The following is a 56,721-nucleotide window of genomic DNA, read 5'->3' as shown; positions in this document are numbered from 1 at the left end:
CTTCGTCGAAGCCTTCCACCGCCAGCAACTCGCCGACCGGCACGTAGGCGATTTCCTCGACCGTATTGAAGCCTTCGGTCACCAGGATCGCTGCGATTTCCTCGTCCACTTCCAGGCGATCCATGAACAACTGGCGCGCGGAGGTCTGCTCGGCTTCGGACTTGGCGGCCACCTGGTCGGCGGTCATCACGTTGAGCTGCCAACCGGTCAGGCGGCTGGCCAGACGCACGTTCTGGCCGCCCTTGCCGATCGCCTGGGCCAGGCGGTCTTCCGCCACGGCCAGATCCATCGAGTGCTTGTCTTCATCGACGATGATCGACTGCACTTCTGCCGGCGCCATCGCATTGATGACGAAGTTGGCCGGGTTCTCGTTCCACAACACGATGTCCACGCGCTCGCCATTGAGCTCGTTGGACACTGCCTGCACGCGTGAACCACGCATACCGATGCACGCGCCGATCGGATCGGTGCGGGTGTCGTGCGCGATCACTGCGATCTTGGCGCGATCGCCCGGATCGCGGGCGCAGGCCTTGATCTCGACCAGGCCCTGGCCCACTTCCGGCACTTCGAGCTTGAACAGCTCGATCATGAATTCCGGCGCGGCGCGGCTGATGAACAGCTGCGGGCCGCGCGGCTCGGAACGCACTTCGGCCAGATAGCCGCGTACGCGGTCGCCCGGCCGCAGCACGTCGCGCGGAATGCCCTTGTCCTTGGGGATGAAGGCTTCGGCATTGCCGCCCAGATCGACAAAGATATTGCCGCGCTCGGCGCGCTTGACCACACCGGTGATCAACTCGCCGACGCGGTCCTTCCAGGCATCGACCACCTGCTGACGCTCGGCTTCGCGCACACGCTGCACGATCACCTGCTTGGCAGCCTGCGCGGCGATGCGGCCGAAGTCCGGGTTTTCGATCTGTTCTTCGATGTAGTCGCCCACATCGACGCCATCAGCCTCGTCGACGGCATCCATCAGGCGCACCTGGCGATCCGGGGATTCCATCACCACATCGTCGGCAACCACTTCCCAGCGGCGATAGGTTTCGTAGTTACCGTCCTTGTGGTCGATGGTCACGCGCGTCAGCACGTCCTGGTCGGGATAGCGCTTCTTCGCTGCGGAAGCCAACGCGGCCTCGATCGCATCGAAGATCACTTCGCGCGGCACGCCCTTTTCGTTGGCCACCGCATCCACTACCAGCAAAAGTTCCTTGCTCATTTCGTCACTCCGCGCGCGGCTTGCCAGCCGCCGACTCGTTGGATGGTTTCTTCTTCTCGTGCCCGGGTTTCTTCGGGCCGGGCTTGTTCGGTTTTTGCGGGGCCAGGCCCAGAGCGACCCAATCCGGCAGAATGCGCGCCTTGTCGATGTTGTCGAAGACGATCTGCACGTCCTTGCCGTCGATGGCGAACACCACCGCCTGTGCTTCGGACTCGATCCGCACGATCTGGCCCTGGAAGCGGCGCCGACCATCCTGCGCCAGCTTCAACACGATCTTGGCGGACTCGCCGGCGTGACGGCCGAACTGCTCCAGCGTGAACAACGGACGGTCCACACCCGGCGAAGACACCTCAAGCGTGTAGTTGCCGGTGATGGGATCTTCGACGTCGAGCTGGGCCGACACTTCACGGCTCACGCGCTCGCAGTCATCGACGTTGATTACACGCTCGGGCTGTTCGGCCAGCGGCACATCGATGTACAGGCGCAACGTGGCGCCACCTGGAGCGGGAAGATACTCCACACCCAGCAGTTCCAAGCCCAGAGACTCAACCGTTGGACTCAGCAGATTCGCGATTTCGGTCGCTTTTTCGCTCACAGACTGCCCTGATCAGATGATTGCCAGTAGAACCCCGGCAGCCGGCAGCAAACTTTCCGGTTCCGGAAAAAACAAGGGGCCCGATGGGCCCCTTGCGTGAAAAAAGCCCGACCTCTCAGGGTCGGCGCAAAGACGGGAACATGCGTCTTTGCGATCCAAGAAGCTGAAGTACTGCCCTAAGGCATTGCATTAAAGCAGTACTTCAAAACTTGGTAGCGGGGGCAGGATTTGAACCTGCGACCTTCGGGTTATGAGCCCGACGAGCTGCCAGACTGCTCCACCCCGCAGCAGAAGCGGAATTATGAAGAACTTGAGCGGCAATTGCAAGCCCTAGTTTTTCATCGATTGAAAACCCTGGGGTCTTCAACGTCGCGGCAAATGATAACCGCATTGCAACAAAAACGAAACAACAATCACGACTTTATTGCAGTCATCCAGCGACGGCGCGTGCGAGGCACGCGCCGCGACGTCATGCAGGCATGCGTGACTTAGGCAAGGCCTGCGAACGCACGCTGGCACCACACCATGATCGGGCTCCAGGCCAGGCCAAGTGCGAGCAATGCGAGCGCGTTGACCCCGAGCACGGTGCCCAGCACACGATCGTTATTGGCGGGCAACGGCTCGCCCACCGGCTCGTCGAAGTACATGACCTTGATGACACGCAGATAATAGAAGGCGCCGATCACTGCACAGAGCACGCCGACCAGGGCCAGCCACAGCATGTCGCCGTTGACCGCAGCGCCCAGCACCGCCAGCTTGGTCCAGAAACCCAGGAACGGCGGGATACCCGCAAGCGAAGCCATGATGCACAGCACCAGGCCGGCCATCCACGGATTGCGCGCGTTGAGTCCCTTGAAGTCGTCGATGTTCTCGGCTTCGAAGCCATTGCGCGACAACGCGATGATCGCGCCGAACGCGGCGGTGGACATGATGGTGTAGCTCACCGCGTAGAACATTGCCGCGGCATAGCCTTCCTCGCCGCCACCGGCCACGCCCATCAGCAGGAAGCCGATGTGCGAGACGGTCGAGTACGCCAGCATGCGCTTGAGGTTGCTCTGCGCAATTGCCATCAGGTTGCCGATCACCAGCGACACCGCCGACAGGCCGCCGATCAACAGATGCCACTGCGGCGAAAGCGGGCCCATGCCGACTTCAAGCAGACGGTAGGCCATGCCGAAGGCGGCGAGCTTGGGCGCGGAGCTGATGAACAAGGCGATCGGTGCGGGCGCGCCCTGGTACACGTCGGGCAACCACATGTGGAACGGCGCGGCGCCCAGCTTGAACGCCACACCGGCGATCATGAAGATGGTGCCGGTCAGCAGCAGGGTGCGCTCGCTGGAACCTTCGATCGCGTCGTGGATGCCGCTCAGGCTGAGCGTGCCGGTGGCGCCGTAGACCAGCGACATGCCGTACAGCAGCAGGCCCGAGGCCAGCGAGCCGAGCACGAAATACTTCATCGCCGCTTCGGTGGCCAGGCCGTTGTCGCGATTGGAGGCGACCAGCGCATACGAGCACAGCGCGAGCAGCTCCAGGCCCAGGTACACCATCAGCAGGCTGCCCGCCGAGGTCAGCAGCATCATACCGGCGGTGGCGAACAACACCAGCACCGGGATCTCGCCCTGATAGAGATTGCGCTCGCGCAGGTATGTCCAGCCGTACACCAGGCTCAGACCACTGACCAGCACGATCACCGTCTTCATCACGTCGGCCGCGGTGTCGCGCACGAACATGCCGTGGAAGATCTCGCCCTGCCCGCCCGTGCCGGTCGCCAACAGCGCGAACACCACGGCAAGCACGGCAACGGAGAACAGGTGGGTCCAGACCTTGTTCCGCTGGCTCACGAACAGGTCGAGCATCAGCAGTGCAAAGGCGCCGCCGATCAGCACCAGCTCCGGAACAAGCGGAGCCAGGTCAGCGGTGGTCAACGGCGCGAGCGTTGGCGTGGTCATCATCAAATCCTGGAAATCAAAACGTACGGCAAGCTGTTACAGCTTGGTCGCGGCAATCTGGGTAGCCAGCTTGGCGATCGATGGTTCCATCAGATCGGTCAACGGCTTCGGATACAGGCCCAGGGCCAGCACGCCAACGGCGAACACCCCCAGCACAAATGCCTCACGGCCATTGATGTCCTTCAGCTCGGCCACGTGGGCGTTGGCCACCTCGCCAAAGAACACGCGCTTGTAGAGCCACAGCGTGTAGGCGGCGGTGATCACCAGCGTGGTGGCGGCAGCGAAGGCCACCAGCGGATGCTTCTGGAAGCTGGCCAGGATCACCATGAACTCACCGACGAAACCACTGGTACCCGGCAGGCCGGCGTTGGCCATGAAGAACAGCATGGAGAACGTGGCGAACCAGGGCATCACATTGACCACGCCGCCGTAATCGGCGATGCGGCGGGTATGCATGCGGTCGTAGAGCACGCCGATGCAGGAGAACATCGCGCCGGACACGAAGCCGTGCGAAATCATCTGCACCATCGCGCCCTGCAAGCCCAGACGGGCAGCGTCGGTGCTGCCGTACTCGCGCACCAGGGTGAACGCGATGAAGGTGCCGAGGGTGACAAAGCCCATGTGCGCGATGGACGAATACGCCACAAGCTTCTTCATGTCGTCCTGCACCAGGGCCACCAGGCCGACGTAGACGACCGCGATCAGCGACAGCGCAATGACCAGCCAGGCGAACTCATGGCTCGCATCCGGCACGATCGGCAGGTTGAAGCGCAGGAAGCCGTAGCCACCGATCTTCAACGCGATCGCAGCCAGTATCACCGAGCCGGCGGTGGGCGCCTCCACGTGCGCATCCGGCAGCCAGGTGTGCACCGGGAACATCGGCACCTTGACCGCGAACGCGATCAGGAAGGCGAAGAAGATCCAGGTCTGTTCCTTGGCGGTCAGCTGCAGCGCGTACAGATCGGCCAGCTGGAAGCTGCCGCCCTTCAGGTACAGGTAGACAAGACCCACCAGCATCAGCACCGAGCCGAGGAAGGTGTACAGGAAGAACTTCATCGCCGCGTAGATACGCCGCGGGCCGCCCCAGACGCCGATGATCAGGAACATCGGGATCAGCATGGCTTCGAAGAAGACATAGAACAGCATCGCGTCGGTGGCGGCGAAGATGCCGACCGTGACGCCTTCCAGGATCAGGAAGGCAGCGACGTACTGATTGACGCGCTTGTCGATCGAGCGCCAGGCACCGATCAGGGCCAGCACCGTCACCAGGGTGGTCAGCACGATCAACGCGACCGCGATGCCGTCCACGCCCAGGTTGTAGCCGATGTTGTAGGCCGGGATCCAGGCATGCAGTTCGATGAACTGCATGGCGTCATTGGCCGTGTCGTAGCCCAGCAGCGGCAGACTCAGCACAAAGGTCGCCACCGCCACCGCCAGGGACGCCCAGCGGGCAGTCTCGGCGTTGCGCAACGCGAGGATCAAGGCGCCACCGATAATCGGCAGCCAGATCAAGATAGACAGTAAAGGCCAGTTCGACACGTTTTCTTATTCCGTACAGGTCAACGCCAGAAATGCATCAGTACCGCCAACAGGGCGATCAAACCGATGATCATTGCGAAGGCGTAGTGATAGAGGAAACCGGATTGCGTGCGACGCAGCAGATTTGCAGCCAGGTCGATCAGTCGGGCAGAACCATTGACGACGACACCGTCGACCACATGGGTATCGATGGCACGTGACGCCTTGCCAAGAGCCACGCCACCACCGGCGAAGCCATTGATCCAGAGCTTGTCGAAGCCGTACTTGTTTTCCAGCAGCCACACGACCGGCGCGAACGCCTTGCGCGACTTGGTCGCCAGTTCCGGCTTCCACAGGTAGAACAGCGCAGCCAGCAACAGGCCAGCGACCGTCAGGAAGAATGGTGCCGCCATCATGCCGTGCAACGCGAAGGCGACCGGGCCATGGAACTCTTCGGCCAGCGCGCCAACGGTGTCGCGCGCCGGATCGTAGAAGTCGACGATGCCGGTGAAGAACGACACTGCCTGCCCCTTCATCGCATGTGCGGCGTGGTGGCCCTGCCAGTCGGTGCCGAACAGCATCGGGCCGATGGTGAAGAAGCCGATCGCCACCGACGGGATCGCCAGCAGGATCAACGGCAGCGTCACCACCCACTTGGATTCGTGCGGCTCATGGGCACCATGGTGGCCGTGGCCGTGATCGTCGTGGCCATGCGTGTCGTGTGCATGTGCGTCGTGCGCATGGCTGTCGTGTGCGTGGACCTGCGCCTCGGCATCGGTATGCGCGCTGTCGTGGTGTGCATGGGCGTCGTGCGCATGGGCATCGCGGAAGCGCTCCTTGCCGTGGAAGGTCAGGAACAGCAGACGGAAGCTGTAGAAGCTGGTCACCAGCACGCCGCCGAGAACGGCCCAGTAACCATAGGTCGCGATCCAGCTATGCGACTCGTGGGCGTGGTGGGCTGCCGCCTCGATGATGGTGTCCTTGGAATAGAAGCCGGAGAAGAACGGTGTACCGACCAGCGCCAGGGTACCGATCACGCTGGTCCAGTAAGTCACCTTCATGTACTTGCGCAGGCCGCCCATCTTGCGCATGTCCTGCTCGTGGTGCATGCCGATGATGACCGAGCCGGCCGCCAGGAACAGCAGCGCCTTGAAGAAGGCATGCGTCATCAGGTGGAACACGGCCGCCGAATAGGCCGACACACCCAGCGCCACGGTCATGTAGCCGAGCTGGGACAGCGTGGAATACGCGACCACGCGCTTGATGTCGTTCTGCACGATGCCGATCAGGCCGGTGAAGAAGGCCGTGGTTGCACCGATGAACAGGATGAAGTTCAACGCGGTTTCCGACAGCTCAAACAGCGGCGACATGCGCGCGACCATGAAGATGCCGGCGGTGACCATCGTGGCGGCATGGATCAGGGCCGAAATCGGCGTCGGGCCTTCCATCGAGTCGGGCAGCCACACGTGCAGCGGCACCTGCGCCGACTTGCCCATCGCGCCGATGAACAGGCAGATGCAGATCAGCGTCATCACGCTCCACTCGTGGCCCGCGAACAGCTGCACCTTGGCACCGGCCATGGTGGTCGCGTTGGCGAACACGGTGGAGTAGTCCAGCGAGCCGAACCACAGCAGCACACCGGCGATGCCGAGAATGAAGCCGAAGTCGCCGACGCGATTGACCAGGAACGCCTTCATGTTGGCGAACACCGCGGTCGGGCGCTTGAACCAGAAGCCGATCAGCAGATACGACACCAGGCCCACCGCTTCCCAGCCGAAGAACAGCTGCAGGAAGTTGTTGCTCATCACCAGCGTGAGCATGGAGAAGGTGAACAACGAGATGTAGCTAAAGAAGCGCTGGTAACCCGGGTCTTCTTCCATGTAGCCGATGGTGTAGATGTGCACCAGCAGCGACACGAAGGTCACCACGACCATCATCATCGCGGTCAGGCGATCGACCATGAAGCCCACATGGGCGGAGTAGTTACCGACATCGAAGAAGGTGTACAGGTTCTGGTTGAACGGGCTGGCGCCCTGCTCCACCAGTTGATACAGCGTCAGGCACGACAGCACGCAGCTGACCGCCACACCCAGGATGGTGACGTACTGCGCGCCCTTGCGCCCTACCTGGCGACCGAACAGGCCGGCGATGATGCTGCCGACCAGCGGTGCAAGCACCACCGCAATCAACAGACTCTTGGAGAGAGTGATTTCCATCTACAGGTCAGCCCTTCAACGTATCGACTTCGGCCACATTGATCGTGCGGCGCGTGCGGAACAGAGTCACCAGGATCGCAAGGCCGATCGCAGCCTCCGCGGCGGCAACGGTCAGGATGAAGAACACGAACAACTGACCGGCGGGGTCGCCAAGCTCGCGCGAAAACGCAATGAAGTTGACGTTGACCGACAGCAGCATCAGCTCGATCGACATCAGCAACACGATGACGTTCTTGCGGTTGAGGAAGATGCCGGCCAGCGAGATGCAGAACAGCACCGCGCCCAGTCCAAGCAGGTGGCCCAAGGTAATCAAGACTTCGCCTCCTGTCCGTCGGTCGCATCGAGCGTCGGCGCGACCTGCACCGGCTTTTCAACCGCCATTTTGACCATGCGCAGACGGTCGCCCGCCTTCACCCGCGACTGCTCGCCAGCGTTCTGGTGCTTGATGCCGGTGCGCTTGCGCAGGGTCAGCATCACGGCAGCCACCACGGCCACGGTCAGGATCACCGCGGCGAACTCGAACGGCAGCAGGAACTGGGTGTAGAGGGTCTTGGCCAGCCAGGTCAGGTTCGACACATCGGCTGCCTGCGCAGCGGCATTGTCGGCCGGGAACGGCGCGGCACTGCGTGCCTTGACGCCGATCAGGGTGACCATCTGCGCCAGCATGGCAACCGCCACGATGACGCCAACCGGCATGTACTTGACCCAGCCTTCGCGCAGGCGGCTGGTGTCGATGTCCAGCATCATCACCACGAACAGGAACAGCACCATCACCGCGCCGACATAGACCAGCACCAGCGTCACGCCGAGGAACTCGGCGCCGACCAGCAACCAGATGCATGCCATCGAGAAGAAGGTGAGGATCAGGCACAACACGGCGTACACCGGGTTGCGCACGCTGATCACCGCACCGGCGGACACGACCGCGACGGCGGAGAAGGCGTAAAAAGCAATAGTGACCCAGTCCATCATGACCTCAACGGAAGGCGGCATCGGCAGCGCGACGCTCGGCGATCTCGGCTTCGAACCGGTCTCCGATGGCCAGCAGCTGCGGCTTGTTGACAATGTTCTCGCCACGCTTCTCGAAGTGGTACTCGAGGATGTGCGTCTCGACGATCGAGTCCACCGGGCAGCTTTCCTCGCAGAAGCCGCAGAAGATGCACTTGAACAAGTCAATGTCGTAACGCGTGGTGCGGCGCGAGCCGTCCTCGCGCTTGGCCGAGTCAATGGTGATCGCCAGCGCCGGGCACACCGCTTCGCACAGCTTGCAGGCGATGCAGCGCTCTTCGCCGTTGGGATAGCGACGCAGCGCGTGCAGGCCACGGAAACGCGGCGACTGCGGGAACTTCTCCATCGGATACAGCACGGTGTACTTGGGCTTGAACGTGTATTTCAACGTCAGCCACAAGCCGCCTAGCAGTTCGAGCAGGAGCAGGCTCTTGAAGTAATGGGTGATCTTGTTCATCGGTTACACGCCCTTCTGGATCACGCCGTAAAACACCATCAACGCCGTCACTGCGATCCACACGATCGTGAGCGGAATGAACACCTTCCAGCCCAGACGCATGATCTGGTCGTAGCGGTAGCGCGGGAAGCTGGCACGGAACCAGATGTAGGCGCTGGCGAAGAAGAACACCTTCATCAGCAGCCATGGCCAACCGCCCTTCCACAACCAGTCGATCCACGGCGAGATATCCGCATTGACCCAACCCTGGATCGGGCTCAGCCAACCGCCGAGGAAGAAGATCGAGATCAGGAAGCTGACCAGGATCATGTTGGCGTACTCGGCCAGGAAGAACAGTGCGAACGCACCGCCCGAATACTCCACCATGTGGCCGGCGACGATTTCCGACTCACCTTCCACCACGTCGAACGGCGCACGGTTGGTTTCGGCAACGCCCGACACCCAGTACACAATGAACAACGGGAACAGCGGAATCAGGAACCAATCGAAGAAGCCGGAGTTGCCGGCCTGCGCGAATACGATCTGGCTCAGGTTGACGCTACCGGAGGCAATCATCACGCCGACCAGCGCAAAACCCATCGCGATCTCGTAGCTGACCACCTGCGCGGCCGAGCGCATCGCGCCCAGGAACGCATACTTGGAGTTGGATGCCCAGCCGGCCAGGATGATGCCGTACACGCCCAGCGAGGTCATCGCCAGCAGGTAAAGCAGGCCGACGTTGGCATTGGACAGCACCAGCTGCGCATCGAACGGCACCACCGACCAGGCGGCGAAGGCCGGTGCCAGTGTCAGCAGCGGCGCGATGATGAACATCGCCTTGTGCGAGCTGCTCGGCTGCAGGATCTCCTTGAAGAGCAACTTGAACACGTCGGCGAAGGCCTGGAAGATGCCCATGCCTACATACATCGGCCCGTGACGCACATGCATCCAGCCGATCAGCTTGCGCTCCCAGACCACGTAGAAGGCCACCGACACGATCACCGGCACGGCGATCAGCAGGATCTTCAATACGGTCCACAGCACGATGCCGCCATCGCCCAGGCCGACAAACCACTGGTGCAAGGGATCGACCAGGTTCAACAGCAATTCGTTCATGCAGCCACCACCGTTACACGACCGGCACCGAGCGGCGCGGTTGCGCCATGGCCGGATTCGATCCACACCGTGCCCGGTGCGACGCGCTTGTCCAGCACCACCGGCAACGTTGCCTTACCGGCATCGGTGCCGACCTTGACCATCTGACCGGCGCCGACCTGCAACTGCGCGGCCTGCTCCGGGTGCATCGCCACACACGGGGCGAGATTGAGCGGATGCGACTGCAACGCAGCGGCGCGACGCACCACCGCATCGGTGCGATAGATCGCAGCGGTGGCGGCAACCTCCAGCCCGTCACTGCTCGCGGCCGGCTGCGCCGAGGCGGCGGGACTGACGCGACGGTTCTGCATGCCGGCACGCAGGCCGACCAGATCGATGAATTCGAACCCGGCCAGACCCAGCTCGCCGCCAAGCGCACGCAATACGCGCCAACCCTCGCGCGCTTCGACCGGCAGGCGACCGGCGGCACGTGCGGTCTGCACGCGGCCATCCAGATTGGTCAGCGATGCGTCGATTTCCGGCAGTGCACCGATCGGCAGGATCACGTCGGCCACGTCGCGCGTCGAGGCGCAGGCGAACTGGCTGAACGCGACCACCTTGGCACCCGCCAGCGCGCTGCGTGCAGCGGCGGCATCGGCGAAATCCAGGCCCGGCTCGATGCCATACAACACATAGGCCTGACGCGGCTGCGCCAGCATGCCGGCGACATCGCGCGCGGTCGGCAACACACCTTGCGCAACCAGACCGACAGCGTTGGCACCCTGCGGGATCCGGCACAGCGAGGCACCGGTTGCAGCGGCGAAATCGCGTGCGGCAGCACGCAACGAAGCAGCCTGCGGATGATTTTCAGCCAGTGCGCCGACCACGATCACCGCGCGAGTGGCGCCCTTGACCGCATCGCGCAATGCCGAATCGTCCAACGCACCGGCCAGCTGCGACGGCGCAACGACCGCACGGCTTGCCTGGGTGAAGGCGAAATCGAAATCGACCGGATTGACCGAATGGATCTTCGTCCCGTTCTGGATGCTGGCCTTGCGCAGGCGTGCATGCAGCAACGGCAACTCGTGACGCACGTTGGTGCCGAACAGCACCACCACATCGGCGTGCTCGATCTCGGCCAGCGGCGTGGCAAACGGCTCGGCCACCGCAGCGTCGGAAAAATCGCGATTGAGCAGGCGGTGATCCAGATTGCCGCTGTTCAAGCCTTCGGCAAGACGTGCGAGCAACGCGCCCTCCTCGTTGGAGGTGGACGGATGCACCAGCACACCGAGCTGATCGCCGGCGTTGTCACGCAGGATCTGCGTCGCGGCAGCCAGACCTTCGGTCCAGCTCACTTCGGTCCACTGCCCGTTGACCTTCTTCAGCGGCTTGACCGCGCGGTCTTCGGCGTACAGGCCCTGATGCGAATAACGGTCGCGGTCGGACAGCCAGCACTCGTTGACCGCCTCGTTCTCGCGCGGCACGGTGCGCAGCACTTCGCCGCGACGCACGTGCAGGAACAGGTTCGAGCCCATTGCATCGTGATAGCCGAGCGATTCGCGTGCCATCAGCTCCCACGGGCGGGCACGGAACTGGAACACCTTGTTGGTCAGCGCGCCGACCGGGCACACGTCGATGACGTTGCCGGATATCTCGGTGGTCAGCGGCTTGCCGTCGTAGGTGCCGATCTGCAGGTTCTCGCCGCGATACATGCCACCCAGCTCGTAGGTGCCGGCGATGTCCGCGGTGAAACGCACGCAACGGGTGCACTGGATGCAGCGGGTCATTTCGGTGGCGACCAGCGGACCGATGTCCTCGTCCGGCACCACGCGCTTGCGTTCGTTGAAACGGCTGACCGAGCGGCCGTAGCCGAGCGAGACGTCCTGCAGCTCGCACTCGCCGCCCTGATCACAGATCGGGCAGTCCAGCGGGTGATTGATGAGCAGGAATTCCATCACGCTGCGCTGGTACTTCAGCGCCTTTTCGCTACGCGTGGTGACCTTCATGCCGTCCATCACCGGCGTGGCGCAGGCAGGCGACGGCTTCGGGGATTTTTCGACGTCCACCAGGCACATGCGGCAGTTCGCGGCGATCGGCAGCTTCTCGTGGTAGCAGAAGCGCGGGATCGGGATGCCGGCCTTGTCGGCCGCCTGGATGATCATCGAGCCCTTCGGCACCACCAGGGACTGCCCGTCGATCTCGACGGTGACATGGTCCGGTGGCACGTTCGGGTTCACTGGTTGGGCGCTCATGCGGCCACTCCGACGTGCGTGTCGACGATCGAACGACCGTTGACGATGTAGTACTCGAACTCGTCCCAGAACTGGCGCAGGAAGCCCTGAATCGGCCACGCCGCCGCTTCGCCGAAGGCACAGATGGTGTGTCCTTCGATCTGGCCGGCAACCGTGCGCAGCTGGTGCAGGTCTTCCATCGTGGCCTTGCCGGCGACAATGCGCTCCAGCACCCGATGCATCCAGCCGGTGCCTTCGCGGCACGGGGTGCACTGGCCGCAGGATTCCTTGTGGAAGAACTGCGAGATGCGGCAGGCAAAGCGTACGCAGCAGACGCTGTCATCCAGCACCACGATCGCGCCGGAACCCAGGCCGGTGCCCAGTGCACGCAAGGTGTCGTAGTCCATCTGCAGCCCGGCAACCTGGTCGGCCTTCAGCACCGGCATCGACACGCCGCCAGGCACCACGCCCTTGAGCTTGCGGCCCGGACGCAGGCCGCCGGCCATTTCCAGCAGTTCGTCGAAGGTGGTGCCGAGCGGCACTTCGAAATTGCCGCCCTTCTGCACGCAGCCGGACACCGAGAAGATCTTCGGGCCGCCGTTCTTGGTCTTGCTCAAGCCGAGAAACCACTCCGGGCCGTTGCGAATGATCGCCGGCACCGACGCATAGGTCTCGGTATTGTTGATGGTGGTCGGCTTGCCGTACAGGCCGAAGTTCGCCGGGAACGGCGGCTTGTACCGCGGCTGGCCCTTCTTGCCTTCCAGCGATTCCATCAGCGCGGTTTCTTCGCCGCAGATGTAGGCGCCGGCACCCAGCGCACCGTAGATATCGATATCCACGCCGCTGCCGAGGATGTTCTTACCCAGCCAGCCGTTGGCATACGCGTCGGCCAGTGCCAGCTCGAAATTCTCGAACGGCTCGTGGTGGAACTCGCCGCGCAGGTAGTTGTAGCCCACGGTCGAACCGGTGGCGTAGCAGGCGATCGCCATGCCCTCCACCACCGAGTGCGGGTTGTAGCGCAGGATGTCGCGGTCCTTGCAGGTGCCCGGCTCGGATTCGTCCGAGTTGCACAGGATGTACTTCTGCATCGTGCCCTTGGGCATGAACGACCACTTCAGGCCGGTCGGGAAGCCCGCGCCGCCACGGCCGCGCAGGTTGGATGCCTTGACCATCTCGATGACGTCGGCCGGCGCGATCTTCTCTTCGAGGATCTTGCGCAGCGCGGCGTAGCCACCGGTCTTCAGATAGCTCTCGTACGACCACGGGGTGTCGTAGTGCAGCGTTGTGTAGACGACCTGATGCGGCAACGGCGCCGGACCGACCGGGCCTGAGGGTGCGTGATGATGTGCCATGTCTTACTCCAGCCCGTCCAGCAGCGCGTCGACCTTCTCTTTCGTCAGGTGCTCGTGGTAATGGCCATTGATGACCATCATCGGCGCCGCGGAGCAGGCCGCCAGGCACTCTTCTTCGCGCTTGAGGTAGACGCGGCCATCGGCCGTCGACTGCCCCAGCTTGCAACCCAGTTTCTTTTCCGCGTGCGCCAGCAGATCTTCGGCGCCATTGAGCCAGCAGCTGATGTTGGTGCAGAACGCCACGTTGTGGCGGCCGACCTTTTCGGTCTCGAACATCGAGTAGAAGCTGGCGACCTCGTAGGCCCACACCGGCGGCAGGTCCAGATACTTGGCCACGCCCACGATCAGCTCGTCGGTCAGCCAGCCCTGGTTCTGCTCCTGCGCAGCATGCAGGCCCTGCAGCACGGCCGAACGCTTGCGATCGGGCGGGAACTTGCTCAACCAATGATCGATGTGCGCGCGCGTCTTGTCGCTCAGCACCACCTGCGGATCGACGTCGCGCGCCGCTTCGAAATTACCCGTCGCCTTCATCGGTCAACCTCACCGAAAACCAAATCGTAAGTACCGATCATCGCCACGACGTCGGCCAGCAGATAGCCACGCACCACCGCGTCCATTGACGACAGATGCGCAAAGCCCGGCGCGCGCAGGTGCACGCGGAACGGCTTGTTGGCGCCATCGGACATCAGGTAGCAGCCGAACTCGCCCTTGGGCGCTTCCACCGCGCAGTAGGTTTCGCCGGCTGGCACGCAGTAGCCTTCACTGAACAGCTTGAAGTGATGGATCAGCGCTTCCATGTCGTCCTTCATGCCTTCGCGGCTTGGCGGAGCGACCTTGAAATTGGTGACCATGACCGGGCCCGGATTGGCCTTCAGCCACTTCACGCACTGCTTGATGATGCGGTTGGATTCGCGCATCTCGGCCACGCGCACCAGATAGCGGTCATAGCAATCGCCGTTGGTGCCGACCGGCACGTCGAACTCCACCGCGTCGTACTTGGCATAGGGCTGCTTCTTGCGCAGGTCCCACTCGATACCCGAGCCACGCAGCATCGGACCGGTCATGCCCCAGGCACGCGCCAGGTCGGGGCTGATGATGCCGACGTCGACGGTACGCTGCTTCCAGATCCGGTTGTCGGTCAGCAGCGTCTCGTACTCGTCCACACGCGATGGGAACGTATTGGTGAAATCCTCGAGGAAGTCCAGCATCGAGCCTTCGCGCGCTGCATTGAGCTTCTTCAGTGCCCCGCCCTTGTGCCAGCGGGATTCCTTGTACTTGGGCATGCGATCAGGCAGATCGCGATACACGCCACCGGGACGGTAGTAGGCAGCGTGCATGCGCGCGCCACTGACCGCCTCGTAGACGTCCATCAATTCTTCGCGCTCGCGGAACGCATACAGCATCACCGCCATCGCGCCCAGATCGAGCGCGTTGGAACCTACCCACATCAGGTGGTTCTTGATGCGGGTGATCTCGTCGAACATGGTGCGGATGTAGTGCGCGCGCTCGGGCACCTCGATCCCCATCAGGGATTCGATCGCACGCACATAGGCGTGCTCGTTGCACATCATCGACACGTAATCCAGGCGGTCCATGTACGGAACCGACTGGTTGAACGGCTTGGACTCGGCCAGCTTCTCGGTGCCACGGTGCAGCAGGCCGATATGCGGATCGGCACGCACCACGGTCTCGCCGTCCATTTCCAGGATCAGGCGCAGCACGCCGTGCGCCGCAGGATGCTGCGGGCCGAAGTTCATCGTGTAGTTGCGGATTTCCTGCTTGCTTTCGACAGGATTGCTCGCGAAGGCATCGGTTGCCTGGCGGAACTCACTCACTTGGCGGTCTCCGACTTGCCCACTTCACCAGCGGCAGTCTCATAACGGGCATCGTCGCGGATCACGCGCGGCACACCGACGCGCGGCTCGACCGAGGTCACCGGCTCGTACACGACACGCTTGCGCTCGTCGTCGTAACGCACTTCCACGTTGCCGATCAGCGGGAAATCCTTGCGGAACGGATGGCCGACAAATCCGTAGTCGGTCAGGATGCGGCGCAGGTCCGGGTGGCCGTCGAAGACGATGCCGAACAGGTCGAAGGCTTCGCGCTCGAACCAGTTCACGCCAGGCCAGATGTCGGTCAGCGATGCCACCACCGGCACCTGCTCGTCCGGTGCGTAGCAACGCACGCGCAGACGCTGGTTGTGCTGGTAGGAGATCAGCTGCGCCACCACCGCAAAACGCTGCTTGGGCATGTGCTGCGGACGGGCGCCGTCGGAACTTTCCTGGCTGGGAAATTCACCCCAGGCGAAACGGCCGACGGCCTTGCCTTCGACGCCGCGGCTGAAGCCCTGCGACGACACGTCGGCGGTATCCCACTCGTCGCTGCCGTAGCCCAGGTAATCGACGCCGCACAGATCGCTCAGCTGCTCGAAACCAAGCTCGTCGCGCAGGGCCAGGCAGGTGGCGTGCCAATCGGCCGCAGCGACTTCCAGCGTCACTTCGCCGCGCGGCAATGCCACGGCGATCTGCGCACCGGCGAAACGTGCCGCAAGTCGGTCAGTGAAGGAGGATGCTTGCTCTGCCATGGGGGCTTGGCTGCTCTCAGTAGAAGAAGACGGGTGTCAGCGCGCGATGGTCTGGGTACGCCAGATCTTCTTCTGCAGCTGCAGGATGCCGTAAACCAGCGCCTCGGCGGTCGGCGGGCAACCGGGGACGTAGATGTCCACCGGCACGATGCGATCGCAACCGCGCACCACCGAATACGAATAATGATAGTAGCCGCCGCCATTGGCGCAGCTGCCCATCGAGATGACCCACTTCGGATCCGGCATCTGGTCGTAGACCTTGCGCAGCGCCGGGGCCATCTTGTTGACCAGCGTGCCGGCCACGATCATCACGTCGGACTGGCGCGGCGACGGACGGAACACCACGCCGTAGCGGTCCAGATCCAGGCGCGCCGCACCGGCATGCATCATCTCGACCGCGCAGCAGGCCAAACCGAAGGTCATCGGCCACATCGAGCCGGTGCGCGCCCAGTTCAGCAGCGCATCGACACTGGTGGTCACGTAGCCCTTCTCGAGCAGCGGGTTTTCGCCTTCCGGGCGCAGGATGTCTTCCACCCGGCCTTCCGGCATCGGGTTGGTCATCAGACGATCCAGGGTCTGAATCACTCCCATTCCAGCGCTCCCTTCTTCCACACGTAGATAAAGCCGAGGAACAACATGCCGACGAACAGGCCCATGGTGACCAGCGAACGTGCGCCGATCTCCATGAACACCTGTGTCCACGGCACGATGAAGATGATTTCCAGATCGAACACGATGAACTGGATCGCGATCAGGTAGTAGCGCACGTCGAACTTCATGCGCGCGTCTTCGAAGGCTTCGAAGCCGCACTCGTAAGGCGAGAGCTTGCGCGCATCCGGGGTACGCGGTGCGAGGAATCGACCGATCAGCATCAGCACGATGCCGATACCGGTGGCGACGATCAGAAACAGCAGACTCGGCAAATATTCGGCCAGCACAGCGATTCTCTCTTGCCTCTGCCCGCACGCGCCGCGTGCCGGCATGGGGTATAGGCAGACCCCGCGCGCGACAGGCAATGCGCAGGAACTGCAGCCAAACAATGGTGCCCAAGAGGGGACTCGAACCCCTACGACCTAAGTCGCTACCACCTCAAGGTAGTGCGTCTACCAATTCCGCCACCTGGGCATACGTTGCGCCGCTGGGCATCCCAGTGCGCAGCGTATTGTAACCGGCTTCAGCGTTTTTGTGCTGGTTCTGAAGCGTTTTCTTCGCGTGCCGCAGGCGCTTGCTGCACCGGTGCGGACTGCGCAGGCGCCGCAGCTGGAGTTGCAGCAGGCGCCGGCTGCGACGGGGCGGTCGGAACTGCGCCGGCGGCCGGAGCCTGCGGCAACGGCTGAGTCAGCTCGCCTGCGGCGGCAGGCGCCGGGGTGGCCGACTGCGACATCACACCCAGGTTCTGGTCGGTGGGACGTGCGCCGTGGGTGGCGTACCACGCCATGAACAGGCTGATGCTGAAGAACACCACCGCCAGCCACTTGGTCGACTTGGACAGGAAGTTCGACGCGCCCTGCGAGCCGAACACGGTGCCCGAGGCGCCGGCACCGAAGCCGGAACCAGCTGCCGCACCCGCACCGCGCTGCATCAGGATCAGCGCAATCATCGCCAGCGCGACCAGCACGTAGACCACATTGAGGATCAACATCAGCATTTCGAAATCCGTCCCCGGACAAAACTTAATGGGTTAACAAGCGGCCGCCGCACGGGCGATGGCCAGGAAATCCTCGGCGACCAGCGAGGCGCCTCCGACCAGCCCGCCATCGACGTCGGGCTGCGCAAACAGCTCGCCGGCGTTATCGGGCTTGACACTGCCCCCGTACAGGATGGGCAGAGAATCGGCGATTCTAGCATCCGCCTTCGCGACTTCGCCACGCAGGAAGGCATGGACGGCTTGCGCCTGCTCCGGGCTGGCGGTGCGACCGGTGCCGATGGCCCAGATCGGCTCGTAGGCAAGCACGGCACGGGCAAAGCCTGCGCTGCCCACCAGTGCCAGCACCGGTTCGAGCTGGGCGCGCAGCACCGCTTCGGTCTGCTTGGCTTCGCGCTGTTCCAGCGACTCGCCCACGCACAGCACCGGGATCAGCCCGGCGTGCACGGCGGCGGCGAATTTGCGCGCCACCAGCTCGCTGCTCTCACGATGGTACTGGCGCCGTTCGGAATGGCCGACCAGCCCGTATTCGGCGCCGACATCGACCAGCATGGTGGCCGAGACTTCACCGGTATAGGCGCCCTTCTCGTTACTGCTGACGTCCTGGGCACCGAAACACAGGTGGTGCTCCTCGAAATCCTCGATCAGATCGCCGAGATAAGGCAGGGGCGGCAGGATGACGACATCGACACCCTCCAGGGGCATGTGCGCGGCGATCCGGGCCACCAGTTCGGTGGCGAAGGCGCGGCTGCCATGCAGCTTCCAATTTCCGGCAACGATCTTTCGACGCATCAGGCGCAGGTTCCTGAGTGGAAGACAGGCGACAGAATAGCCCATGCCCTGTCGGCAGCCGGCACACTTCTGTCCATTGCCTGTCTCCTCCCCCCTTCAACAGGAACCTGCCATGTCCGTTTCGCCTGTCTTTGCATTGGTCACCGGCGCCTCCAGCGGCATCGGCCGCGAGATTGCGCGCGCTTACGCAAGGCGCGGCGTGCCGCTGATCCTGACCGCGCGCCGGGTGGATCGGCTGCAGGCGTTGGCCGAGGAGTTGCGGCCGTTGGTGCAGGTCGAAGTCCTGCCGGCCGATCTGGGCGATGCCGACGCGGCCGAAGCACTGGTTGCGCAGATCCAGCGCAATGGCTGGACGGTGGGCACCCTGGTCAACAATGCCGGCTACGGCGTGCCGGACCGCTATCTGCGCAACGACTGGGCCACGCATGCACGCTTCCTGCAGGTGATGGTGGCCGCGGTATGCGAGCTGACCTGGCGGTTGTTGCCGATGATTCGTGCCAGTGGCCAGGGCCGCATCCTCAACGTGGCCTCGTTCGCCGCACTGACGCCGGGTGCCGATGGGCAGACGCTGTACGCGGCCAGCAAGAGTTTCCTGCTGCGCTTCAGCGAATCGCTGGCACTGGAAAATGCCGACTGCGCGGTCAAGGTCTGCGCGCTATGCCCCGGCTTTGCCTGGTCGGAATTTCACGATGTCACCGGCACCCGCGAGGCGATGTCCGCCCTGCCCCGCTGGGCCTGGCTGCAAGCCGACGACGTGGCCGAGTATGGGATCGCCGCGCTGGAGCGTGGCCAGGTGCTGGCCGTGCCGGGCTGGCGCTATCGCCTGGTCAGTGCGGCGTTGCGCGTGTTGCCGCATGCGCTTGCATTGCGCGTGATGGCGCGCGGATCGCATCGGGTACGGCCGTTGCGGTGAGGCGGCTGCACATCCGCTGCGGCGTCGCGTCCAGCGCTACGCGCGGCCGGTGTGTGATGCCGTCAGTGATTGACGATGTCGCCATGCATGGCCGCCAGCCGTGCCAGCAACCGGTTCTGCGTGCGGCGTGGAATCCTGCGCTGATCCATCGCCCAGTTCAGGTCCTCCACCAGCGCGTTGAAGTCGCCTTCGCGAATGACCAGGTGCGCGTGCGCCTGCTGCATCGATTTGGCGGTATCCGGGCACGGGCCATCGGCGACATGGCAGAACTTCTGCACCAGCCGCTCGTTGAGCATCACGATGTTGACGCGCGCGAAGGTGTCGACGATGCGTGGATCGTCGGCGATGCGCGACAGCATGGTTTCCACCAGCGCCTCGATGCCGGCCTGTCCGCCGAGTTCGTCATAGAGCGTGGGGCGCGGTTGCGTGGTGGCGCAGGCGCCCATCAGCGCCAGCACGCCCAGCAAGGACCAGCGCAGCCGTCGATTCATCACAACGCCACCTGCAGGGATAGATAGAGGCCGCGCTGGTCGGCGAGCGTGGCGATGTCGCCAAGCTCGGCCCATGCCGCGGTCAGGGACACATGCTTGCTGGGAAACCAGGCCACGAATCCATCGGCCCATGCCTGCTCGCGGGCGAAGCCGAGGTTATCGGGTTTGTCGCGGTACTCCACGCCGACCACCCATGCCGGCGACAGCACGACGGCGGCGCTGGCCTCGCCGACCAGCCGGTAGCTGTTGCGACGATCGCCGCCGAAACCGAGCAAACCGGTCTGATTGGCGCGGGTTGCGCGCAGCGTGCCGTTGAGCAGCAACTGGTAGCCGCCCGCGCCCTGCAGCAACAAACGGCTGGCGCTGACATACACATCGGTGCCGTGATCGTCGCGCGCGCCGATCGCCAGCGGCAGCGTGCCATCGCGCAGGCGTTTGTACTGCACGCCCACACTGACCTGTGGCGCATGCCCGTAGACCAGATCGCCATAGACCCGCAGCTTGGCGCCGAACACGTCCTGGCCGAGCGCATTCCATGGCAGGCCCAGCCGGTCCTGCAGGGTGCCCAGATCCAGCCGCTGCCGCGCCAGCGACAGTTCCAGCCGGTTGCCGACCGTCAGCGCGGCGCCTTGCACGTCGAGCCGGTAATCGCCGCTGTCCACATGCGTGGCAAACAGGACGGTGCCGAGTTCGTCGCGGGTGCCGTAGCCCGACAGCGTGGCCCACGGCACGATGCCGCCCCCGCTACTACCTTCGATCATCGACACGCCGCCGGTGGCGAGCAGACGCCCATCACCCGCAATCACCGACGCGGGCGCGATGGCCAGCCCGGCCAGTGCCGCAGCCAGCAGCGTGCATCGCCACCGGGTCATCGATGCACTCCTGCCTGCGCTGCCGGCGTCGTATCGAGTTGGCGCAGGCACCAGGCGACCAGCGGCACCTCTTCCAACGGCGGCGCGTACAGATAGCCTTGCACCATGTCGCAGCCGTAACCGCGCAGCAGTCCCAGGGACGTGGCGTTTTCCACGCCTTCGGCGATCACGCTCAAGCCCAGGTTATGCCCGAGATCGATGGTGCTGCGCACGATGAACGCATCGTCCGTGCCTTCGGCCAGCTGCATGACGAAGCTCTTGTCGATCTTCAATTCGTCCACCGGCATGCGCTTGAGCTGCGCCAACGAGGAATAGCCGGTGCCGAAGTCGTCGATGGACAGCCGCACGCCGACGCTGCGCAGCTGATGCAGCATGTGCAGCGCGGATTCGACATCGCGCATCAAGGCGCTTTCGGTCAGCTCCAGCGTGACCGACTGCGCCGGCACCGCGTGATGCTCCAGACGGCCACGTACGTAATCCGGCAAACCGGGGTCGGACAGGTCCAGCGCGGAAAGATTGATTGCCATGCCCAGCTCCAGGCCCTGCCGGCGCCACTGCGCCTGGCAGCGCAGCGCCTCGTCCAGCACGAAGCGGGTCAAGGGGTGGATCACGCCGGAGTGCTCGGCCAGCGGGATGAATTCGTCCGGGCCGATCGCCCCGAGCACCGGATGGTGCCAGCGCACCAGCACCTCCACCTGCTCGACGCGATCGTTGCGCAGGCAGATCTTGGGCTGAAAGCGCAAGGTCAGCTCGTTGCCACCGACGGCCTGGCGCAGATCGCCGGTCAGGCGCAGCCGGCGCAGATGCTGCTCGTCCTGGCCCAGGCGATACACGCTGGCACCGATGGTGCTGACGTTGCCGCCCTGGCGACGGGCAATGTCGGCGCGCCGCAGCAAGGTGTCCGGGTCGGCGCCGTGTTCGGGGATCAGGGCGATGCCGATGCTGGCTTCCAGCTGGATGCGCGCCTGCGGCAGCGCCAGCGGGCGGCGCAGCTGCAGCAGCAAGCGCTGTGCATCCTGTTGCACGGTGGCGGCATCGGTCTGCGCCACCACCACCATGAATTCGTCGCTGCCCAGCCGCCCGACCAGATTGGGTTCCTGCACCACGTCGGCAAGACGGCGGCCCACCTCGACCAGGACCTGGTCGGCGAAATCGTGACCCAGGCTGTCATTGAGTTCCTTGAAGCGTTCCAGATCCAGGATCAGCACCGCGGCGGTGCCGCCGGACGCCACGGTCTGCTCCACCACATCCTTCAGCCGCTCCAGCAAGCAGATGCGATTGGGCAGACCGGTCAAGGCATCGTGGCGCGCCTGATGCAGGATGTGCTGCTCGCGACTGGCAATCTGCTGCTGCATGCGCCCGAAGCTGTCGGCCAACTCGGCCAGTTCGCGCCCGGATGGCACTTCGACGGCGGTGTGGTAATCGCCGCGCTGGATGCGCCGTGCGGCCTGTACCAGCTGCGCGACCGGCCTGCTGACGCTGCGCGCCAGGAAGATCGCCACGCCCAGCGCCGCAGCCGTGGCCAGACCCGCCAGCAGCAGGATGCGCAACTTGAGCACGCGATAGGGCGCCACCGCGCGATCCAGCGAGGCCTGCAGCGCAACCCGCACATGACTGTCGCCCTGGATCGACTGCAGTTTGACCAGGTAACGCGACTGGGCCAGGGTCAAGGCGACCGCCGCGCCCTGCGCGCGTTCGGCGGTCGGCAGCTGCTGTGCGAACTCTGCGCGCGCGGCCGGCTCCAGGGTGGAGGCCAGCACGCGCACCGGCGGGCCATCGGTGAAGAAGGTCGCATCCAGCCCGGTGGTGGAACGGAAATCCTGCGCCAGTCCGTCGCCGGATTCATTACCGATCGCGATCCAGCCCACCCGGCTCGGTGCCAGCACCTGCACCACCGCCAGCCGCACGATGCGGCTGTCCAAGGCCACCACACCGACCGCACGCCCATCGCGCTGCGCCTGCTGCAGCAGGGTCTGCACGGCGCGCAGCTGTTCGGCTTGCGGCAGGTCGGCGAGCCCGGTCAGAAACTCCCCGTCCGGGGACAACAGCAGCGCGGTCTGCGCCGACATGCGCGCAGCGTGATTGCGCAATGCCGATTGCATGGTCGGCACATCGCCACTGGCCACGGCCGCGCGAAAGCCGAAGTCGTCGGCCAGCACCGAGGCCGACTGCATCAGTTGCTCGTCGCGGCGCAGATTGATGCGTTGCCAGACGCGCTCGCCGATCTGCAGTTCTTCGCCCAGTTGCGCCTTGACGCTACGCTCGGTGGCGACCTGCACCGCAATGAAGGTCAGTGCCTGCGTGGCGAGCACGACCAGCACCAACAAGGCCGCGATCCGGGTATGCAGGCGCATGGCCTTCATGGCTTCGGCGTCTTCGGGTCGGCGCGACGGAACTTGTCCTGCAGCGCGCGCACGCGCGCATCCAGTGGCGCGACCACGGGCGCGGCGCCGGTGGTCTGCAGGGTCACGCGCCGTTGCATGGCCTGGCGCGCAAGTGCCACCGGCTCGGTGAGCGCGGCGCCCTTGATGCGCGGATGCCAGACCCGCAGCGTGTAGTTGCCTGCCGGCGCATCCAGCTGCACGCGGCCGTCGCTGCCGGTCTTGCCGAAATACGGTGTGTCCACCACCAGGATATAGCCCAGCATCCAGTCGTGGATATTGCAGCCCACCGTCACCAGACCGGCTTGGTCAAAGCGCACCGGTGCGGCGGTGCTGCCCTGGAACAGCGGCAATTCGAAGCGCTTGGCGGGGGAGAACGAATAGACCTGATGGCGAATCTGGTCGTTGTTGGGAAACCGCACCAGGGTGCCGGTGCGCACCGCCAGCACGGCGGGCACGAACTGCGAATTGACCTGGTCCATCTCCACGGTCCGCGGCGCGCCGGCGGCAACCGGACGTGCCGGCTCCAGGCTCACCACCGCATCGACCAGCATGCCGTTGGCATCGACGACGGTCACGCTGAGCGGCGTTGCTAATGCGCAGCTTGCGGCGCAGTACGCCAGCACCCCGCAAACCGGGCCGATCCGTTTGAACCACTGCATCCGCATGCGCCCCCCAAGCTAGTGCACTCAGCAGCGGGCGCCAGGCGAGTCCGACGTCGCGCTAGCGATCAGACTGGGTTATCGGCTCAGGTGAATGCAAGCTTTAATCGGACGCGAGCACACTTTCATGAATCAAACTGTGCAGGCGGTCATTGCCGATGCTGCAAACGCAGCGATCGCCTGCGCGTCCTGGCCGCGAACGGACTACTTCAACTTGATTTCGCGCAGACGCTCTTCCAGAAACCCGTGCGCGGTGATCGGCTTGGGATACCGGCTCGGATTGTCGGCGGTGATGCACGACGGCAGCACGTCGATCAGGAAATCCGGATTGGGATGCAGGAAGAACGGCACCGAATAGCGCGGCTTGCGTGCCTGCTCGCCCGGCGGATTGACCACGCGATGGATGGTGGACGGATACACGTGGTTGGTCAGGCGTTGCAGCATGTCGCCGATGTTGACCACGATGGTGTCGGCGTCGGCAGTGAACGGCACCCACTCGCCATCGTTGGAGCGCACTTCCAGCCCGGCCGCGCTGGCACCGACCAGCAAGGTGATGAAATTGATGTCGCCATGCGCGCCGGCACGCACATTGGGAATGTCGTCGCTGGTGATCGGCGGGTAGTGGATCGGCCGCAGGATCGAGTTGCCGTTGTTGGTCTTGTCGACGAAATACTCCTGCGGCAGGCCGATATGCAGCGCCAATGCCGACAGCACGCGCGAGCCCAGGTGATCCAGCTGCTGGTACAGGCGATAGCCGCGCTCACGGAACCCGGGCACCTCTTCCGGCCACAGATTCGGCGCCATCACCGCGCGGTAAGGCGAATCGTCCGGGATTTCGCGGCCGATATGCCAGAACTCCTTCAGATCGAAATGCTTGGAATCCTTGGCGGTTTCCACGCCGAACGCGGTATAGCCGCGCGCACCGCCGCTGCCTTCCACGTGGTAGCGACGCTTGACCTCTTCGGGCAGCGCAAAGAACGCCTTGAACACCTCGTACGCCGCGTCGATGTCGGCCTGCGCGATGCCGTGGTTGCGGATGCCGGCAAAGCCCCACTGCCGATAGGCCGCGCCGAGCTCGGCGACGAAAGCGTCGCGGTCGCTGTCGAAACGGGTGATGTCCAGGGTCGGGATGCGGGCGCTCATACGGATATCTGCAGTTGAGTTCGGGAAGTCGAAAGGAAGGCCTGCCGCTCAGGACAGCAGGCGATACAACAGGTAGAACGTCGCGGCCTTGGCAAAGACCACGCACACACCAATGATCAGCGACTCACGCCGCGTCACGCACGGCCCCGGAGAGACGGTCGAGCGTGTCCTGCATCAGACCGGCGTCGTCGGCTTCCACGGTCACGCGCACCACCGGCTCGGTGCCGGACGGACGCAGGAACGCACGTCCCCGGCCGTGCACGGCGGCCTGCGCCTGCTGCAGTGCCTGCTGCACGCCGGCGGCCTCCACGATCGCCTTGGCCGCCCCGCCATCCAGCCGCACGTTGACGGTCTTCTGCGGCACCTTGCTCAGGCTGCTCAGGGCCTGGCGCAGGCTCTGCCCATCGCGGCCCAGGGCCTCGAGCACCTGCAGCGCACTGACGATGCCATCGCCGGTGGTGGCGCGATCCAGGCAAAGCAGATGGCCGGAGGTTTCGCCACCCAGCGTGCCGCCGCCTTCGACCAGCGCCTGGTGCACATAGCGGTCGCCGACCTTGGCGCGCTGGAACGGGATGTTCCGTGCAGCCAGCGCCTGTTCCAGGCCGTAGTTGGTCATCAAGGTGCCGACCACGGTGCCGGTGAGCCGGCCGCTGGCCTGCCAGGAGCACGCGAGCAGGTAGAGCAGGTCGTCGCCATCGACCGGGTTGCCCTGGTCGTCGGCCATCAGCACGCGGTCGCCATCGCCGTCGAAGGCGATGCCCAGCTGCGCGCCGCTCTCGCGCACCTTGGCGGCGAGATTGTCGATATGGGTGGAGCCGACACCGGCATTGATATTGAGCCCGTCGGGCGCGGCGCCGATGACGACCACGTCCGCACCCAGCTCGCGGAACAGCATCGGCGCAATGTGATAGGTCGCCCCATGCGCGCAGTCCAGCACCATCTTCAGGCCGTGCAGGGTGAACCCGCGCGCCACGCTGGCCTTGCAGAATTCGATGTAACGGCCGATCGCATCACGGGTGCGGATCGCCTTGCCCAGGCGCTCCGATTCCACGGTGTGGAACGGCTCGTCCAGCGCGGCCTCGATCGCCGCTTCGGTGGCGTCGTCGAGCTTCTCGCCTTCGGCGGAGAAGAACTTGATGCCGTTGTCGTAATGCGGATTGTGCGAGGCGCTGATCACCACGCCGGCATCGGCGCGCAGCGTATTGGTCAGGAAGGCGATGGCCGGGGTCGGCATCGGGCCGATCAGCTGCACGTCGGCGCCGGCGGCGACCAGGCCGGCTTCCAATGCGGCTTCGAACATGTAACCGGAAATCCGCGTGTCCTTGCCGATCAGCACCAGCGGACGCTTGCTGCGGCCCTGGGTCAGCACCCGACCGAGCGCATTGCCCAGCCGCAGCACGAAATCGGCCGAGATCACGCCCTGCCCGACCCGACCGCGGATGCCGTCGGTTCCAAAATACTTGCGACTGCTCATGCGTTGCGGTGTTCCTGCCTACGGGTGGACGCACGCGCAGCGGCGCGTGCGACGGTGTCGCGCCAGCGCGCGGCCACTGGCCTCATGCGGCCGCGTCCTGCGGATGCGGCTGACGCATCATCAGTGCGGTCAGATCGGCGATGCGGTCGCGCATGTCGCGGCGGTCGCAGATCTGGTCGATGGCACCGTGGTCGAGCAGGAACTCAGACCGCTGGAAGCCTTCCGGCAGGGTCTCGCGCACGGTCTGCTCGATCACGCGCGGGCCGGCGAAGCCGATCAACGCATGCGGCTCGGCGATATTGATGTCGCCCAGCATCGCGAACGAGGCCGACACGCCACCGGTGGTGGGATGGGTCAGCACCGAGATGTACGGCAGGCCGGCTTCCCGCAGGCGCCCGAGTGCCGCGGAGGTCTTGGCCATCTGCATCAGCGAGAACAGGCCTTCCTGCATGCGCGCCCCGCCGCTGGCGGAGAAGCACACGAACGGGCAGCCGACTTCCAGCGCCACTTCGGCCGCACGCGCGAAGCGCTCGCCGACCACCGAGCCCATCGAGCCGCCCATGAAGGCGAAGTCGAATGCGGCGGCGACCAGCGGGTTGCCCTTGAGCGTGCCGCGCATGGCGATCAGCGCGTCGTACTCGCCGCTGCTCTTCTGGCTGGCCTTGATGCGCTCGCCATAGCGCTTTTGGTCCTTGAACTTGAGCACGTCGACCGGGCCCAGTTGCGCGGCGATCTCGGTGGTCGCGGTGTCGGGATCGAACAGCGAGTTCAGGCGCGCACGCGCGCGGATCGCCATGTGGTGGTCGCACTTCGGACACACCTCGAGGTTCTCCTCGAGCTCGGGGCCGTACAGCGCGCTGCCGCAGTTGCTGCACTTCTCCCACAGCCCCTCGGGGACGCTGCGCTTCTTGGCCGGGGTGTTCTCGGTGCGGATGCCGGAGGGCATCAATTTGCTGAGCCAGCTCATGCGTGTATGACAATCCATGCAGGGCGGCCATGTGGGCCGCAGAGGGGCGACAGTCTAACGCGCTGCGGGAAAGCCGAGGTAGCGCGCAGGCTAAATGCGGGCCCGGGCGGCCCGGCCCGCGCTTGCCGCGCGGCGGCCCCAAGGCTGGCGTGCCGGTGGCGCGCCAGCTGTACCCTTCTCGCCCGCAGGCGCAGAGAGGCTGTGGTGTCAGGCCTGGTCGAGCGCCTGCCGCAGCGGGGCCAGGAAAGCCTCGGCGCGTTCGCGGGCGCTGCGGACATCGGTGGCTTCGGCCAGTGCGGCGACCAGCGCGCTGCCGACCACCACGCCGTCGGCGTCGACGGCCATGGCGGCGGCGCTGGCGGCGTCCTTGATGCCGAAACCGGCCACCACCGGGGCGCCGGCACGCCGGCGCAGCTGGCGCAGGCGGTCGCTGGCGGCATGGGTGTCGAGCAGGTTCGAGGCGCCGGTGACGCCGGCGAAGCTGACGTAGTACAGATAGCCCTGGGCGCTGCTGCACAGCATGTCCAGGCGCTGCTCGCTGGTGGTCGGCGACGCCAGCGCAATCAGCGCCAGGCCGACCTCGGTGAAGATCGCGCGGGTCTCGTCCGCCTCTTCGGGCGGCAGATCGACCAGGAGCAGGCCATCCACGCCGGCAGCGACGGCGGCTTCGGCGAAGCGCCGGGTGCCGTGGATCTCGATCGGGTTGAGGTAGCCCATCAGCACCACCGGCGTGGTGGCGTCCTCACGGCGGAACTCGTGCACCGCTTCCAGCACATAGGCCAGGCCGGCTCCACGGCCCAGTGCGCGCTCCGAGCTGCGCTGGATGGTGGGGCCGTCGGCCATCGGGTCGGAAAACGGCACGCCGAGTTCGATGACATCGGCACCGGCGCGCACCAGCGCATGCATCACCGGCACGGTGGCTTCCAGCGACGGATCGCCGGCGGTGATGAAGGGGATGAGCGCCTTGCGGCCATCGGCACGCAGACGCTGGAAGGTTTCGTCGATACGACGCATTGAAAGACCTTGCAATTGTTAGAGGCGGTGCGACCGCCTCAATGGAAGTCCTGGTACATCGTGGCCGGCAATTCGGTCAATGCCTGGGCCTCGACCTCAAGGTCGAAACTGTCCAGGCAGCAGCCGCAGCCGCTGTTTTCCGAACACATGCGGATCTGCGGCGCCCAGCGGTCGAGCCAGGCGAACAGCAGGTCCTGTTCGCCCGGCTGGTCGGCTAGCGCGGTCACGGTGACGCGCCGCAGCGGCATCAGACCTGCACGCCTTCGCGTGCGGCGATGGTGTGCACGTCCTTGTCGCCCCTGCCGGACAGGTTGCACAGGATCAGCGCATCCTTGGGCATCTCGCGCGCGAGCTTGATCGACTGCGCCACTGCATGGCTGGATTCGAGTGCGGCCAGGATGCCTTCGGTATGCGCCAGCAGATGGAAGGCGGCCATCGCTTCGTCGTCGGTGATGCCCTGGTAGACCGCACGCCCGCTGTCGGACAGGAACGAATGCTCCGGGCCCACGCCCGGGTAATCCAGGCCGGCAGAAATCGAATGGGTTTCGGTGATCTGGCCGTCGTCGTCGCAGATCACATAGGTGCGATTGCCATGCAGGACGCCGGGGCGCCCGGCCGCGATCGACGCCGCATGACGGCCGCTGGCGATGCCGTCGCCGGCCGCTTCGGCGCCGTAGATCTTGACACCTGGGTCGTTGAGGAAGGCATGGAACAGGCCGATCGCATTGCTGCCGCCGCCGACGCAGGCGCTGAGCGCATCCGGCAGGCGGCCGAAATCTTCCAGCATCTGCGCGCGCGCTTCGCGGCCGACAATCGCGTTGAAGTCGCGCACCATGCGCGGATACGGATCCGGGCCGGCCACGGTGCCGATGATGTAGAAGGTGTCCTGCACGTTGGTGACCCAGTCGCGCATCGCTTCGTTGAGCGCGTCCTTGAGCGTGGCCGAGCCGGAGGTCACCGGTATCACGGTCGCACCGAGCAACTTCATGCGGTAGACGTTGATCTTCTGCCGCTCGATGTCGGTGGCACCCATGTAGACCACGCATTCCAGGCCCAGCCGCGCGGCCACCGTGGCGCTGGCCACGCCATGCTGGCCGGCGCCGGTCTCGGCAATGATGCGGGTCTTGCCCATGCGGCTGGCCAGCAAGGCCTGGCCGATGGTGTTGTTGATCTTGTGCGCGCCGGTGTGGTTGAGGTCTTCGCGCTTGAGCAGGATCTGCGCGCCGCCCACTTCGCGGCTCAGGCGCTCGGCGTGATAGATCGGGCTGGGCCGGCCGACGTAGTGCTTGAGATCCTTGTCGTATTCGGCAATGAAGGCCGGATCCTGGCGCGCCTGGTCGTAGGCGGCAGACAGCTCCTGCAAGGGGCCGATCAAGGTCTCGGCGACAAACCGGCCACCGAACTTGCCGAAGTGGCCGGCAGCGTCCGGATAGGCGTAAAAGTCACTGATGGGCTGGGCCGACATGGGAATCCTCTGCAGCGATGCGGTCGTACATGAGGCATTACTGTAGCGCAGCCACGGCGTTCAATAAATCGATAAGATTGCCGCAACCTGTGATCAGGACTCACATATGAGCACACTGCTTCCACCGCTGGCAGCGCTGCGCGCGTTCGAATCCGCCGCGCGTCTGCAGAGCGTCAGCCGGGCCGCGCAGGAGCTGCACGTGACCCATGGCGCCATCAGCCGGCATGTGCGCTCGCTGGAACAGGCGCTGGGCACGGCGCTGTTCACCCGCCAGGGCCGCGGCCTGGTGCTCACGCCTGCCGGCGCCAGGCTGCGTGATGCCACCGGCGAAGGCTTTGCGCTGATCGGCGACACCTGGGCAGCGTTGCGGCGCCCCACCAGCGAGGCGCCGCTGGTGCTGGGCTGTTCCGGCAGCCTGCTCGCGCGCTGGGTCATCCCGCGGCTGGGCAGGCTGCAGCGGGATCTGCCGCAGCTGCGCCTGCATTTGTCGGCCAACGAACAGGCGCCCGGTCCGGACCTGGATGGCCTGGATGCGGCCTTGCTGCTGGACACCCCGCCGTGGCCAGGCGAGTGGCAGGTGCACGAGCTGGGCGTGGAGTGGATCGGCCCGGTGCTGAGCCCGCAGCTGGCATCGGCCACCCGGCTCGATGGCAGCGCGGCGACCGCCCTGCTCGACCACGCCTTGCTGCACACCCGCTCGCGCCCGCAGGCCTGGCCGGAATGGGCGCAACGCCACGGCCTGGCACCCGAGGCGCTGGGCTTCGGCACCGAATTCGAACATCTGGTCTATCTGCTGGAGGCGGCCGCGGCCGGCCTGGGCGTGGCGATCGCACCGCAACCGCTGGTTGCCGCGGACCTGGCCGCCGGGCGCCTGCTGGCGCCCTGGGGCTTTACGCCAACGCGCGGCCGCTGGGTGCTGTGCGCCGCAAGGCGCAACCCCGATCCGCGCATCGAACAGCTCGCCGGCTGGCTCCGTCATGCACTTTCAGAGGATCAACAGCACACCACGGATGCCGCAAGCGTCTAATTGGAACGCTCAGTGGTCGGCGAAACAGCGACCGAACAATCGATCATCAGAGAAGCGAAAGATCTAGGGCAATCAAAACAACGAAGCAGACTGCCCGCTCCGATTCCCCAATCCCGATTCCCGATTCCCGCCCCCAACTCACCCCATCTCGTGGCAATCGGCCCGACGCACTTCTTCGACGAACTTGCGCATCATGTGGCCGTCCTTGATCCCCGGCGCCAGCTCCACGCCGCTGGACACGTCCACGCCCCACGGCAGCGTCGCCACGATCGCATCGAACACGTTGTCGGCGGTGATGCCACCCGCCAGCAGAAACGGGCGATGCAGGCCGGTCGGCAGCCGCGACCAATCGAAGGTCTTGCCGGTACCGCCACCGGCGCCGGGCGCATGGCTGTCGAACAGGAAACCGGCGGTATTGGGATAGGCGAGCTGCAAGGTCCGCGCGTTGGCGTCCTCGCCGTTCATGCCGGTGCTGCCCATCGGTATGGCCTTGAGATACGGCAGGTTGAAGCTGCGGCAGAACGCGTCGTCTTCCTCGCCATGAAACTGCAGCAAGGTCGGGCGCACGGTACGCACCACTTCGCGCACTTCTTCCTTGGAATTGTTGCGGAACAAGGCCACCACATCGACCATCGGCGCGGTGGCCTGGCGCATTGCGCGCGCCTCGGCCGGCGCCACGCGGCGCGGGCTGCCATGCGCAAAAATGAACCCCACCGCGTCCACACCCAGCTCGCCGGCCAGTCGAATATCACCGGCGCGGGTCATGCCACAGAACTTGATACGGGTGCGGTACAGCGATCGATTCATTGGGTTACCTCAGCGGGCAGATGCCACTCTGCGGGATACAACGGCCCGATGAAGACCAGACCTTGTGGCGGCGCTGTCGGCCCGGCCACCGTGCGGTCGCGACCGGCCAGCAACGTCGCGATCCAGTCGCCCGGTTGTTCCCCGGTTCCGATCAGGATCAGCGAGCCAACAATATTCCGCACCATGTGATGAAGGAATGCATTGGCCTGGACCTGCACCTCCACCACCTCGCCGATGCGTTGCACGCTGATGGCCTGCAGGTTGCGGCGTGCGTGCAAGGCCTGGCATTGCACGCTGCGGAATGCGCTGAAGTCGTTCTCGCCCAATAACGCCTGCGCGGCCGCGTGCATGGCATCGGCATCCAGCGGGCGGCGTTCCCAGCTCAAGGTCTGGCGATACAGCGCCGGGCGTATCTGCCGGTTGAGCAGGCGATACCGGTAACGGCGTGCGCGCGCGGAAAACCGCGCGTGGAAGTCGGCGGCCGCCGGTACGCACCAGCGCACCGCGATCGAGGGCGGCAGGCGCGCGGTGGTGCCCAGCATCCAGCCACGCGGCGCGCGGTGCGCATCGCTGTCGAAATGCACCACCTGGCACTCGCCATGCACGCCGGCATCGGTGCGGCCTGCGCATACCACCTGCACCGGGGCATCGGCCACCGAGGACAGCGCCGCCTGCAGGCTGGCCTGCACGCTCGGCCCACCCTGCTCACCCAACTGCTGCCAGCCCTGGAACTCGCTGCCGTCGTACTCCACGCCCAGCGCGTAACGCATCGGAACCTGCCTGTTGTCGAATCGATGGAGCGTGCGCGGACTAGCCGACGGCGCGCTCGGACCACACCGCCAGCGTGTTACCGCCCGGCTCGCGGAAATGAAACCGGCTGCCGCCGGGAAAACCGAACACCGGCTTGACGATCTCGCCACCGGCAGCGCGTACGCGCTCGCCCATGGGCTCCAGCGCGTCGGCATACAGCACGATCAGCGGACCCGCATCTGCCGACGCTGCCGCAGTGGCGCGATAGAAACCACCGTCCAGACGACCGTCATTGAAGGCCAGATAATCCGGACCATAGGCCTGAAACTGCCAGCCGAACACGGTCTCGAAAAACGCGCGGCTGGCATCCAGATCGAGCGAGGCAAATTCCACGTAATCGATACGGCGCTCGCGTGCGGCGGCCTGTGCGGCGGCCAGGCTGTCCAGCGCCGGGCTCATGCCAGCCGCTCCAGCAGTTCGGCGGCTTCGGCGCGGGTGGCCTCATCGCCGGTTGCAGCCACCTCCAGCAACAAGCCACGCGCGGTGTCCGTGTCGCCGAGATCCATGTAGGCCACGGCCAGTTCCAGACGATCGCGGCCTGCAGAGACGAACCCCCTGGTGCTCACCGCGCTGGGCGCAGCGGCCGGGGCGATAGGCACCGGGTCGATCTCCGGGCTGTCCTGCGTGGCGACCGAGGCAAGCGGTACGCCCGGCGCGCGATCGTTGCCGGCGCGCGTGGCGTCTACGTCCTGCGGCTGGCCGTACGGAAGCTCCGCAGGCGCGGACCTCACCTGCTCCGGCACCGGTTCCTCAGGCGTAGCGAACTCCGGCTGCACCACCGGAGGCGCTGGCGGCGTCGCACGCAGCGAGCGCCAATCCTCGCTGGCAACCACCGACGGCGCTGCGACAGGCTCGGACAGCAGCGGTTCGCGACGCAACACATCGGACAGCGGCTGCTGCGCCTGGTAGGCGCGCTCGTCTTCGCGCAGATCCGCCTGCTCGAATTCGGTTTCATGCAGCACATCGTGCTCGCTGGGCACGGTGGCCTGTGCATCGTCCTGCAGCGCCACGGCGTCTGCCGCGGTGCCGGCAGGCCCGATGTCGAACTGACGCTGCGGCAACGGCGGCAGCGGCGAGGGCTTGCGCCGGCGTGCCGCCAGCCAGGCGACGACCGCCGCGACGACCAACACCAGCCCGCCGATCAACCACAGTGGAAAACCGCCACCCTGCTGCGCCGCGGTCGGCGTTTCGGACAAGCGCTTCTGTGCGGCCGCCAGGTCGGTGTCCTTCATTGCGATCAAGGCTTGCTGTTGCTGCTTGAGCTTTTCCAGATCGGCCACGCGGGTGCGCAGATCCTGCAATTCCGCATCGCGGGTGGCGATGTCTTCCCTGGCCTGTTGCAACTGTTGGTTGGCCGCCATGTCGCCCTCGCCTTCGGCACTGGTGCCGGACGTGGCGCCGGCCTGGTTGGTCTGACTCGCCACTGCCGGGGCGATCTCGAGCCGCGCGCCGGCACCTGCCGACGTCGCAACAGCTGCGGCAGGTGCCGGCGTTGCAGCAGTGGCGCCGGCCTCGGCCGGCTGTGGAACCGCCGCGCGCGCCTGTCGCCACTGCGCGGCCTGCTCGCGCACCATCACCGCCGCTTCGGCAGCACCGACCTGCGCCAGCGCATCTTCCTGCGGGGTGCGCAGCACTGCACCCTGCTTCAAGCGATTGATGTTGCCGTCGATGAAGGCATCCGGGTTGGTGCGCAGCAGCGCCAGCATGGTCTGGTCGAGCGAATGCCCGTTGGAACGGGCCACGGCGGCAGCGATTTCGGACAAGGTCTGGCCCGAGCGCACCGCCGGCAGCGCATCGCCGGCCGGCGCCGGCGCGGCAGCGCGCGTGCCGGAACGTGTGCCGGGCGCCACTGCGTCGGCAGCCTGCCCGGCGCGTCCGGCAACGGCTGCGGGCGCGGCGGCCGGCTCACGTGCGATGGCATTGCTGGCCCCGGCGCGCGGCGCCTCGATGGCAGGACCGGCGATCGCAGCCGCGGTATTGGGCGCATCGACCAGTGCGGAATACTCGCGCACCAGCCGGCCCTGGCCCCACTCCACCTCGATCAGGAAGTTGATCGCCGGCTGGTCCACTGCCTGGCTGCTGGTCACGCGGATCACCGCACGCCCGCGCGCGTCCTGCGCGAACTGGAACTGCAGGTTGCTGACCAGGCCCTGCGGGCGCTCCAGGCCGACCCGTGCAAACGTGGTGGCCGATGCCAGCGCCACGCGTGCGTTGTCGAGTTCGCCCGGTTCGTTGGAGATGACCGGAATCTCGGCCACCAATGGCTGCCCCGGCCGGGACAGCACCCGGATATCGCCCAGGCCCAACGCCATTGCAGCGCCGCTGCAGGCCATCAGCAGCAGCGCACCTATCCCTTGTATCGGACGCATCGCGCCCCCGCCCCTATGTTTCATGGGCATCAATATAGCCGCTGCATGGGCGAAAAAGTCGGCGCCCCCCCGCGCAGAGCGCGCATGCCGTGGCGATACCGCGATGCGACACCCATGCAGCAGGCCATCGGCAGCGCGTTGGTAGGAGCGCACTTGTGCGCGATGAGGCTTCACCGGGACAGCTTCATCGCGCGCCAGCGCGCTCCTACGGGCTACCCGTGGTCAGCCTTCCTGCGCGACCAGCTCGGCCAGCTGCACGGCGTTGAGGGCGGCGCCCTTGCGGATGTTGTCCGAGACGATCCACAGGTTCAGGCCGCGCGGATGCGACAGGTCCTCACGGATGCGGCCGACGAACACCGCGTCCTTGCCGGACGCGTGCGTGACCGGGGTCGGGTAGCCGCCAGGCTTGCGCTCGTCCACCACTTCCACGCCGGGCGATGCGGACAGCAGCGCGCGCGCATCGTCGACGGTGATCTTGTCGCGGGTTTCGATCGCCACCGCTTCGGAGTGCCCGTAGAACACCGGCACGCGCACGGCGGTGGGGTTCACCTGGATGCTGTCATCGCCCAGGATCTTGCGCGTCTCCCAGACCAGCTTCATCTCTTCCTTGGTGTAGCCGTTGTCCTGGAAGTCGTCGATATGCGGAATCAGGTTGAAGGCGATCTGCACCGGGAAACGCTGCGGGTCGATCTGCTGGAAGCTCAGCAGCTCGCTGGTCTGCTTGCCCAGTTCTTCCATCGCCGAACGCCCGCCGCCGGAGACCGACTGGTAGGTCGCCACATTGATGCGCTCGATGCCGTACTTGCGGTGGATCGGGCCGAGCGCGACCAGCATCTGCATGGTCGAGCAATTGGGGTTGGCGACGATGCCGCGCGGGCGCTGCTTCAGCGCTTCGGGATTGACCTCCGAGACCACCAGCGGCACGTCGTCGTCGTAACGGAACGCGGAGGAATTATCGATCACCACCGCGCCGGCGGCGGCGAACTTGGGGCCGTACTCCTTGGACACGCTGCCGCCCGCGGAAAACAGCGCGATGTCCACGCCGGTGGGGTCGAAGTCGGCCAGATCCAGCACGTCGACCTTGCCGCCATTGAACTCGACCTGCCCGCCGGCCGAGCGCGCCGAGGCCAGCGCGTACAGGGTGGCGACCGGGAAGTTGCGCTCGGCCAGGATGCTCAGCATGGTCTCGCCGACAGCGCCGGTGGCGCCCACGACCGCGACGTTGAAACGACGGTTTTCGTTGCTCATGAGATTGTCTTTATCGAATGGGGAAAGAGGGGAACGCGCTTGCGCAGTGGGTTCGGGGAACCTCCAAAGCTGGCCGCGGAGGTTCCCTATCGTTTGGTCGTGGTGGTTTTGCCGGCGCCGGTGTTGGTCGCTTCGCCATCGCGCACGCCGGCCTGTTTGGCAGCGGCCACCGCATCGGCATTCAGCGCGCTCGGCGGATGGCCGGCATTGCGGCCTTTGCCCAGCGCGGCAATCAGGTTGTCCACCGCCAGCTGCACCATCGCGCGGCGCGTGGCCAGGCTGGCGCTGCCGATATGCGGAGTGAGCACGACGTTGTGCAGGGCCAGCAGTTCGGGACGGACCGCAGGTTCGCCTTCATAGACATCCAGGCCGGCAGCGGCCAGGCGCCCATTGGCGAGCGCATCGGCCAGCGCGATTTCATCGACCAGGCCACCGCGCGCGATGTTCACCAGCGTGGCGCTCGCGCGCATCTTGCCCAGCGCGGCGGCATCGATGATGTGGTGCGACGCCTTGGTGTACGGCAGCACCAGGACCAGGTGATCGGACTGCGCCAGCAACGTGTCGAAGTCCACGTACCGCGCGCCGAGCGCCTGTTCTTTGGCGGCCGGCAGCTGGCTACGGTTGTGATACAGCACGCGCATGCCAAAGCCGTGCGCGCCACGGCGGGCGATGCCCTGCCCGATCCGGCCCATGCCCAGGATGCCCAGCGTGCTGCCGTGGATATCGGCGCCGAGCATGGTCTTGAACGACCACTGCCCCCACTGCCCGTCGCGCAACCAGCGCTCGGCTTCGGTGATGCGGCGCGCGGTGGCCATCAGGACTGCAAAGCCGAGATCGGCCGTGGTCTCGGTCAGTACATCGGGCGTGTTGCTGGCCAGGATGCCGGCCGCACTGAGTGCGTCCAGATCCAGGTTGTTGTAGCCCACCCCGACATTGGCGATCGCACGCAGCCGCGGCGCGGAGCCGATTTCCGCCGCGCCGACACGCTCGTTGAGGGTGATCAAGGCACCGTCCAGCGATGCCAGCCGCGCGGCCAGGTCGGCCGGCGAATAGGCAGTGACGCGCTCGGTGGTGGTCAGCTCGAAATGCTCGCCCAGCTGCGCGACGACATCGTCGAACAGCGGCTGGCTGACCCACACCTTGGGGCGCGTTGTTTCAGACATCGACCTGACCAGGAATACGTGGCGCCACCTCGCCGACATCGCCGCACTGGGCGCGATGACGCAAGGCCTGATCCATCAGCACCAATGCCATCATCGCCTCGGCGATCGGGGTGGCGCGGATGCCGACGCAAGGGTCGTGGCGGCCGGTGGTGATCACATCGACCACGGCGCCATCCGCATCCACGGTCGCGCCGGGCAGGCGCAGGCTGGAGGTTGGCTTGAGCACCATCGAGGCGGTGATCGCCTGGCCGGTGGAAATGCCGCCCAGGATGCCGCCGGCATGATTGCTGAGGAAGCCTTCCGGGGTGATCAGGTCGCGGTGTTCGGTGCCTTTCTGCGCGGCGCTGGCAAAACCGTCGCCGATCTCCACGCCCTTGACCGCATTGATGCTCATCAAGGCGGCGGCCAGTTCGGCATCGAGCTTGCCGTAGATCGGCTCGCCCCAGCCCGCCGGCACGCCACCGGCCACCACGTCCACGCGCGCACCGACCGAATCGCCGGACTTGCGCAGCGCGTCCATGTAAGTTTCCAGCTCCGGCACCTGCTCGGCATGCGGCCAGAAAAACGGGTTGTCCTCGACCGCATTCCAGTCGAAACCGGTCGGGCGGATCTCGCCCAGCTGCGATAGAAATCCGCGCACCAGCACGCCGTAGCGCTGCTTGAGCCACTTCTTGGCGATCACCCCGGCGGCCACGCGCATGGTGGTCTCGCGCGCGGACGAGCGCCCACCGCCGCGCGGATCGCGGATGCCGTACTTCTGCCAATAGGTGTAGTCGGCGTGCCCGGGACGGAACTGCTGGGCGATGTTGCTGTAGTCCTTGCTGCGCTGATCGGTGTTGCGGATCAGCAGGCCGATCGGCGTGCCGGTGGTGCGGCCTTCATAGACGCCGGACAGGATCTCGATCTCGTCGGCTTCGCGGCGCGCCGAGGTATGCCGGCTCTTGCCGGATGCACGCCGCTGCAGATCGTGGGTGAATTCTTCCGGCGCGATCTCCAGGCCCGGCGGGCAACCGTCGACCACGCAGCCGATCGCCGGCCCGTGCGACTCGCCGAAGGTGGTGACCGTCAACAGGCGGCCGAAACTGTTACTGCCCATGACGGCATCCTCTCAACATTGCAGCAGGTGGCGTGGCGCGCAGCAGGCGCGGCAGATGACGTGCCGCCACCAGCATCGGTGCCACCGCCAACAGGCCGCTGAACACCAGCGCAAAGACATCCAGCTTAATGCGCCCACTCAGCAGCCAATCGGCGAGCAGGTGCAGCGCAACGCCAGTTCCGACCAGCAGGCCGAGTGCCACAATGAGCGTGCGGCGCCGATGCGCACGCAAGGCCGCATCCGAACTGACCACCACGATCCACGCCGACACCAGGCCGAAAAACGCCATCAGGCCAAAACCGACCTCCGCCGCCGCGCTCAACCAGCGCTGTTGCCAGGGACCGCCGTACATCGGGTCGAACAGGCGGTACACCACGTCGATCAAACTGAGCGGAATGCCGACGCCGAAGATGGACACCGGCACCAGCAACAGCAGATCGCTCAGCTGCGGCCGCGCGATGGACGATTCAGCGCGCACTGGCCAGCTCGGCGATGCGCACGCCGTGCGCGATCAACTCGCGGCATTCGATCGCGAAGATGCCCATCTGCCCCACCTTGAATTCGACCCAGGCCAGATCCACTTCCGGCAACAGCTTGATCAGGTGCTGCTCGGACTCGCCCACTTCGCAGATCAGCAGACCGTCTTCGCTGAGGTGCTGCGGCGCATCGCGCAGGATCTTCAGCACCAGATCCAGGCCGTCGTCGCCCGCACGCAACCCCAGCTCCGGCTCGTAGGAATACTCCTGCGGTAGCGCATCGGTTTCGTCGTTGGTGACATACGGCGGATTGGTGACGATCAGGTCGTACTGGCGGCCACCCAGCCCGGCGAACAGGTCCGACTTGAGCAGGGTGACATTGTCGGCATGCAGGCGCGCCTTGTTTTCGGCGGCCAATGCCAGCGCGTCGTCGCTGATGTCCACGCCGTCCACGTCCCACTGCGGGTTGTAGTGGCCCATGGCGATCGCGATACAGCCCGAACCGGTGCACAGGTCCAGCGCGCGGGTGACTTCGCGTCCGCCCAGCCAGGGTTCGAAGCCGGCCTCGATCAGCTCGGCGATCGGCGACCGCGGCACCAGCGCGCGCGCATCGCTCTTGAAGCTCAGCCCGGCGAACCAGGCCTCACCGGTCAGGTACGCCGCCGGCACACGCTCGGTGATGCGGCGCTCGAACAGGCCCAGCACCTGCTCCTTTTCCGAACGCAGCAGGCGCGCCTGGCCATAGGCCGGGCCCAGGTCGTGCGGCAGGTGCAGGCTGTGCAGGACCAGCTGGGTGGCCTCGTCCAGCGCATTGTCGTAGCTATGGCCGAAAGTCAGACCGGCTGCATTGAAACGGCTGGTGCCGTAGCGGATCAGGTCGATGATGGTGTGCAGTTCGTCGGCCGCGGCGGCAGTCATGGCAACAACTAAAGAGGAATCGGCCCCCGATTATAGAGGTCGGATCGGTATCATGAGCGTCCGTTGCACTGGAAACCGCCATGTTCAATCGCAATACCGGCATCGTGCTGCTGGTGGCGCTGGCCGCCGGCCTGGGGCTGTTGCTGGGCCAGAAGTTCCTCGGCGCCGCGCCCAGCTCGCCGTGGCCGCCCACCCGGACCATCACCTTCTATCCGCAGCCACGCACCCTGCCGCAGTTCAGCCTGCGCCAGTCCGACGGCACCCAGCTGGTGCCCGGCGAGCTGAAGGGACATTGGACGCTGGTGTTTTTGGGTTTCACCTTCTGCCCGGATGTCTGCCCGACCACGCTGACGGACCTGGCGGTGGCGCAACAACAATGGGAAACCATCCCCGATGGCCTGCGCCCGCGCGTGCTGTTCGTGTCGGTGGACCCGCAGCGCGATCCGCCGGCACGCCTGGGCGACTACGCGCATGCCTTCCACAAGGACACCCTGGCCGCCACCGCCGACGTACCGGCGCTGCAGCGCTTCGCCACCGCGCTGGGCTTCGTGTTCCAGAAGGTCCCGGGCAAGGGCTTTGCGGACAATCCCAACGACTACAGCATGGATCACTCCGCCGGCATCGCCGTGCTCGACCCGCAGGGCCGCCTGGCCGGGCTGATCCGTCCCCCGCTCGACCCCAAGGCGATCGCCGCCGACCTCCAGCAACTGACCAAGGTAACCGCTCCGTGAGTCTCGTCACTTCCCTGACCTACGTGCTGCCGCACCGGTTGCTGTCCTCGCTGGCGCGCGCGCTGGCCTATTCCGACACGCCATCCACCAAGCAATGGTTGATCGACACGGTCACGCGCAAGTTCGGCGTGGACCTGAGCGAAGCACTGGAGCCGGACCCGCGCGCCTATCCCACCTTCAATGCATTCTTCACCCGCGCGTTGAAGCCGGGCGCACGCGTGCCCGATGCCGACCCTGCGGCGCTGCTGATGCCTGCCGACGGCCGCATCAGCCAGCTCGGCCCGATCGAGAACGGCCGCATCTTCCAGGCCAAGGGGCAGTCGTTCGCTGCCGCCGAATTGCTCGGCGACGCCGAAGCCGCGCAGCCGTTCACCGATGGCCTGTTTGCCACCGTCTATCTCTCGCCCAAGGATTACCACCGCGTGCATATGCCGTGGACCGGCACCCTGCGCGAAACCGTGCACGTACCCGGCCGCCTGTTCAGCGTGGGGCCGGATGCGGTGCGCAACGTGCCGCGGCTGTTCGCGCGCAACGAGCGCCTGGTCTGCCACTTCGACACCGACTTCGGCCCGATGGCCTCGGTGATGGTGGGTGCGCTGCTGGTATCGGGCGTGGAAACGGTGTGGAGCGGCGTGGAGATCCCGCGTTATGGCGACCGCGTCACGCGCACCGATTATCGCGGCAAGGGCATCGTGCTGGAGCGGTTTGCGGAGATGGCGCGCTTCAACTACGGCTCGACCGTGATCGTGCTGCTGCCGCCAGGTGTCGCCAAGCTCGAAGGCGGACTTGCTGCAGAGACGGCGGTTCGCCTGGGGCAAGCGCTCGCACGTCGCGAAGTGGGCTGATCACCGCCGCGCGCCTGCGATTGCCCGCTTCGGTTGCAGTGATGCAACAGCGACGCCCTCGTAGGAGCGGGCCTGACCGCGACAGGGCCTTCTCGACGACGTTCACTGCGCAGGCGCATGTTGCCCTCCCAGCCTCCGATGTAGAGCATCCTCGCCCACGCTGGAACTACCCGGACCGCTTCGTCGCGGCCAGGTCCGCTCCTACAACGGCGCAGCCCGGCGCAACGCGCCGATGCGTTAGGCCCGACTGGTCAATGATCCCGCTGATCAGTTCGACGGCCTGTCCCGAACAGGCACACTTGTCCGCGGCGAAACGCAACCATGACAGCGGCATCGCACTCAGGCTCGCTCGCCACAAGACCGATGTCCAATCCGACTCCCAACAAGAACGATGCGGTTGTAGGAGCGGGCCCGACCGCGACGTGGCATTCGCAGCGAGACTGGGGGCTTGCGCCTTCATGACTCCGGCCTCCGATTCGGAACTGCCTTGCCTGTGCCGATGAAGCTACCGGGACTGCCTCGTCGCGGCCGGGTCCGCTCCTACGGGGGCGACGACCGCTCTTACGGGTCGTCCGCCCAGCGCAGCTCGCTAATGCGGCTGGCCGTGTTCTAACCGACGTGGGACTGCAAGCGCTGGTCAGCGATCGCAGCCGGCCAGCTTGATGCTTTGCCCCGGCTTGAGCGCATACGACGGCGCCTTCAGGCCATTGGCCTTGGCCAGCTCCTTGATCTCGCACTGGTACTTCTGCGCGACGCGGCCGAGCGTGTCGCCCCTGGCGATGGTGTAGCTGCGCGCCTGCTTAGCCTTGGGCTTGGCGATCGCCGGCTGGCCGGTGGCCACGGTGGTCGGCACGCCGGCCATCGGGCTGACATCGCCCACTGCCACGCTGGGCACGTACTCGGGGGCGCCGCTGCTACGCACGATCGCGCTGTTGAGATCGGCGGTGATCAGCGTGCGCGCCAGGTCCGCGCGCGGTCCGTTCACGCAGTAGCGCGTGTACAGACTGACGATGCGGTTGGTGGCGTTGATGACGGTGCCGGCCGGAATCCAGCCATCGGATTCGTAGCGCGGGTTGAGGTTGCGCAATGCGCGCATGTAGCCGTCGCGCGTGCCCATGCTGCCCAGGCAGATGGTGAGCTCGTAGATGGTGGTGGACTTGGCCAGCTTCAGCGTGGCCGGCTGCGCGTCGAGCTTGGCGAAGTCCACGCCGTACTGGCGCGGGTGCAGGAAGATCCAGGCCGCCGCGATCACCATCGGCACGTAGTCCTTGGTTTCGGCCGGGAACTGGTTGTAGACGTCCTGCTCCCAGAACCCGCGCCCGCCACTCTGCGTGAACACGCGCGCGGCGCGGCCCTCGCCCCCGTTGTAGGCGGCCAGCGCCAGTTCGATGTTGCGGTTGAGCCCGGCCATGCGCTCGTTGAGGTAGGCGGCGCTGGCTTCGGCGGCGCTGCGTGCATCAAAGCGCGTGTCGAAGCCGGTGCCGTCCGGGCCCAGCCCGAAGCGACGCCCGGTGGCGGGCATGAACTGCATCAACCCAGCCGCACCGGCGCGCGAGCTCGCGTGCACCTTGCCGTTGGATTCCTTGGCCATGATGCCGAACAGCAGCGCCTCGGGCAGGCCGCGTTTCTGCCATTCCGGCCACATCACCCCACGCAGGTTGCTGTAGTTCTCGTAGCTGGTCAGCAGCGCCGGGCGCATGTCGGTGAGCCAGCGGCGGATGCCGGCCTGCACCGCGGGGTTGTACTGCACCATCTTGTCGAAATCGTGGCGCTGGTCGTTGAGCAACGTGGCCGCACGCGCCGCCTCGGGCACGCCGTTGGCCGCCGGGCCGAGGTGGTCCGGGTCGGCCTGCAGCAGCGTGTCGTCGTCTTCCGGATCCTCGGCGGCCGGGGCCTCGGCATCGGCGCGCGCCTTCAGCAGGCGCTTGTAGGTGGCCAGCTGATTGGCGACCAGGCAGCCGCGCTGCTTGATGCAGGCGTCGATGACGTCTTCCATGTCTTCCAGCGCGGCATCGCCTTCGGCAGTGCCCTTGGGGTCGGAGTTGTTCACCAGCACCAGCGCATCGCGATAACGCTTTTCGGCGGCGGCCATGCGGGCATCGAGCACGGCCGCCTTCTCCGTGTCGCGTTTGGAAATGGCGTGGGCAGCGGGGACGACAGACATCAGCGCCACCACGACCAGAACCGGCCATGGGCGCAAACCAAAATGAGCGAGCGGCATCGTAGGCAGTACAGCGGAAAGGCAGGCAGGGTAGCCGCCGGGGCAACACCGGGGCAAGGCGGTGGAGGCGGCAGGGTCAGTGGGCCGTTAGCTTGGCCGTTGCGCCCGGCGCGTGGAATGCCCGCGGGCACTGGCGGTCAGCGGCTGGCAAACCGGCGGCGGCGTCGAACTGCCTGCTGGCGATTGGCAGCGGACCGGCCTACCGAAGTGCGGGGTCGCCCCCGCGCGATTTGGCCAGCCACGTTGCCCGCTAGAATCCGGCTTTTCCCACCGGACCTGCGCAATGGCCTCGTTCCTGCTCGGCAAAGGCGTCACCGACGACATCCCGGTCGTGCTGGAAGGACGCTTCGGTAACCGCCACGGGCTGGTGGCCGGCGCCACCGGCACCGGCAAGACCGTGACCCTGATGACCCTGGCCGAAGGCTTCTCGCGCCTGGGCGTACCGGTGTTCCTGGCCGACGTGAAAGGTGATGTCGCCGGCCTGGCGATGGCCGGCGATGGCGCAGCCGGCGTGCTGCAGCGCGCCACGGATATCGGCATCGCCGACTACGCGCCGGCCGCCAGCCCGGTGGTGTTCTGGGACCTGTACGGCCAGCTCGGCCATCCGGTGCGCACCACCGTCAGCGAGATGGGCCCTGCCCTGCTGGCGCGCATCCTGGAACTCAACGACACCCAGTCGGGCGTGCTCGACATCGTGTTCAAGCTGGCCGACGACCGTGGCCTGCTGTTGCTGGACCTGGACGACCTGCGCGCGTTGCTTGGATTGGTGGTGGAAGAACGCAAGGAGCTGTCCACCAGTTACGGACTGGTCTCCAGCCAGTCGGTGGCCGCGATCCAGCGCGCGCTGCTGCGGCTGGCGCAGGACGGCGGCGAGCACTTCTTCGGCGAGCCGGCGCTGGAACTGGCCGACCTGATGCGCGTGGCGCCGGACGGCCGCGGCGTGATCGGCATCCTGGCGGCCAACCAGCTGGTCCTCAAGCCGAAGCTGTATTCCACCTTCCTGCTGTGGCTGTTGTCGGAGCTGTTCGAACGTTTGCCCGAGGTGGGCGATCTGGAACACCCCAAGCTGGTGTTCGTGTTCGACGAAGCGCACCTGCTGTTCGACGACGCGCCGGCGGCACTGGTGCAGCGGATCGAGCAGGTCGTTCGGCTGATCCGCTCCAAGGGCGTGGGCGTGTATGTCTGCTCGCAGTTTCCCGACGACATCCCGGACACCATCCTCGGCCAGCTCGGCAACCGCGTGCAGCATGCCCTGCGTGCGTTCACCCCGCGCGATCAGAAGGCGGTCAGGGCCGCGGCACAGACCTTCGTGGCCAATCCCAAACTCGATGTGGCCACGGCGATCTCCAACCTCGGCACCGGCGAGGCACTGGTGTCACCACTGCACGGCAAGGGCGTGCCGGCGCCGGTGCAGCAGACCGTGATCGCCCCGCCACGCTGCCGCATGGGTGCCATCAGCGAGACCGAGCGCACGCAGGTGCGCGCTGCCAGCCCGGTCGGCACCCGCTACGACACCGCGATCAATCGTGAATCGGCCGCCGAGCTGCTGGCGCGCCGCGTCGAGCAGGTCGCCGAACATAACGCCGCACCGCCGGCGCGCACGCGCGAACAGGACGAGGCGCAAGACAGCGGCTTCGGCAAGGCGGTCAAGGACGCGGTGTTCGGCACCAGCCGCCGCCAGGGCATGCTCGAAACGATGGCCAAGCAGACCTCGCGTACGATCGGCAACAGGATCGGCCAGCAAATCGTGCGGGGCATCTTCGGCAGCATCTTCGGTGGGAAGCGTTGATCGCAGTGTCACAACCGTGCCTGGGCGATTGCGTGATTGCTTGCCACCAGCCGTTACCAGCCAGAGGCCACATGCAAGCAGGCTCTTGCAACGCTACATCCGCACAGTCAGGAGACCCGCAAGATGCAAGGATACGCAGCCGCCATCACGTCACTCTTCTTGCTTTCCAGCACCGGATCAGTGATCGCTGAGCAGAAGGCACATCAAGTCGACCCACCCACCGCGTGGCCAGCGAGCAGGCAGCACCTGCTCGCTGGCCACTATGTCGGCAAGTTGCACCCAAACAACACGCGTTGCCAGGCAGTCCGCGCAGAACTTTGGCTTGAAGCCATCAAAGGAAACAAGCAAAGCCGGCACTATATTTTGAAGACGACATGTATCGCACCCAAGACGCAACGCGGCACAGCAAGCACTACCGAGCGCGGGCCTTGGTGGCTCGATCAAATGGGGGACGAGTGCCTGATTCTCTCGCGCGACGACGTCTCCGATCTCTCGCTCGACCCGAACATATATGGATTTCGGATCAACCAGGAAACCGGTCCGAATGGACAGCAAGCCGTCTTGTCGTTAGCTCAAGACGGCCATAACTGCCATAGCGGCAGTCCACCAGAACACCGCGACAAGGTGTTGAGACGCGTCCGTTAAGCACGAGCCCAGGTGCCAACGCGCGGAACCGGCTGACTTACATGCTGGTCGCCGCGCGATACGTTAGCCCAGCACACCATGCAACTTGGCGTATTGCAGCAACATGATGGTCTTGGCATCGGCGATCTCGCCGGTAGCGATCATCGCCAGCGCGGAGTCGAGGGACAGCTCCAGCACCTCGATCTCCTCGCCGTCTTCTTCGAGCCCGCCGCCCTCGCCGACCTTGTCGCCGTCGAAGTATTCGCCGACAAAGAAATACAGACGTTCAGTGACCGAGCCCGGGCTCATGAACGCCTCGAACACCTTGCGCACGCTGTCGATCCGGTAGCCGGTTTCCTCTTCGGTTTCCTTGCGGATGCAGGTCAGCGCATCGTCCTGATCCAGCAACCCGGCGCAGGCTTCGATCAGCATGCCGTCGGGGTTGCCGTTGAGCAGCGTCGGCAAACGGAACTGGCGGGTGAGCATCACCGTCTGCTTGGCGCGGCTATACAGCAGGATGGTGGCGCCATTGCCACGATCGTAGGCCTCGCGCGACAGGGTCTGCCAGCGGCCGTCCTTGCGCTGAAAATCGAACGTAACCTTGCGCAGCACATACCAATTGTCCGAGAGCACATCGATGCTGCGAATGCGGACCTGCGGGTTGCCGGTGGCGGATGGATTCAAGCGACACTCCTTGTGATGCGAGCGATGGCAGTGCCGGGACGCGGCGCGCCCGGTCGCTCGTATGGGCCGCAAGGATTGCGGCGGGCCACCATGTTACCTACCGCTCAGCCGGCGCGTCAGGCAATGACGCACATAGTGCATCGGCGGCCCGTCGATACACGCATCATGCCATCGGAGACCTGACACGTCCCGATGCAATGCCGGCGCCGACACCCGCCCGGCCGGGCCAGCAAATATCCAGGCCGTGCCGGCGACATGCCGCCAAGCATTGGCCATTCCAGACTCAGTTGATTCGCCCTGCCCCAATTGCGCGACGGCACGCGCCACCGCACAATCCGTTCACATCACACGCCTGGGGAGCGTCATGGAAGACCGTTTTCGCGCACGCAAGGTGGCCGCGCAGGCCGCGCCGGCACCGTTCTGGACCCGCATTCCTGCAATCGCCAGCTATCCGCTGCGCGGCTCGGCGCTTTACGCATTGATTGCACTGACGCTGTGCAGCGCGCTGCTGGTGCTGCCGGGCATCCTGAAACTGGTGATTGCCGGCGTGCTGGGCATGGCCACCTACACCTATGCCTTCGACATCCTGCGCCATACCGCCGACGGGCAAGCCGATGCTCCGCGGCTGGGCTACAACAGCTTCGACAGCGCGGTGCTGCGGCTGATCCTGCTGGCGTTTGCGCTGGGCATCGTCATCGGTGCGGCAGGCGTGCTGGCGGGCAAGCCCGGCCTGACCATCGCGTACCTGGTGGTGCAGTTGCTGCTGCCGGGCATGATGATTGCGCTGGCCATCGACGGCAGCCTGCGCCGCGCCCTCAACCCGGCCGTGTCGATCGACATGGCTCTGCGCATCGGTTGGCCGTATCTGGCCGCATACGGTTTGCTGTATGTGATCCAGGGCAGCGCTACCGCAGCGATCTTCATCGCGGTGAAGTCTCTGCCGCCGATCGTGCGCGAGGCGACGATCGTGATTGCCTCGATCTGGAGCCTGTTCGCCAGCTTCCACCTGATGGGTTATCTGGTGTACCAGTACCACGAAGAACTGGGCTACGTTCCCAGCGGCGGCGCGGCGTCCGAGCGCGAAGACCCGGATCAGCGCCTGCTCGACGAAGCAGAACAGTACGTGCGCGATGGCCATTCCGAGGAAGCATTCCAGACACTGCGCGCGGCGGTGCGTTCGCGTGCGGTGAGCCTGGCGGTGCACGAGCTGTATCAGCGCCTGCTGCGTCAACACCGTCGCAACGACGAACTGCGCGAGCACACCCGCCAGTACATCAATCGTCTGCTGCAGGAAAGACAGGAGCGTCGCGCGCTCGGGTTGCAGCGCGAAGCGCTGGATGGCGACTCCACGTTCACCCCGCTGACGCCTGAGCAAGCCACCTTGCTGGCCGAGCGTGCGAAGATGGCCGGGCAGTTCCAGCTGGCGACCGATGGCCTGCTTGCAGCCATCGCCGCATGGCCGCGCGATCGGATGATGCCGGCCTGGTCACTGGACGCGGGCCTGCTGCTGGCCGAACGGTTCGGCCGCGACGAGCAGGTGCGCGAGGTACTGCAAGACGCACTGGCTCACTGCGACGATGATGCACTGCGCGCGAAGCTGGAAGCCGTGTTGAAAGCAGTGGCGATCCAACCGGCCTGAGCAGCCAACAAAGCTTTTTAAGGCGCAGCTCAGATGCTCCACCATCGGTCCGTCGCGCGACGTGTACTGCTCGCAGCCCTACAGACCGACCATCTCGACTGGTCCTTGCCCGCCCACCGTCGCGGGACCTTACGCGGCATGGATGCCGCGTAAGAGCCTACATGGACGTACTTGCGGCGTGTCCTGCGATGGTGGGCGGGTAAGGGCCCTGCAGCCAGGCTGCAGATCCACCGCTCTGCAACTCATCCATCCGCGCTAGATAATTCTGCTCAAGGCAGAAGACACAACAGCAACCCGGACCTCGCGTAGCAGTGTCTTTCAAGTGCAGTCAAATGCCAGGTCAAAAGCTCAGTGAGTCGAGCGCGCGGTGCCCTCACCGCTTGCATTGGCAACCCGGGTCGCGCAGAAACCACTCATCCGTTTTCGAGCAAAAAGCGCGCCTTGCTGGCCTGTGCCTGCTCGGGGAACTGCTCCAGCAGCTGACGCAGCAAGCGCGTACGCTGCGCGCCGTCCTGCAACTCGCCGTGTCGCAAGGCCAGCACGAACCAGTGCTGCGCCAGCTCATCGCGCGGCACATCCAGCCCAACCTCCTTCAACAGACCTTCGGCATCGGCCAGCAGTCCATTGCGCAGGCAGGTGGCGATCAGCGCCATGCGGGCCGATGGCGCGTAGTCGATCCCGGCCTTGCTCAGTTCGGCAGCCACCGTCAGCTGGTTGCGCGTCTGTTCGGCGTGATGGGTGTGCAGCTGCAATAGCGTCTGCGCATGTCGCACGCTGTCCTGGCTGCGACCGGCATTGCGCGCGGTGCGGTAGCGCGCGAGCGCCACGTCCAGACGATGCGGCTGCTCGCTGGCCAGCTCCGCCAGCAGGCGCTCGGCTTCCGCGTTTTCCATGCGTCCCAGATGTCGCTGCGCGCGCTCCCAGCGATCGTCCACCAGCACTGCCTCGTTCTCCTCCATAAAGGACTCACGCGTGCGCCGCAGCAGCACCAACGCGACGCCGAGCAACGCGCCACTGATCAGGCCACCGGCATGCGCCTCGAAGGCGACGTCGCCGTTGTCGTTCCAGAACAGGCTGTACAGCTCCCAACCCAGCCACAGCGGCAGCAGCAGGATCGCCGGACCGCGCACGTAGTCGAATACCACGAAGAACCAGTAGAAGAAGCGCACCTTGCGCCGGCCCCAGACCACGCAGAACGCGCCCATCAAGGCGGCGATCGCACCGGAGGCACCCAGGCCACCGCCCGGCGCTCCCCAGCGCCACCACAGGCTGGCCGCGCTGGCGCCGAACCCGCCGAGCAGATACAGCAGCAGGAACCAGCCGCTGCCGATCGCCCCTTCCAGCAAGGTGCCCAGCGCCAGCAGAAACAGCATGTTTCCCAGCAAATGATCGAAGCTGCCATGCAGGAAGGTGGCCGTCAGCATCCTCGCGGGAGACCACTCGGAGCTGCGCTGCAGATGCCGCAACGTGAACACCCTGGACAGGCGTGCATCGTAGGGGGCGCGCAATGTGCGCCATTCGCTCAAGCGCGCCTGGTCCTCGAACAATGCGCCGCTGCGCAACGCCTGTGCGAAGGCCACGTCGTGCATCGTCAGGTGCGCCAGATACGCAAGGCGTTGGCGCGCCGGCACGCTGTCCAGCCTGGCCCGGCGCGCTGCGCGCAACTTGGTGTCGTCGGTCTGCTGCAGATAGCGCTCGTGGGCTTGCGCCTCCAGTGCACCGAGGCCGGACTCGACGTAGTAGCGCACCGCGTTTTCGACCAGCGCATCGTCCTTGCGCTGATAGCCCAGGTAGACCACCACATTGATCAGCACCAGCAGCAGGGTCACCCAGGGAATGTTCTGGCGCGACCAGGGTTTGTGCAGCGGCATCAACAGCATGACAACGTCCGTGTCCGAGGTGCGCAAAGCTTCGCCGTGCGACGGCAGATGCGCAAGCCGGCCATGCGCGCTAGCATCGCGGCCCTGCCGTCCGACACACCCGCCCATGAGCCGCTGGCGCCCGCCTGCCGAAAAAAGCACCGCACTGATCACGCCCGACGGCCATGCCCGGCTCAAGGCCGAGCTGGAAGAGCTGTGGCGCGTGCGTCGGCCGGAAGTGGTGCGTGCGCTGGCCGCCGCCGCGGCCGAGGGCGACCGCTCGGAGAATGCCGAGTACACCTATCGCAAGAAGCAGCTCGGCGAGATCGACCGCCGCGTGCGCTACCTGAGCAAACGGCTGGAAGCGCTGCGCGTGGTGGACACCGCCCCCACCGACCCGCAGGCGGTGTTCTTCGGGGCGCAGGTGGAGCTGGAAGATGCCGACAGCGGCGAGCTGCTGCGCTACCGCATCGTCGGCCCGGACGAAACCGACGCCGGGCGCGGCTGGATCAGCATCGACTCGCCGCTGGCGCGCGCCTTGCTGAAAAAACGCGTGGACGATGAGTTCGAAACGCAGCTACCGTCGGGCAAGCACACCTTCGTGGTGGTGTCGGTGGATTACGCCACTCAGTAGGCGAGTGATCGCACTCTGCTGACCTGCGTGTAGGAGCGCACTTGTGCGCGATGGGGCGTTATCGATAAGGCCCCATCGCGCACAAGTGCGCTCCTACGGACAGATGTGCAAGGACCAGCGCCCAGTTACACCATCTGCAGATTCAACGGACGTCCCTGCTGGATTGCGACATTGGCCGGCAATGCATCGCCGAACAGATCGTGCTCGTCACTGTCGGTGATTTCCACATCGACCAGGTCGCCCACCTTCAAGCCGCGCTCGCCGCCGTTCTGGATATGTACCAGGCCATCGATCTCCGGTGCGTCCGCGCGTGAGCGCGCCACCGCGATATCGTCTTCGATCAGGTCGACCAGGCATTGCTGCACGCTGCCGATCTTCGCCTCCAGCCGCGCGGCAGAGATCTCCGCCTGCCGGGCCATGAAGCGCGCCAGGCGCTCCTGCTTGAGCTCCTCCGGCACCTGATCCGGCAGCGCGTTGGCACTGGCGCCTTCCACCGGGGAATAGGCGAACGCACCGACGCGGTCCAGCTGGGCCTGATCCAGAAATTCCAGCAGCGATTCGAATTCGGCATCGGTCTCGCCGGGAAAACCGACGATGAAGGTGGAGCGCACCGTGATCTCCGGGCACATCGCCTTCCAGCGCTGCACGCGCTCGAGGGTTTTTTCCACTGCGCCCGGGCGCTTCATCAGCTTGAGGATGCGCGGGCTGGCGTGCTGAAACGGGATGTCCAGATACGGCAGCAGCTTGCCTTCGGCCATCAGCGGAATCACATCGTCCACGTGCGGGTACGGATACACGTAATGCAGGCGCGTCCACACGCCGAGCTCCGACAAGCCTTCGCACAGCGCCTTCATGCGGGTCTGGTACATGCGGTCGCGCCACGGGCGCTCGGCATACTTCAGATCCACGCCATAAGCCGAGGTGTCCTGCGAGACCACCAGCAATTCCTTGACCCCGCCGCGCACCAGCCGCTCGGCTTCGCGCAGGACCTCATCCACAGGACGCGAGGCCAGGTCGCCGCGCATGGACGGGATGATGCAGAAGCTGCAGCGGTGGTTGCAGCCTTCGGAAATCTTCAGATACGCGTAATGGCGCGGGGTCAGCTTGATGCCGTAGTCGGGCACCAGATCCACGAACGGGTCGTGGCGCGGCGGCAACGCGGCATGCACCGCCTCCATCACGCTCTGGTAGTCCTGCGGGCCGGACACCGCCAGCACCTGCGGGTAGGCCTCGCGGATCTGTTCCGGGCGCTTGCCCAGGCAACCGGTGACGATCACCTTGCCGTTGGCGTTCATCGCCTCGCCGATCGCGTCCAGCGACTCGGTCACCGCCGAATCGATGAAACCGCAGGTGTTGACCACCACCACGTCGGCAGCGTCGTAGCTGGGCACGATGTCGTAGCCCTCCACGCGCAGCTGGGTGAGGATGCGTTCGGAGTCGACGAGCGCCTTCGGGCAGCCAAGGCTGACGAAGCCGACTTTGGGGTTCAGCTGGGACATGAAAGCAGGAGCCTGGGAACGGAGCGGCCTGGGGCCGGGTCGGCAACTAGTATAACGGCGCCTGGCAATGCTCCGAAACGTGCCACATGGCCTTCGGCAGCCCGATACCCGTTCACGTAGCACCGATCCTGTGAGGCTTAACAGAAATCTCCAACTATCGAACAGTTCACCGCTCATGACAGCCTGGCAGGCTCGAATGGCACACTCGCAACCATACGGCGCTCATGCCTAAAATCCGGTCAAGGCCTGTGGTTCCGGAAACAATGCACCCGGATTTCGGCTCACCTCATCGGCGACTCAAAGCAATTTCGGAAGCAGAAGACCTGTTCTTTTTCGGTATTCCTCGAAGCCTGGATATCTGGACAGAGACTCGTCCTTCCTATGCATGCTCTTGACGAAGAAAATAAAAATCCACGTGCCGAGGATCAACCAGGGCAGCCAGTGATACGAAGCCAGTGAAAATGAAGAGTAAATCATAATCTCGCCAAGATAATTAGGATTTCTTGTAAGGCTGAAGACCCCCTCCTCGATCAAACCTTTCCTTATCTTGAGCGTATAGTATTTTTGAGCATCCGCAACATAATGCAGAAAAATCCCGAACGTAAACAGCAATAAAATTAGGCCTATGACAGGTGGAGGCAGCTGAACATGCCTACTGATAAGCAGATAAGGTGCCAGATAATAGCCCGCAAGAGGCAGAAAAATAAAAAAGAAACCTATCCTGCCGGGCAGACTGCCCTGAAAACGTCGATCAGGGTAGGTCGCACCCTTCAACAACCAGAGCAAGGAATAAGCCCCATGAATGCTTAGATAGATGAATGCCTCCACTGTCCAATTGTGGTGACACCACATCAAGCCAAGGACCACCGGAATGACGAGTATCTTGTGCGCATTGATGTAGGTAATTGCTTTCATGGCTTTCCAATCTGAACTGAACCCTGCCGCAACTGCCCGCCCGTTCCAACGATATTAGCCCAAGCGAACTGGTGAAGGAATATGCTTTCACTTCCTCAAAGAAGCCCTTAACTTGAACATTACTGACCGCCAATGCCATCGCTGATGTCTCGTGCTCCTCCTGTGTATGAAACTTACTATCTGAGGAGCGCTTCAGACGCCTGCCGTCTGCTCCGCACCGGGTGACAGTGCGGCAAGCCATGACTTCACATTAGCATACCGCACACTGCTCCAACGACGGTGCGCAAACATCGCGATGGCGCAACAGCGGGCGCAATGACCCAGAACCGCGAACAAAAGCCATTGACCCTAGGAAGAACGCAGCTGACCGTCAAAGCGGTAGGCGTGTAAACCGGCGCTCTCCTCTTGATGCGGCCATCAGTGCATATACTGACCTGAAAACCAAAGCCATTGATGCCGCGTTCGCAGTTCAGCCTAGACCGCAAATCAGAAGTTTCGACCGTAATTCGGAAGGCTACGAGCGGAACATCCGGGGAGTGCTCGCTGGACCCGATGTCACAGTGCCAGGCAGCGCTCTGAACCGCGCGCCGGGCAAGCAATCTCATCTTAGCGAGTCCCTCACCTGCAGCGCCGCTGATCCGGTCGATAATGCGCGCCTTCCACCTTACCGCAGCAGGAGTTCCCATGGGTCACTGGACCACGCTCGACACCCCCGACGGCCAGGTCGCCGCCTGGCACGCCACCCCGACCACCAGCCCACGCGGCGGCCTGGTGGTGATCCAGGAGATCTTCGGCGTCAACGAACATATCCGCGCAGTGGCCGACGACTACGCCGCGCGCGGCTACGAAGTGCTGGCGCCGGCCTTCTTCGACCTGGAAGAGAAGGACGTGCAACTGCCCTACGACCAGGAGAGCCTGCAGCGCGGCCTGGCACTGGCCAATGCGGTCGGCCTGGAGCGCGCGGTGGAGGTGGTCAAATCCGCTGCCACCCTGCTCAGCCGCGCCGGCAAGGTCGGCACCGTGGGCTATTGCTGGGGCGGCTCGGTGGCGCTGCTGTCGGCGATCCGCCTGGGGCTGCCCTCGGTGAGCTATTACGGCGGCCGCAACACCCAGCTGCTGGACGAAACTCCGACCGCACCGGTGATGTTCCACTTCGGTGAGCAGGACAGCAGCATTCCGCCCGAGGCGATCCAGGCCCACCGCGAGAAGCTGCCGCAGATGGAGACCTTCGTGTATCCCACCGGCCACGCCTTCAACCGCAGCATCGACCCGAACCACTACGACGCCGACAGCGCCGAGCGTGCGCTGCAGCGCACCCTGGGCTTCTTCGAAGCGCATCTGGGATGAGCGAGGTTGCAGCAGGCATGTCCGAGGCGCGCGACTTTCAGCTCGATGCGCGGCTGGCCGCCGACAGCGTGTTCGTCGCCGACGGACCGCTGTCGCAGGTGCGGCTGATGGACGACAGCCGCTTCCCATGGCTGCTGCTGGTGCCGCGGGTGGCCGATGCCAGCGAGTGGATCGATCTGGACGGCGGCCAGCAGCGCCTGTTGCTGGCCGAGATCAATCAGCTCTCGCAGCTGCTGCGGGTCGAGCCCGGCGTCGCCAAGCTCAATATCGGCGCGCTGGGCAATATAGTGCAGCAGTTGCATGTGCACCTGGTCGGCCGGCATCCGGGCGATGCGGCCTGGCCCGGCCCGGTCTGGGGTAGCGGCAGCGCGCAGCGCTTCGACCCCGATACGCTGCAGCAGCGTGTCGCTGCATGGGCGCAGCGGCTACGATAGGCGCCCGCCTCACAACCACCTTCCCGCATGAAATCCAATGTCGTCGCCGCACTGATCCTGATCCTCGTCGGCCTGCTGTTCCTGGCCAACAACCTGGGCTGGACCAATGTCAGTCTTGGCCGGCTGATCGCCACCTGGTGGCCGGCGGCGTTGGTCGCTTGCGGTGTGGGGATGTTGTTTGGGCGCGGCAAGTAGTCGGGAATCGGGAATCGGGACTGGGGAATCGTGAGAGCGGGCTTCAGGCGCTGTTGATTCCCTGGTTTGCTTTGGTGTCTTCCAAGAGACAGCCCCGATTGCGCGCTGGCGCCGTCTGGCCGCTGATTCGCCAGCCGGTGCCCCTGGCTACCTCTCGGCTTTGCCGACATGACGTTTGTCATTTGCGCGTGTTGACTTCCGGCACCTGATCGGCGGGCGCTTTGCGCGCAGCATGGCCTCCTACCTACCGAGGACGCCGCCATGCACTACCGCCTGATCCCTGCCCTGTTCCTGATCACGCTGGGCACGCTGTTTCTGCTGGACAACCTCGGGCTGGCCCGTCTCGATGTGGGCAACCTGGTGTCGACCTGGTGGCCGGCGTTGCTGATCGCCGCGGGCGTGCGCCACCTGCTGCGCTACCGCGAGCGGGCGGCCGCCACCTGCTGAAGGCGCGGCCGCACCATGGCATCAGGTGCGCGGCAGGGTCACGCCGGTCTGGCCCTGGTACTTGCCGCCGCGGTCCTTGTACGAGGTCTCGCAGACCTCGTCGGACTGGAAGAACAGCATCTGCGCCACGCCTTCGTTGGCGTAGATGCGCGCCGGCAGCGGCGTGGTGTTGCTGAATTCCAGCGTGACGTGGCCTTCCCATTCCGGTTCCAGCGGGGTCACGTTGACGATGATGCCGCAGCGCGCATAGGTGCTCTTGCCCAGGCACACCACCAGGGTGTCGCGCGGGATGCGGAAGTATTCCACCGTCCGCGCCAGCGCAAAGCTGTTCGGCGGGATGATGCACACATCCGATTCGATATCGACAAAGCTGCCCGGGTCGAAGTGCTTGGGGTCGACGATCGTCGAGTTGATGTTGGTGAAGATCTTGAACTCGCGCGAGCAGCGCACGTCGTACCCGTAGCTGGAGGTGCCGAAGCTGACGATGCGCTGGCCGGCGGCATCGTGCTTGATCTGCCCGGGCTCGAACGGCTCGATCATCGCGTGCTGTTCGGCCATGCGCTTGATCCAGCGGTCGCTCTTGATGCTCATGCGGTGTTCCTTGAAGACGGAAGGCGGCAGGCCGAGCGGCCCGCGCGAAAGGCAGCGAATTCTAGCAAGCGGCCGGCACCAGCGGCCGGCCTGCGCGCTACAGCAACGACGCCGAAATCGGGATGCTGGCGCGTGGGCGCTTGCCCAGCTCCTCGGACAGCCGCGCGGCGGCAGCCAGATAGGCCCGCGCTGCCGCCGACTCCGGCGCGGCCACCACGATCGGCTGGCCGGCGTCGCCCTGCTCGCGGATCGCAATCGCCAATGGCAACGACCCGAGCAAGGGCACACCGTACTGCGCGGCCATGCGCTCGCCACCGCCTTCGCCGAACAGGTGCTC

Annotated in this window: 56 protein-coding genes and 2 tRNA genes (2 of these 58 only partly in view); 12 read left to right on the top strand and 46 right to left on the bottom strand. The window is 65.3% G+C overall.

Annotated features, from left to right (window positions below; all coding sequences use genetic code 11):
• The 20 genes from nusA to tpiA form a co-directional block, all read right to left on the bottom strand.
• A protein-coding gene (nusA, locus tag EO170_RS07600) for a transcription termination factor NusA (protein WP_016903006.1) crosses the window boundary here: on the bottom strand, positions 1–1,213 show its 5' portion. 299 nt of this gene lie to the left of the window's left edge; 1,213 of the gene's 1,512 nt are visible here — the first part of the coding sequence; it begins with the start codon at positions 1,211–1,213; its stop codon lies off the left edge, out of view.
• A gap of 4 nt (positions 1,214–1,217) precedes the next feature.
• Positions 1,218–1,808, bottom strand: coding sequence for a ribosome maturation factor RimP (rimP, locus tag EO170_RS07595; RefSeq protein ID WP_104581969.1), 591 nt, complete (start codon positions 1,806–1,808; stop codon positions 1,218–1,220).
• A gap of 210 nt (positions 1,809–2,018) precedes the next feature.
• A tRNA-Met gene (locus tag EO170_RS07590) sits at positions 2,019–2,095 on the bottom strand.
• Between the two features lie 201 nt (positions 2,096–2,296).
• Positions 2,297–3,757, bottom strand: coding sequence for an NADH-quinone oxidoreductase subunit NuoN (gene nuoN, locus EO170_RS07585; RefSeq protein ID WP_104581968.1), 1,461 nt, complete (start codon positions 3,755–3,757; stop codon positions 2,297–2,299).
• Between the two features lie 36 nt (positions 3,758–3,793).
• Positions 3,794–5,296, bottom strand: coding sequence for an NADH-quinone oxidoreductase subunit M (locus tag EO170_RS07580; protein ID WP_115047034.1), 1,503 nt, complete (start codon positions 5,294–5,296; stop codon positions 3,794–3,796).
• A gap of 20 nt (positions 5,297–5,316) precedes the next feature.
• On the bottom strand, positions 5,317–7,491 hold the full coding sequence (gene nuoL, locus EO170_RS07575) for an NADH-quinone oxidoreductase subunit L (protein ID WP_119131317.1): 2,175 nt from the start codon (positions 7,489–7,491) through the stop codon (positions 5,317–5,319).
• Positions 7,492–7,498: 7 nt separating this feature from the next.
• Entirely contained in the window at positions 7,499–7,804 is a 306-nt protein-coding gene (nuoK, locus tag EO170_RS07570; RefSeq protein ID WP_006450557.1) for an NADH-quinone oxidoreductase subunit NuoK, read from the bottom strand.
• Positions 7,801–8,463: an NADH-quinone oxidoreductase subunit J gene (locus EO170_RS07565; RefSeq protein ID WP_180708152.1), complete on the bottom strand. Its 663-nt coding sequence runs from the start codon at positions 8,461–8,463 to the stop codon at positions 7,801–7,803. Before EO170_RS07565 ends, nuoK begins: the two co-directional genes overlap by 4 nt.
• A gap of 4 nt (positions 8,464–8,467) precedes the next feature.
• The gene (gene nuoI / locus EO170_RS07560; protein WP_102584828.1) at positions 8,468–8,956 is read right to left on the bottom strand and encodes an NADH-quinone oxidoreductase subunit NuoI; all 489 of its coding nucleotides are present in this window, start codon (positions 8,954–8,956) and stop codon (positions 8,468–8,470) included.
• A 3-nt stretch (positions 8,957–8,959) separates the two neighbouring features.
• A complete protein-coding gene (nuoH, locus tag EO170_RS07555; RefSeq protein WP_104581965.1) occupies positions 8,960–10,051 on the bottom strand; it encodes an NADH-quinone oxidoreductase subunit NuoH in 1,092 nt (363 codons plus the stop codon).
• Positions 10,048–12,282 carry an NADH-quinone oxidoreductase subunit NuoG gene (nuoG, locus tag EO170_RS07550; protein ID WP_126943767.1) on the bottom strand — a complete coding sequence of 745 codons (2,235 nt, stop codon included), beginning with the start codon at positions 12,280–12,282 and terminating at the stop codon, positions 10,048–10,050. The genes nuoH and nuoG overlap by 4 nt, the downstream gene beginning before the upstream one ends.
• Positions 12,279–13,613 carry an NADH-quinone oxidoreductase subunit NuoF gene (gene nuoF, locus EO170_RS07545; protein ID WP_024937978.1) on the bottom strand — a complete coding sequence of 445 codons (1,335 nt, stop codon included), beginning with the start codon at positions 13,611–13,613 and terminating at the stop codon, positions 12,279–12,281. Before nuoF ends, nuoG begins: the two co-directional genes overlap by 4 nt.
• Before the next feature lie 3 nt (positions 13,614–13,616).
• Positions 13,617–14,144 carry an NADH-quinone oxidoreductase subunit NuoE gene (nuoE, locus tag EO170_RS07540; protein ID WP_016902996.1) on the bottom strand — a complete coding sequence of 176 codons (528 nt, stop codon included), beginning with the start codon at positions 14,142–14,144 and terminating at the stop codon, positions 13,617–13,619.
• The gene (locus EO170_RS07535; RefSeq protein WP_016902995.1) at positions 14,141–15,448 is read right to left on the bottom strand and encodes an NADH-quinone oxidoreductase subunit D; all 1,308 of its coding nucleotides are present in this window, start codon (positions 15,446–15,448) and stop codon (positions 14,141–14,143) included. The genes nuoE and EO170_RS07535 overlap by 4 nt, the downstream gene beginning before the upstream one ends.
• Entirely contained in the window at positions 15,445–16,197 is a 753-nt protein-coding gene (locus tag EO170_RS07530; RefSeq protein ID WP_104581963.1) for an NADH-quinone oxidoreductase subunit C, read from the bottom strand. The genes EO170_RS07535 and EO170_RS07530 overlap by 4 nt, the downstream gene beginning before the upstream one ends.
• A 36-nt stretch (positions 16,198–16,233) precedes the next feature.
• A complete protein-coding gene (locus EO170_RS07525) occupies positions 16,234–16,788 on the bottom strand; it encodes an NADH-quinone oxidoreductase subunit B (RefSeq protein WP_016944318.1) in 555 nt (184 codons plus the stop codon).
• On the bottom strand, positions 16,779–17,135 hold the full coding sequence (locus EO170_RS07520; protein WP_010371162.1) for an NADH-quinone oxidoreductase subunit A: 357 nt from the start codon (positions 17,133–17,135) through the stop codon (positions 16,779–16,781). Before EO170_RS07520 ends, EO170_RS07525 begins: the two co-directional genes overlap by 10 nt.
• Before the next feature lie 102 nt (positions 17,136–17,237).
• A tRNA-Leu gene (locus tag EO170_RS07515) sits at positions 17,238–17,322 on the bottom strand.
• A gap of 49 nt (positions 17,323–17,371) precedes the next feature.
• On the bottom strand, positions 17,372–17,845 hold the full coding sequence (gene secG / locus EO170_RS07510) for a preprotein translocase subunit SecG (protein ID WP_119131315.1): 474 nt from the start codon (positions 17,843–17,845) through the stop codon (positions 17,372–17,374).
• Between the two features lie 33 nt (positions 17,846–17,878).
• Positions 17,879–18,634: a triose-phosphate isomerase gene (gene tpiA, locus EO170_RS07505; RefSeq protein ID WP_115677535.1), complete on the bottom strand. Its 756-nt coding sequence runs from the start codon at positions 18,632–18,634 to the stop codon at positions 17,879–17,881.
• 112 nt (positions 18,635–18,746) lie between these two features.
• Here tpiA and EO170_RS07500 point away from each other — a divergent pair, with 112 nt between their 5' ends.
• Positions 18,747–19,547: an SDR family oxidoreductase gene (locus tag EO170_RS07500; protein ID WP_126943764.1), complete on the top strand. Its 801-nt coding sequence runs from the start codon at positions 18,747–18,749 to the stop codon at positions 19,545–19,547.
• A gap of 62 nt (positions 19,548–19,609) precedes the next feature.
• Here the strand turns inward: EO170_RS07500 and EO170_RS07495 are convergent, their stop codons facing one another.
• The 10 genes from EO170_RS07495 to trpB form a co-directional block, all read right to left on the bottom strand.
• Positions 19,610–20,038 carry a group 1 truncated hemoglobin gene (locus EO170_RS07495; RefSeq protein ID WP_104648014.1) on the bottom strand — a complete coding sequence of 143 codons (429 nt, stop codon included), beginning with the start codon at positions 20,036–20,038 and terminating at the stop codon, positions 19,610–19,612.
• Complete coding sequence (locus tag EO170_RS07490) at positions 20,038–20,910, bottom strand: DUF3034 family protein (protein ID WP_126943761.1); 873 nt, start codon at positions 20,908–20,910, stop codon at positions 20,038–20,040. Before EO170_RS07490 ends, EO170_RS07495 begins: the two co-directional genes overlap by 1 nt.
• A complete protein-coding gene (locus tag EO170_RS07485) occupies positions 20,907–23,273 on the bottom strand; it encodes an EAL domain-containing protein (protein WP_126943758.1) in 2,367 nt (788 codons plus the stop codon). The genes EO170_RS07490 and EO170_RS07485 overlap by 4 nt, the downstream gene beginning before the upstream one ends.
• A complete protein-coding gene (locus tag EO170_RS07480) occupies positions 23,270–23,953 on the bottom strand; it encodes a methylamine utilization protein (RefSeq protein WP_126943756.1) in 684 nt (227 codons plus the stop codon). The genes EO170_RS07485 and EO170_RS07480 overlap by 4 nt, the downstream gene beginning before the upstream one ends.
• Positions 23,954–24,157: 204 nt before the next feature.
• Positions 24,158–25,096, bottom strand: coding sequence for a 2-oxoglutarate and iron-dependent oxygenase domain-containing protein (locus EO170_RS07475; protein ID WP_126943753.1), 939 nt, complete (start codon positions 25,094–25,096; stop codon positions 24,158–24,160).
• Between the two features lie 124 nt (positions 25,097–25,220).
• Positions 25,221–26,570: a phosphoglucosamine mutase gene (glmM, locus tag EO170_RS07470; RefSeq protein WP_126943750.1), complete on the bottom strand. Its 1,350-nt coding sequence runs from the start codon at positions 26,568–26,570 to the stop codon at positions 25,221–25,223.
• 82 nt (positions 26,571–26,652) lie between these two features.
• Positions 26,653–27,537, bottom strand: coding sequence for an acetyl-CoA carboxylase, carboxyltransferase subunit beta (gene accD, locus EO170_RS07465; RefSeq protein WP_126943747.1), 885 nt, complete (start codon positions 27,535–27,537; stop codon positions 26,653–26,655).
• A 207-nt stretch (positions 27,538–27,744) separates the two neighbouring features.
• Entirely contained in the window at positions 27,745–28,551 is an 807-nt protein-coding gene (gene trpA / locus EO170_RS07460) for a tryptophan synthase subunit alpha (protein WP_104581953.1), read from the bottom strand.
• Positions 28,552–28,589: 38 nt separating this feature from the next.
• Positions 28,590–28,799, bottom strand: coding sequence for a hypothetical protein (locus EO170_RS07455; protein ID WP_104648019.1), 210 nt, complete (start codon positions 28,797–28,799; stop codon positions 28,590–28,592).
• A complete protein-coding gene (gene trpB / locus EO170_RS07450) occupies positions 28,799–30,016 on the bottom strand; it encodes a tryptophan synthase subunit beta (RefSeq protein WP_104648020.1) in 1,218 nt (405 codons plus the stop codon). Before trpB ends, EO170_RS07455 begins: the two co-directional genes overlap by 1 nt.
• Positions 30,017–30,122: 106 nt before the next feature.
• Between trpB and EO170_RS07445 the strand changes: the two genes are divergently transcribed.
• Complete coding sequence (locus tag EO170_RS07445) at positions 30,123–31,043, top strand: LysR family transcriptional regulator (RefSeq protein ID WP_126943744.1); 921 nt, start codon at positions 30,123–30,125, stop codon at positions 31,041–31,043.
• Positions 31,044–31,181: 138 nt separating this feature from the next.
• Here EO170_RS07445 and EO170_RS07440 read toward each other — a convergent pair whose 3' ends face one another.
• From EO170_RS07440 to prmB, 9 genes are all read right to left on the bottom strand, one after another.
• Positions 31,182–31,850 carry a phosphoribosylanthranilate isomerase gene (locus EO170_RS07440; protein WP_104581949.1) on the bottom strand — a complete coding sequence of 223 codons (669 nt, stop codon included), beginning with the start codon at positions 31,848–31,850 and terminating at the stop codon, positions 31,182–31,184.
• Positions 31,847–32,620: a tRNA pseudouridine(38-40) synthase TruA gene (gene truA, locus EO170_RS07435; protein ID WP_104581948.1), complete on the bottom strand. Its 774-nt coding sequence runs from the start codon at positions 32,618–32,620 to the stop codon at positions 31,847–31,849. The genes EO170_RS07440 and truA overlap by 4 nt, the downstream gene beginning before the upstream one ends.
• A 40-nt stretch (positions 32,621–32,660) precedes the next feature.
• Positions 32,661–33,059 carry a VOC family protein gene (locus tag EO170_RS07430; protein ID WP_119128527.1) on the bottom strand — a complete coding sequence of 133 codons (399 nt, stop codon included), beginning with the start codon at positions 33,057–33,059 and terminating at the stop codon, positions 32,661–32,663.
• Positions 33,056–35,029 carry a FimV/HubP family polar landmark protein gene (locus EO170_RS07425; protein ID WP_164740949.1) on the bottom strand — a complete coding sequence of 658 codons (1,974 nt, stop codon included), beginning with the start codon at positions 35,027–35,029 and terminating at the stop codon, positions 33,056–33,058. The genes EO170_RS07430 and EO170_RS07425 overlap by 4 nt, the downstream gene beginning before the upstream one ends.
• A 222-nt stretch (positions 35,030–35,251) precedes the next feature.
• Complete coding sequence (locus tag EO170_RS07420; RefSeq protein WP_016903697.1) at positions 35,252–36,277, bottom strand: aspartate-semialdehyde dehydrogenase; 1,026 nt, start codon at positions 36,275–36,277, stop codon at positions 35,252–35,254.
• 86 nt (positions 36,278–36,363) lie between these two features.
• Positions 36,364–37,440 carry a D-glycerate dehydrogenase gene (locus EO170_RS07415; protein WP_126943741.1) on the bottom strand — a complete coding sequence of 359 codons (1,077 nt, stop codon included), beginning with the start codon at positions 37,438–37,440 and terminating at the stop codon, positions 36,364–36,366.
• Positions 37,433–38,536 (bottom strand): chorismate synthase, encoded by a 1,104-nt coding sequence (gene aroC, locus EO170_RS07410; RefSeq protein ID WP_104597897.1) that lies wholly within the window; start codon positions 38,534–38,536, stop codon positions 37,433–37,435. Before aroC ends, EO170_RS07415 begins: the two co-directional genes overlap by 8 nt.
• A complete protein-coding gene (locus tag EO170_RS07405) occupies positions 38,526–39,014 on the bottom strand; it encodes a hypothetical protein (protein ID WP_126943738.1) in 489 nt (162 codons plus the stop codon). The genes aroC and EO170_RS07405 overlap by 11 nt, the downstream gene beginning before the upstream one ends.
• Positions 39,004–39,930 (bottom strand): 50S ribosomal protein L3 N(5)-glutamine methyltransferase, encoded by a 927-nt coding sequence (gene prmB, locus EO170_RS07400; RefSeq protein WP_126943735.1) that lies wholly within the window; start codon positions 39,928–39,930, stop codon positions 39,004–39,006. Before prmB ends, EO170_RS07405 begins: the two co-directional genes overlap by 11 nt.
• Before the next feature lie 80 nt (positions 39,931–40,010).
• Between prmB and EO170_RS07395 the strand changes: the two genes are divergently transcribed.
• Together EO170_RS07395 and asd are read left to right on the top strand one after the other, a co-directional pair.
• Positions 40,011–40,661 (top strand): SCO family protein, encoded by a 651-nt coding sequence (locus EO170_RS07395; RefSeq protein WP_104648026.1) that lies wholly within the window; start codon positions 40,011–40,013, stop codon positions 40,659–40,661.
• Entirely contained in the window at positions 40,658–41,506 is an 849-nt protein-coding gene (gene asd / locus EO170_RS07390) for an archaetidylserine decarboxylase (protein ID WP_126943732.1), read from the top strand. Before EO170_RS07395 ends, asd begins: the two co-directional genes overlap by 4 nt.
• A gap of 637 nt (positions 41,507–42,143) precedes the next feature.
• Here asd and EO170_RS07385 read toward each other — a convergent pair.
• A complete protein-coding gene (locus tag EO170_RS07385) occupies positions 42,144–43,727 on the bottom strand; it encodes a transglycosylase SLT domain-containing protein (protein WP_164740948.1) in 1,584 nt (527 codons plus the stop codon).
• A gap of 283 nt (positions 43,728–44,010) precedes the next feature.
• On the opposite strand from EO170_RS07385, the gene EO170_RS07375 reads away from it, so the two are divergent.
• Both EO170_RS07375 and EO170_RS07370 read left to right on the top strand, forming a co-directional pair.
• Positions 44,011–45,516 carry a helicase HerA-like domain-containing protein gene (locus EO170_RS07375; protein WP_126943725.1) on the top strand — a complete coding sequence of 502 codons (1,506 nt, stop codon included), beginning with the start codon at positions 44,011–44,013 and terminating at the stop codon, positions 45,514–45,516.
• 123 nt (positions 45,517–45,639) lie between these two features.
• Complete coding sequence (locus tag EO170_RS07370) at positions 45,640–46,161, top strand: hypothetical protein (RefSeq protein ID WP_241239394.1); 522 nt, start codon at positions 45,640–45,642, stop codon at positions 46,159–46,161.
• Positions 46,162–46,224: 63 nt separating this feature from the next.
• On the opposite strand, the gene nudK is transcribed toward EO170_RS07370, so the two are convergent.
• Entirely contained in the window at positions 46,225–46,824 is a 600-nt protein-coding gene (gene nudK, locus EO170_RS07365) for a GDP-mannose pyrophosphatase NudK (protein ID WP_126943719.1), read from the bottom strand.
• Between the two features lie 364 nt (positions 46,825–47,188).
• Here nudK and EO170_RS07360 point away from each other — a divergent pair, with 364 nt between their 5' ends.
• The gene (locus tag EO170_RS07360; protein WP_164740947.1) at positions 47,189–48,463 is read left to right on the top strand and encodes a DUF4013 domain-containing protein; all 1,275 of its coding nucleotides are present in this window, start codon (positions 47,189–47,191) and stop codon (positions 48,461–48,463) included.
• Between the two features lie 413 nt (positions 48,464–48,876).
• Here the strand turns inward: EO170_RS07360 and EO170_RS07350 are convergent, their stop codons facing one another.
• Positions 48,877–50,343: a rhomboid family intramembrane serine protease gene (locus tag EO170_RS07350; RefSeq protein ID WP_164740946.1), complete on the bottom strand. Its 1,467-nt coding sequence runs from the start codon at positions 50,341–50,343 to the stop codon at positions 48,877–48,879.
• A 106-nt stretch (positions 50,344–50,449) separates the two neighbouring features.
• On the opposite strand from EO170_RS07350, the gene greB reads away from it, so the two are divergent.
• Complete coding sequence (greB, locus tag EO170_RS07345; protein WP_126943713.1) at positions 50,450–50,956, top strand: transcription elongation factor GreB; 507 nt, start codon at positions 50,450–50,452, stop codon at positions 50,954–50,956.
• Positions 50,957–51,081: 125 nt separating this feature from the next.
• Here the strand turns inward: greB and rimO are convergent, their stop codons facing one another.
• Both rimO and EO170_RS07335 read right to left on the bottom strand, forming a co-directional pair.
• Entirely contained in the window at positions 51,082–52,455 is a 1,374-nt protein-coding gene (gene rimO, locus EO170_RS07340; RefSeq protein WP_126943710.1) for a 30S ribosomal protein S12 methylthiotransferase RimO, read from the bottom strand.
• A 297-nt stretch (positions 52,456–52,752) separates the two neighbouring features.
• Positions 52,753–53,370, bottom strand: a complete 618-nt coding sequence (locus EO170_RS07335) for a DUF1295 domain-containing protein (RefSeq protein ID WP_126943707.1) — start codon at positions 53,368–53,370, stop codon at positions 52,753–52,755.
• Positions 53,371–54,054: 684 nt separating this feature from the next.
• On the opposite strand from EO170_RS07335, the gene EO170_RS07330 reads away from it, so the two are divergent.
• The 4 genes from EO170_RS07330 to EO170_RS07315 all read left to right on the top strand — a co-directional run bounded on the left by EO170_RS07330 (position 54,055) and on the right by EO170_RS07315 (position 55,793).
• Positions 54,055–54,717, top strand: a complete 663-nt coding sequence (locus EO170_RS07330) for a dienelactone hydrolase family protein (protein ID WP_119131285.1) — start codon at positions 54,055–54,057, stop codon at positions 54,715–54,717.
• Positions 54,718–54,734: 17 nt separating this feature from the next.
• Entirely contained in the window at positions 54,735–55,151 is a 417-nt protein-coding gene (locus EO170_RS07325; protein ID WP_164740965.1) for an HIT family protein, read from the top strand.
• A gap of 27 nt (positions 55,152–55,178) precedes the next feature.
• Positions 55,179–55,346 (top strand): DUF5668 domain-containing protein, encoded by a 168-nt coding sequence (locus tag EO170_RS07320; RefSeq protein WP_006452352.1) that lies wholly within the window; start codon positions 55,179–55,181, stop codon positions 55,344–55,346.
• Positions 55,347–55,607: 261 nt separating this feature from the next.
• Entirely contained in the window at positions 55,608–55,793 is a 186-nt protein-coding gene (locus tag EO170_RS07315; protein WP_115677557.1) for a DUF5668 domain-containing protein, read from the top strand.
• A gap of 21 nt (positions 55,794–55,814) precedes the next feature.
• On the opposite strand, the gene dcd is transcribed toward EO170_RS07315, so the two are convergent.
• Positions 55,815–56,384, bottom strand: coding sequence for a dCTP deaminase (gene dcd, locus EO170_RS07310; RefSeq protein WP_010366727.1), 570 nt, complete (start codon positions 56,382–56,384; stop codon positions 55,815–55,817).
• Between the two features lie 97 nt (positions 56,385–56,481).
• A protein-coding gene (apbC, locus tag EO170_RS07300; RefSeq protein WP_104581933.1) for an iron-sulfur cluster carrier protein ApbC crosses the window boundary here: on the bottom strand, positions 56,482–56,721 show its final stretch. 612 nt of this gene lie beyond the right edge of the window; the window shows 240 of its 852 coding nt (coding positions 613–852); its start codon lies off the right edge, out of view — the gene reads right to left on this strand; the stop codon is at positions 56,482–56,484.

It is taken from the genome of Xanthomonas sp. BRIP62409 (assembly GCF_003992965.1).
Classification (GTDB): domain Bacteria; phylum Pseudomonadota; class Gammaproteobacteria; order Xanthomonadales; family Xanthomonadaceae; genus Xanthomonas; species Xanthomonas euroxanthea.
The sequence above is the reverse complement of the archived record's forward strand: the minus strand, read 5'-3'. Positions and strand labels throughout refer to the sequence as shown.

Bases quoted from the DNA above. Each gene is read 5' to 3' on its own strand.
- nuoN (WP_104581968.1), bottom strand. From the start codon at position 3,757: ATGACCACGCCAACGCTCGCGCCGTTGACCACCGCTGACCTGGCTCCG.
- nuoL (WP_119131317.1), bottom strand. From the start codon at position 7,491: ATGGAAATCACTCTCTCCAAGAGTCTGTTGATTGCGGTGGTGCTTGCA.
- EO170_RS07565 (WP_180708152.1), bottom strand. From the start codon at position 8,463: ATGATGGACTGGGTCACTATTGCTTTTTACGCCTTCTCCGCCGTCGCG.
- nuoI (WP_102584828.1), bottom strand. From the start codon at position 8,956: ATGAACAAGATCACCCATTACTTCAAGAGCCTGCTCCTGCTCGAACTG.
- nuoH (WP_104581965.1), bottom strand. From the start codon at position 10,051: ATGAACGAATTGCTGTTGAACCTGGTCGATCCCTTGCACCAGTGGTTT.
- nuoG (WP_126943767.1), bottom strand. From the start codon at position 12,282: ATGAGCGCCCAACCAGTGAACCCGAACGTGCCACCGGACCATGTCACC.
- nuoF (WP_024937978.1), bottom strand. From the start codon at position 13,613: ATGGCACATCATCACGCACCCTCAGGCCCGGTCGGTCCGGCGCCGTTG.
- nuoE (WP_016902996.1), bottom strand. From the start codon at position 14,144: ATGAAGGCGACGGGTAATTTCGAAGCGGCGCGCGACGTCGATCCGCAG.
- EO170_RS07530 (WP_104581963.1), bottom strand. From the start codon at position 16,197: ATGGCAGAGCAAGCATCCTCCTTCACTGACCGACTTGCGGCACGTTTC.
- EO170_RS07525 (WP_016944318.1), bottom strand. From the start codon at position 16,788: ATGGGAGTGATTCAGACCCTGGATCGTCTGATGACCAACCCGATGCCG.
- secG (WP_119131315.1), bottom strand. From the start codon at position 17,845: ATGCTGATGTTGATCCTCAATGTGGTCTACGTGCTGGTCGCGCTGGCG.
- tpiA (WP_115677535.1), bottom strand. From the start codon at position 18,634: ATGCGTCGAAAGATCGTTGCCGGAAATTGGAAGCTGCATGGCAGCCGC.
- EO170_RS07500 (WP_126943764.1), top strand. From the start codon at position 18,747: ATGTCCGTTTCGCCTGTCTTTGCATTGGTCACCGGCGCCTCCAGCGGC.
- EO170_RS07495 (WP_104648014.1), bottom strand. From the start codon at position 20,038: ATGAATCGACGGCTGCGCTGGTCCTTGCTGGGCGTGCTGGCGCTGATG.
- EO170_RS07490 (WP_126943761.1), bottom strand. From the start codon at position 20,910: ATGACCCGGTGGCGATGCACGCTGCTGGCTGCGGCACTGGCCGGGCTG.
- EO170_RS07485 (WP_126943758.1), bottom strand. From the start codon at position 23,273: ATGAAGGCCATGCGCCTGCATACCCGGATCGCGGCCTTGTTGGTGCTG.
- EO170_RS07480 (WP_126943756.1), bottom strand. From the start codon at position 23,953: ATGCAGTGGTTCAAACGGATCGGCCCGGTTTGCGGGGTGCTGGCGTAC.
- EO170_RS07475 (WP_126943753.1), bottom strand. From the start codon at position 25,096: ATGAGCGCCCGCATCCCGACCCTGGACATCACCCGTTTCGACAGCGAC.
- glmM (WP_126943750.1), bottom strand. From the start codon at position 26,570: ATGAGCAGTCGCAAGTATTTTGGAACCGACGGCATCCGCGGTCGGGTC.
- accD (WP_126943747.1), bottom strand. From the start codon at position 27,537: ATGAGCTGGCTCAGCAAATTGATGCCCTCCGGCATCCGCACCGAGAAC.
- trpA (WP_104581953.1), bottom strand. From the start codon at position 28,551: ATGCGTCGTATCGACGAAACCTTCCAGCGTCTGCGTGCCGATGGCCGC.
- EO170_RS07455 (WP_104648019.1), bottom strand. From the start codon at position 28,799: ATGCCGCTGCGGCGCGTCACCGTGACCGCGCTAGCCGACCAGCCGGGC.
- trpB (WP_104648020.1), bottom strand. From the start codon at position 30,016: ATGTCGGCCCAGCCCATCAGTGACTTTTACGCCTATCCGGACGCTGCC.
- EO170_RS07445 (WP_126943744.1), top strand. From the start codon at position 30,123: ATGAGCACACTGCTTCCACCGCTGGCAGCGCTGCGCGCGTTCGAATCC.
- EO170_RS07440 (WP_104581949.1), bottom strand. From the start codon at position 31,850: ATGAATCGATCGCTGTACCGCACCCGTATCAAGTTCTGTGGCATGACC.
- truA (WP_104581948.1), bottom strand. From the start codon at position 32,620: ATGCGTTACGCGCTGGGCGTGGAGTACGACGGCAGCGAGTTCCAGGGC.
- EO170_RS07430 (WP_119128527.1), bottom strand. From the start codon at position 33,059: ATGAGCCCGGCGCTGGACAGCCTGGCCGCCGCACAGGCCGCCGCACGC.
- EO170_RS07425 (WP_164740949.1), bottom strand. From the start codon at position 35,029: ATGCGTCCGATACAAGGGATAGGTGCGCTGCTGCTGATGGCCTGCAGC.
- EO170_RS07420 (WP_016903697.1), bottom strand. From the start codon at position 36,277: ATGAGCAACGAAAACCGTCGTTTCAACGTCGCGGTCGTGGGCGCCACC.
- EO170_RS07415 (WP_126943741.1), bottom strand. From the start codon at position 37,440: ATGTCTGAAACAACGCGCCCCAAGGTGTGGGTCAGCCAGCCGCTGTTC.
- aroC (WP_104597897.1), bottom strand. From the start codon at position 38,536: ATGGGCAGTAACAGTTTCGGCCGCCTGTTGACGGTCACCACCTTCGGC.
- prmB (WP_126943735.1), bottom strand. From the start codon at position 39,930: ATGACTGCCGCCGCGGCCGACGAACTGCACACCATCATCGACCTGATC.
- EO170_RS07395 (WP_104648026.1), top strand. From the start codon at position 40,011: ATGTTCAATCGCAATACCGGCATCGTGCTGCTGGTGGCGCTGGCCGCC.
- EO170_RS07385 (WP_164740948.1), bottom strand. From the start codon at position 43,727: ATGCCGCTCGCTCATTTTGGTTTGCGCCCATGGCCGGTTCTGGTCGTG.
- EO170_RS07375 (WP_126943725.1), top strand. From the start codon at position 44,011: ATGGCCTCGTTCCTGCTCGGCAAAGGCGTCACCGACGACATCCCGGTC.
- EO170_RS07370 (WP_241239394.1), top strand. From the start codon at position 45,640: ATGCAAGGATACGCAGCCGCCATCACGTCACTCTTCTTGCTTTCCAGC.
- EO170_RS07360 (WP_164740947.1), top strand. From the start codon at position 47,189: ATGGAAGACCGTTTTCGCGCACGCAAGGTGGCCGCGCAGGCCGCGCCG.
- EO170_RS07350 (WP_164740946.1), bottom strand. From the start codon at position 50,343: ATGCTGTTGATGCCGCTGCACAAACCCTGGTCGCGCCAGAACATTCCC.
- greB (WP_126943713.1), top strand. From the start codon at position 50,450: ATGAGCCGCTGGCGCCCGCCTGCCGAAAAAAGCACCGCACTGATCACG.
- rimO (WP_126943710.1), bottom strand. From the start codon at position 52,455: ATGTCCCAGCTGAACCCCAAAGTCGGCTTCGTCAGCCTTGGCTGCCCG.
- EO170_RS07335 (WP_126943707.1), bottom strand. From the start codon at position 53,370: ATGAAAGCAATTACCTACATCAATGCGCACAAGATACTCGTCATTCCG.
- EO170_RS07330 (WP_119131285.1), top strand. From the start codon at position 54,055: ATGGGTCACTGGACCACGCTCGACACCCCCGACGGCCAGGTCGCCGCC.
- EO170_RS07325 (WP_164740965.1), top strand. From the start codon at position 54,735: ATGTCCGAGGCGCGCGACTTTCAGCTCGATGCGCGGCTGGCCGCCGAC.
- EO170_RS07320 (WP_006452352.1), top strand. From the start codon at position 55,179: ATGAAATCCAATGTCGTCGCCGCACTGATCCTGATCCTCGTCGGCCTG.
- EO170_RS07315 (WP_115677557.1), top strand. From the start codon at position 55,608: ATGCACTACCGCCTGATCCCTGCCCTGTTCCTGATCACGCTGGGCACG.
- dcd (WP_010366727.1), bottom strand. From the start codon at position 56,384: ATGAGCATCAAGAGCGACCGCTGGATCAAGCGCATGGCCGAACAGCAC.